Origin of the sequence: Acinetobacter sp. NIPH 2100 (assembly GCF_000369805.1) — a bacterium.
GTDB lineage: Bacteria > Pseudomonadota > Gammaproteobacteria > Pseudomonadales > Moraxellaceae > Acinetobacter.
The window spans coordinates 288358-346028 of sequence record NZ_KB850224.1 but is presented as its reverse complement, the minus strand read 5'-3'; the positions used below and the strand labels follow the sequence as shown (position 1 = coordinate 346028).

The following is a 57671-nucleotide window of genomic DNA, read 5'->3' as shown; positions in this document are numbered from 1 at the left end:
ACGTCAGTTGTACGGAAGTAGAACTGTGGACGGTAACCGTTAAGGAATGGAGTATGACGACCACCTTCTTCTTTAGAAAGTACGTATACTTCTGCATCGAATTTAGTGTGCGGCTTGATTGTACCTGGTTTAGCAAGTACTTGACCACGTTGTACATCTTCACGCTTAGTACCACGAAGAAGAACACCACAGTTCTCGCCTGCACGACCTTCGTCAAGCAATTTACGGAACATTTCTACGCCAGTTACAGTTGTCTTAACCGTATCTTTGATACCTACGATTTCAACTTCTTCACCAACTTTTACGATACCAGCTTCTACACGACCAGTTACTACTGTACCACGGCCTGAGATAGAGAATACGTCTTCGATTGGCATCAAGAATGCTTTATCGATAGCACGTTCTGGCTCTGGAATGTAAGAATCAAGTGCAGCAACTAAATCGATTACAGCTTTCTCGCCATAAGGACCGTCGTTACCGTTTAATGCTTGAAGCGCTGAACCACGGATGATTGGAGTATCATCACCTGGGAAGTCATAAGTAGAAAGAAGTTCACGAACTTCCATTTCTACTAATTCAAGTAATTCTTCATCATCAACAAGGTCACACTTGTTCAAGAATACGATGATGTAAGGTACACCAACCTGACGTGAAAGAAGGATGTGTTCACGAGTTTGTGGCATTGGACCATCAGTCGCAGCACATACAAGGATCGCGCCGTCCATCTGAGCAGCACCAGTAATCATGTTTTTAACATAATCGGCGTGGCCCGGGCAGTCTACGTGAGCGTAGTGACGGATTGGAGAATCGTATTCTACGTGTGAAGTATTAATTGTAATACCACGTGCTTTTTCTTCAGGAGCTGAGTCGATTTGTGAGTAATCTTTCGCTTCACCGCCGTAAGTTTTTGCACAGATCGTTGCAATTGCAGCAGTTAAAGTTGTTTTACCATGGTCAACGTGACCAATTGTACCCACGTTTACGTGTGGTTTATTACGTTCAAACTTAGCCTTAGCCATTTGATTCTCCTCGTTTACGTCGACACAAGTTTAGAGAAAAACAACCCTGAAAAACCTTACTTATCGACAATCGCCTAAAAAACTAGACACCCAATACTTGAAAAGCAGACTATAATAGCCTGCTTCTTTAAAATCTGTAGAAATTCTACTAAGTTTTATATCTGGAGCTCTTATCGAGATTTGAACTCGAGACCTCTCCCTTACCAAGGGAGTGCTCTACCACTGAGCTATAAGAGCGACATCTTCGATGGAGCGGGAGACGAGGGTCGAACTCGCGACATGCAGCTTGGAAGGCTGCCACTCTACCAACTGAGTTACTCCCGCATATTGGTATTTACCACTTCTATCGAAGTTAGATGGTGGTGAGAGAAGGATTCGAACCTTCGAAACTTTCGTAGCAGAGTTACAGTCTGCCCCCTTTGGCCGCTCGGGAATCTCACCATATCACACTTACACAGTGCTGTTCTTTACACTATACTACCACACTTTTAAGATGGTGCCGGCACACGGATTCGAACTGTGGACCTACTGATTACAAGTCAGTTGCTCTACCAACTGAGCTATGCCGGCTCTTTCTTAGTGTTTCGTACGTTTCGTATCGGAACGGTGTGCAGTTTAGCAAAACTCTGAATCGATGCAAGTGCTTTTTTCAAAAAAATCGCTAAAAACTCATAAAATCAATCCGTTTGACGATAATTCAACCGCTTTGATCACTGCGCGAGCTTTTATTTGGGTTTCATTCCACTCAGACTCAGGATTTGAGTCCGCAACCAGCCCCGCTCCAGCCTGTACATAGACTTTTTTATCACGAATAACGCAGGTACGGATCGCAATTGACATGTCCATTTCACCATGCCAGCCTAAATATCCAACAGCTCCACCAAATACACCACGTTTTACGGGTTCAACTTCATCAATAATTTCCATGGCACGAATTTTTGGTGCACCTGAAAGTGTCCCTGCTGGGAATGTCGCTTTAAAAACATCTAAAGCATCGACATCATCACGAACTTCACCTTGCACATTGGAGACAATATGCATCACATGCGAATAGCGCTCGATCACCATACGATCAGTGACTTGTACTTTCCCGATTTTAGAGACACGCCCCACATCATTACGGCCTAGATCAATCAACATGAGATGTTCGGCAATCTCTTTTTCATCTGTGAGCAAATCTTGTTCCAAAGCAAGATCTTCTTCTTTGGTTTTACCACGTGGTCGCGTCCCCGCTAATGGACGCACCGTCGCAATCCCATTTTCCAGACGAGATAAGATTTCTGGTGATGAACCGACAATATGAAATGGTTTTTTATCACCTAGAGTTTGGCCTTGCACCAAAAACAAATACGGCGATGGATTTAAATGACGTAGCGCACGATACACCTGCAAAGCTTCACCATCAAAGTCAGATACCATACGTTGACCAGGCACAACCTGCATCACATCGCCTGCACGGATGTATTCCTTCACCTTCTCCACCGTTTCTAGAAATTTTTCCTTTCCTGTAATCGATTCAAAATGTGGCGCAGTATGTGGTTTTGCTTGTAGGCTGACAGGTGTCGCCAGTAATTGTTCAAGTTGATCTAGCTTCTGCTGAGCCTTGTGATAAGCATCAGGCTGACTCGCATCGGCATGATGAATTAAAAATAAGGTATCTTTCAAATTATCAAAAACGATCACTGTTTGAGACAGCATTAACCACAGATCAGGCAGCGTCACAGGATCGGCAGTCGGTACATTTTTCAGTTTTGGTTCAATATACCGCACAGCGTCATAGCCCAAATAACCCACTAAACCACCAGTAAAATTAGGTAAATCGGGTAATTCTATCTGCGTAGGCACCTTGAATTGGCTTTGAAACTCTCGAATATATTGAAATGGATCAGTGCAATCTTGCTGAGTCACGGCACCATCTGCGTGCTGAATGGTGAGTACGCCTGCATTGCAGGAAAAAACAGTAGACTCACCTAAACCAATCATGGAGTAGCGCGCCCAGTTTTCCCCACCTTCGACAGACTCAAATAGATAAGCTTGTTTGTGGTGTTTAAAACGTGCAAAAACTGAAAGTGGCGTTTCAGTATCCGCTAAACGTTGGCGATACACAGGAACAGTGTTATAGCCTGCTGATTTTAATTGCTCAAATTGTACTAAAGTGGTCATGAATCATCTCTATGGTTTTTAATTTCTGTGCGTTTTTTCTTTAGTGCTATTTCAAGCCCGCCATCGAAAAACCATAACAATCTTCATGCCTATCTCCTTATTGAATCTTTTAAACTAATTCTGCCAAACGATCGACCACTTGCTGGGGTTGGCAGTCATAGATACTTTCTCCATGATTATAGCCATAGCTGACCACAATACAATCAATACCTGCACGTCTTGCCGCCTCCACATCATTACTTGAGTCACCAATCATTAAGGTTTCGGCTATAGATGTGCCTTCCAGCTCCACACAATGCAGCAGCGGTAGTGGATGTGGTTTCCGTTCAGGCAAACTATCACCACCAATCACAATTTTGAAATATGGACTCAATTGCAGAATATCCAGTATCCCTTTCGCCAAATGCTCAGGCTTATTGGTGACACATGCCATCGTAATATTATGGGTTTGACAATAATCCAGAAATGGCAAAACACCCTCATACACTTGGGTATTTACACAGAGTTCCTGAGCGTAGACCTCAACAAATGTACTGAGAAGTTGTTCTTGCTGCTGGGCTTCTACTTGTCCAAACAAATGTTCCAGCACAGCCTCACACAGTTTAGCTGCACCTTTTCCAACCCAAACTCGAACTTGCGCTTCGGTTACGGTCGCCAAACCCAGTTTCTGCAAACTCAGGTTCATCGCCCGATATAAATCAGCAGCGGAATCGACCAGTGTCCCATCCAGATCAAATAACACCAAACTACGGTTTTGTAACTGAGCAACAGACATATATTTCGACCCAAGAAATGAAAAAGGCATACCAACGTGGGCATGCCTTGATTGTAGAAGCTTCACCCGATTATTTAAAGAACAGCCAGGCAATCACGGCTAAAATGATCAGTACGATAATCGAAATCAAACCAACAGAAGCATTCTTTTGTTGCTCTTTTTCCTGAGCGACACGCGAAACTGGTTCATCAATCGCAACAGGTTGTGGCTCAGGTACAGCCTGAACACTTACCCCTTCAGGAATAGGCGCTGGTTTTGGAATCGAGACCTGTTGCGGCATACCATCGCGCGTGATTGGTGTTTCAACTGCACGTTCCGCAATACTTGGCATACCTTGATCATGTGTATTCGAGGTCACAGGTTCAATTTCGATTTCAGGTAATTCAGCATCAGTTGCTGCCGGTGCAAGCACAGAGAAGACAAAACTTGCGAACTGTAAAATATCACCATCGTGCAATTCGGTTTCTTGCTCGACACGCGCATCATTAATGAAGGTACCATTTGACGAATTGAGGTCTTGCACCCAAAGCTGCTGATCTTTCAACAACAAAGCGGCATGACGACGTGAAATATCTGCTGATTGCAACAAAATATCGGCATCTTGGTGTCTACCCACCAACATGTCGCGCTCGATATTCAGTTCTTGCCCCGTAAATTCACCTGTAATGGCTTGTAATTTCCAAGTCATAGATGCATATCCTTATATAATTTCTTGCAATCATAACATTGTGACATAAGCGCTTCTGTGCTTCTACTGTGAAGACACAGGGCGAATTGTGGTGGTGGTCACAGTATTTTTACTACGTTCCGTTTCTTTAACTGGCAGTTGTACGGTTTTTTGTTGCACTTGAGGCACTTCAACCGCAACAGGTGTTGTCACCACAACTGTTTTGTTCTGTGTCGCAGTGGGGACTTTCTGATAGGGCGAGTTAGGGACCACAGGGCGCGGATTATAAATATCTGCCACATTTTCAGGGAGCTTTGCAAAATTACCATTTTTATCCATGGAGAGTTGCAAACTATAAAGCTGATTATAACGTTGCTGAGAAAGGCGACGCACATCATCCGCATCCCCGACAATTGTAGGATGTATAAACACCAACAAATTACGCTTGATATTACTACGCGCATCGGCACGGAATAAACGCCCAAGATATGGAATACTACTCAACCCTGGAACGCCTTGACGTGACAATGAAGTATTGTCCGCGATCAAACCACCTAATACGACAGTTTGCCCATGCTCAGCAAGCACCGCTGTTTTGATAGCACGCTTATTGGTCACGAGATCTGTTGCCTGACCTTTATTGTTCTGGACATCCGAAACCTCTTGTTCAACTTCGAGGCGAACCGTACCATTTTCACCAATATGCGGAATCACTTTTAAGGTAACACCCACATCTTTACGTTCAACCGTTGTATAAGGGTTAACTGTACCTGACGTTCCCGTCGATACCGAACCCGTGACAAATGGAACGTTTTGACCTACGACAATATAAGCTTCCTCATTGTCCATGGTGACAATCGAAGGTGTAGACAAGAAGTTTGATTTGGTGTTGGTTTTCAATGCCTGTATCAGTGCGCCATATGCTTTACGTGAGTTTTCAAAATTGCCCAACCCAAGCGTCGCGCCATTCCCTTTATTGGCATCTCCAGCAATCGCTGCAGCTGCACCGCTTGCGCCACCTGTAGCATAACCTGCAGCAATGGATGCCAGACTTGCGCCTACATTACTAAAGCTCAGCAAGCCTACACCACTACTTAAATCGCCCAATGCCCATTGAATTCCCAATTGATCTGCATCATCCCCTGAGACTTCAATAATTGCGGCCTCAATCAAGACTTGTTGACGACGAATATCCAATTGTTGAATGGCAGCTTCAACTTCCCGCATCAACTGCGGATCGGCTTTGACCACCAAGGCATTTTGAGTTGGATCAGCAATAATACTGATACCTGCACCATTAAAACTGGTAATTGCCGAATTTTGACTATTATTTGAATTACTATTTAAATTAATCGAAGGTGTAGAAACCGATGAGCCTGTTGATGAGCTTGAGTTTTGATTATTGGAAATTAGACTATTGATCGAATTTGATCTGTTATTACTATTCGAGGACGATGAAGAAGATGACGCTGACTGGCCTGTCACCAAACCTTGTAAAATTTCAGCTAAGTTTTTTGCGCTGGCATACTTCAAACGGAAAACTTTTAAGCCACCCAATCGGTCTGCCGATGGCACATCCAGCATTTCAATCATTTGACGTAAGCGTTTACGCGAATCAGGATCGCCCTTAATCAAAATTCGATTGGTGCGATTATCTGCAATGATACGAACACGTGAACCGATAAAATCTTTTGAGGCACCTGTTGCGCTCATCGTTTCTAACAAGCCAATCACTTCTTCTGCTTGGCTCGACTGTAAACTAATCGCCTCGATGTCATTTTGACCCGTACCATCCAAATTACGCACAATATTTTCAAGCTGATAAATATTGGTTGCGCGATCAGAAACGATTAAGGCATTGGTTCCTGCAACTGCTGCTAAATGCGCAAATTGCGGCATTAATGGGCGTAAAGCTGGAATTAAATCATTAGGATTGGTGTTTTGCAGCCAGATGACCCGCGTTACAATTTGATCACCACCAGCACGACTCCGTGCGTCATAGGGAATGCCTGAGTTCTTGGCATTACTATCAGGCACAAGTTTAACCGTATTTCCAGAAGGAAGCGCCACCACACCATTGACATTCAGTACACCTAAAAATAGGTCATATACTTCATCTTTATTCAGCGGCTTATTGGAAATAACCGTTACATTACCGCGTACACGAGGGTCAACCGCAAAGTTCTTACCTGTAATATCTGCAACTTCATTAATAAATGCCGTTAAATCTGCATCACGTAGATTAATCTTCCATGTTTGTGCTTGCACATGGGTACTGACTGTCGCAATCAAAGGTGCTGCGGCAAGTAATGCCCAAAGTGGACGTTGATGATTTAAAAAAGCCATAACCTGCACTTATTCCTAACTGATATGGTGACGTGTGATCACTAAAAACTTTGTTGTATGGTCATCACTTGATCACCACGTTTTATTTCTATTTTGGCATGCCCTTCACGACGTACTTGCTCTAATAATTGTACTTCGTTGAGTCCCTGCCCGACGCTCTGCCCATTGATCGATAGAATACGATCGCCAGCGCGCAAACCCAAGGTATTTTTTAAATTCGATGGGGTCTTATCTGATATTTCATAACCATCTGAACCACCGCCACTTACCCCCATATTCTTCATGTACTGTTCACGGTTATCCTGCATTTGCTGGATCGCCTGACCTAAAGCGGATTGGGGTGAGTTCTGAGTGGGTGCAGCTGCTGCAGGCGGCACACTGTTGTTACTGTTCAATACTGGTGCAATGGGTTGATATAAGCCTTTATCCAAACCCTTAAACTTTACTTCTCGAGTTGCGCCATTGCCTTGTCTCAAAATCACATGATCCCAATACACTTCTGCCAGTTGATATGAAGTCGAACCAACCGTCTCTCCTACACGATAACGTTCAGCCGTATCATTCAACTTAATCACCGCAGAGGACAAGTAATTTGGTTGACCCAACAATACACCTTGTAGTTCCAAGTTAACATTATCATCAGCTGACGTTGCTGCAGGCTCATTAAATAAAGCAAAGGAACTAATGTTAGGCACTTGTGCTTGTTGCGAACCCAGCTCCACCCGATCGAACTGCATCGGTTGAGGCGGTGCAAGCACCCACCAAAACAAGGAAGCCAATTTCCAGCACAACCACAAAATCAATAAAGCTAAAACCAAGCCACTGAGCTTATCAACTTTTTGCCAACGCAGTTGCTGCAACTTTTGAGTGATTGCTTTCATTAGAAACCACCTTGCAGTAACGGTTGACGCGAGCTAATCACATAAGTGTCGAGTCCAGCTTTACCTTGATAGGATGGAATGTTCAACAACATTCGTTGGGTTAACTGCACATCCAACATCAGACTTGCATCTAAACTCAGATTTGCCATTTTCTGGCTACGTTGGTCACGAACATCGATTTGTAATTGTCCGTTTTCATCTTTCAGCTCAGCAGCCAAAGAAGGCATATTCATGCGGTCCTGTCGTTGGCCAAACGTATAGCTCAACTCACCGCCGCCCCAATTGAGTTGACCTTCTGTCGCGCTAAAGCCTTTTTCTTTTTGATAATTGAATTGCACATCTTTCAATTGAATTGAATTTTCAGGCCACTGCCAGTTTGCAAAATACTTTAATGTTTCAGGCGAGATTTTGCCTTGCAGGTCTTTGATCATGATTTTTTTGCCAAAACCATAAGCAAAAATTCCATTGAACTGGGTATTACCGCTATGAATATCGAGATTTGCGCCCAGACGCAGTAACAACAAATCGAGAGGACGTGTTTTCCAATGAACCGATCCACGCAATTGCCCACGCTGCCAATCTGCTTGCCCCTGCCATATATTGCCGCTGACATTATGTAATATTTGATTATCTTTTGAAAATTTCGCAATTAACCAAGTTGCTGGAATTTGTAAAATAATAAAAATTAAAAATGCAAAAATGGCGAAAATCCACCATCTCCATTGCTTGGTATTTTTCTTCATTCCACCCTTACCAACATGCCAAATATCATCCTTCTTGAGACACTCGCCCCTGAATGACATTATGCATACTTTTTCAACATCGCCAATTCTCTCATATAAAAAAACCAAGCTTTTTGAGCTTGGCTTTTAATAAAGGATAAAGCCGTCGTATGACAGAACGATGACTTTAAAACTTGCTTAGATTAAGAAATCTTCAAGTTTTGCACCTTTTTCTAATTGAGCAACTAACCAGCGTGGTTGTTTACCACGGCCAGTCCAAGTTTCCTCAGCATTGTTTTTGTTACGGTAGCGTGGCTCTACTGCTTTACGCGTTGTTTTCTTACGCTTTTGCTCACCAACTTCCAATAATTCTTCAACGCTAAAGCCAAGCGCATCTGCAATTGCAACAATTTGATTATATGCATCTTCGATTGCTTGATCTTTTTTACTTGCAATTAAAGCTTCCGCTTCTGCTTGTAAACGCTTTAAATCTTCTACAGATAAATCGCTAATATCTGGTTTCATTAGAACCACTCCAACTTAATAGGGGAAATATATCACTCAAAAATAAAATGAATTTCAAATTCGATTCAATATTAATTTATAAATGATTAAATAATCAATATAAGAATAGCCCAGTTAATCGTATATCAGGCACAAAATCGCATTTTATTTACAATAAACCTTAAAAAGTAGACCTGTTATATAAAAACATATTCTGTAAAGGCAATATCTGTGAGGATCAAGCATCATGCTTATATTAACTTATTCTTAATTTTATCTAAAAAAATCGAATTTTTATTGAGCCCACCAAGGTTCAAATACCTTCAATACATACAACCTTGGCATTTGAACCTTATTATATAAATTTACTATATAATCAAACAAAAATAGACATAATCGTCTTTATAATAATTAGTTAGATATTAACGAGTGCCCCACACTTTGTTCTAATTGAATAATCTTATGTCTAATCATCTCAGGGATATTTAATTTCTTAGATGTGTCTTTATCGACACAGACCATAACAGCCTCACCTGTCGCGACCATTTGGTTCTGTGTTTCACTCCATAAAACATAATGCATACGAAAAGCACTATTTCGTAACTCTTCAATACGCGCACCAACATGCAGCACATCAGGATAGAATACAGGACTCAAATATTTACACTGACTGGAAGCCACCACCGTCAATATATCCTGATCAAAGATATTCAACGCCATTAAATAGGCAATTCGTGCACTTTCTATATAACGATAATACTGCACATTATTAACATGCCCAAAAGCATCCATATCTCCCCATGCCACCGTTTGCTTATGTATTACAGGATAGACAGACAGTTCCTTCACATTTCCACTCATATCTTAAAATTAAGAAAATTCACATCGTTTTCAAATATTAAATTTAACTGCCTGATTAAATCGGGGTTATCCCCTAATGTGGATTTAATCCTTAAATAACTCATTAAAATGTTTTCTGGATATAGAGTTAATAATTGCTCAGCTTCTTGCTGACGCTGTGTAGCCACATAAACATGCCATTTAGCAAAGCTTAACATCGGCACACTGGTATAGCGCTGTTCCAGCTGCATAATCCGCTGTTCGACATAAGCATAATCGGGAATTTGCTTTAATAACTGTTGCTGGAACCACAGATAAAATACTTCTGGATCAAACTGCTCTTGCAATAAATGCAAGGCTAAATCCTCATGCTGCAAACTCATTTCTGGCATACGCGCCAACAACTTCAACCAAAGTACTTTACTACTATAAGGCCGGTCCTGTATTTCGCTTTGCAAAGCCAAATATCGTTGCTGCAAAGCAGTGAGATCATCCACCGACGCTTGCTCAAATTGTATTAATAACTGCTGCAGCCATAAATCACGATGTTCCGCATCCAACAAACCAAATTGAATTGCCTGTAGGAATAGCCACGGTTTCTGCAAAGCAAGTTTGCCCCATAAGGCCGTGATACGTTGCTGATAAGCAGTTTCAATTTCAACCAACCAAGGAGAAAGTTGGTGTTGAGCGAGAAACTCTAAATGTGTAAGCGCTTTTTCAGTCTGCTGCTGCTCTAAATAAATATCAATGCGCTGCAATTCAGCCAGTTCAAATGCCATTGGTGCGGAGTTTTCTAAGCTCTGCAATGCTGTTTCATAATCGCCATTTTTATAATCAAACTGCGCATCGATGATATTATTCAACAACCCCGATTGCGTAAAAACACGCTCAATAAAAACTTGTTGATCTTTTGCCGCTTCTAACAACCAAACAATGCCGAGCTGCTCATAGGGGTGTAAATCTTTGAAATGCAGAATGGTTTCTTTTTTCCGCTGCTCTCGGGCAAGATAACGTTTACCGAATAACCAAGTGAATTGTGCGAGTAAACTCATCACAATAAAAAGTGCAATCAGCCCCCAAACACCACTTTGAAACTGCCATTCTCGCCAATAAATATACACATAGCCATTTCCATAGCCATAACTTAATACAGCAAACAGTGCGAATAACACCAGACTGACAAGCAAATAAGTGAGCAGTAAATATTTCATGATGCGTTATCCCAATAAACCCAATGTGGTTAATTTTGGTGTAGGCACTGCCGGTAAATTTACAATTTTCTCTAATTTCTGTTTCATCTGCTGGCTAGCTTGATCAGGCAATTCAGCAAGTAACTGCGTGACTTCCAAGATCGATTTTCGATATTCAGTTAACTGGCCTTGCTGCAATGCTTGAGAGGCAAGCAATAAGCGTAATTGTGCTTCTTTTAAAGTGATATTACGGCTCATCAAATCAGGCGCGTTACGCTGTACTTTTTCGAGTTTAAACCAGTGCCACCAAGACGAATTTTCACTCTTGGCCATATTGACTTTCGGGTTCTGAATTTCTTGTTGAATCTTTTGATCCAGTTGCTGCAATAGATTATCAAGTTGCTGCTGCTGTTGCGTTTGGCTTAATACATATTGCTGAATGGTTTGTTTATCCTGCTCAATCGCTTTCACCAAACTATGCTGTAATGCTGGAGAAACAGCAGATTGCACAACATGCTGCTGCACTTGATTCAATTGATCTAATGCATAAATAAACTGTTGCTGATCCACGGCAAATTGCACCAATTGCATTTGCTGCTTAATCAAAATAACCGGAGCAATCCCTGCCACCGTAGTCGGTATCGAAACACTATCCGTTGGCTCTACGGGACTAGCACTTTGTAACTGGCGTTGCACGGCAACGAATTGATCATTCAATAAAGCATAACGCTGCTCGGTTTGATCTAACTGCTGTTGTAACTGAGGTACAGTTTGAGAATATTGCGCAACATCGTAACTGAGTTTGGCTAACCACAACAAACTCAATCCTAATATTAGATAACCAATTTTTCTCATACATGTCCTTGCCAATCACTCATGCGTTGAATGATCTCTGATGCAGATAAATTTTCAAGCTGAATAATGTTAAATCCTTGAGCAGCCTGATCCCGTGCTTTTATTAGAATTTGAGCCAAGCGTGAGCCTAAAACCAAATACACCCACTCTGCCGCACACGGATGCTGACGACATAACTGCTGCCAATAATTCCAACTCGCTTCACTACTTATCAACACTGCAACAGGTTGATTTAAACTTATTTTTCTTACAATTTCAGGAAATATGACAAAACTTTGTGTTGGGCATTGCCGCTGATAGAGCACAAAATTCAGAATCTCAACACCTTGTTGCTGCAATTGCTGCATCATAAATTGTCGCCCCCCCAAACCTCGCCAAAATGCAATTTTGGTTAAATCCATCTGCTTTTTTAGCAGGGGCAGATCCAACATTCCCTCAGAACTTTCCACCTCAGGGACAACACTTGCTATTTTAAATTGAGCTAAAGCCTGTGCTGTGGCTTGCCCTACTGCGACCCATTGAATATGTTTGAGCTGCTCAAGTTGCAATCCTGCTTGTTGCAAATAACGCATCCCAATGTCAACGGCTGTCGGACTCACCACCACGATCACTTGGGTTTCGAGCAACGCGAAGTAAAGTTGCTGCAAAGTTTCAGAAAATGGCTCGGCAACCAATTCAAGTAAAGGCAATGCCTCGACCTGATAACCCGCCTCTCCCAATGCTTGGGTCAAAACAGAAGCACGGTCGTCAGGGCGTGTATTAATAAACAGCATTAATACAACGCTTTCAGCAATTCACCTGCACCCTGCGCTAACAACCGCTGGGCCAGTTGTTCACCAAGTTGTTCAGCATCTGCTGGTGCTCCAACCAACTGTTCTTTTAGTAAGGTTTTCCCATCAACACTCCCCACTCGCCCTTCGATCTGAATTTGATCATTGGCTAAAGTTGCGTAACCTGCAATCGGTACTTGGCAACCCCCTTCCAAATAAGCATTAAATGCACGTTCTGCACGGACACAAATCGAGGTTTCTTCATGTTGTAACGGCTGGATCAATGTTAATAATTCTGCATCATCCGTACGGCATTCCAAACCAAGTGCACCTTGACCCACCGCAGGTAAACTGAGTACTGGGGCTAAACAGTGACGAATGCGCTCAGCCAAACCTAACCGTTTTAATCCTGCACTGGCTAAAATGATGGCGTCATATAAACCATCATCCAGCTTAGACAAACGTGTGCCCACATTGCCGCGTAAATCAACAATTTCCAGATCAGGACGTTGCTGTAAAATTTGACACTTACGGCGCAGGCTAGAAGTCCCCACTTTTGCACCTTGTGGCAAGTCATCGAAATGCGCGTAGTGATTCGAAACAAACGCATCCAAAGGATCTTCACGCTCACAAATCACGGCCAAGCTTAAACCTTCTGGTAAATGCATCGGTACATCTTTCATTGAATGTACAGCCAAATCCGCACGGCCATCCAGCAATGCTGCTTCCAGCTCTTTTACGAATAAACCTTTACCACCAATTTTGGCTAACGGGGTGTCTAAAATCTTGTCGCCTTGGGTGACAAACTTAACCAATTCAACCGTTAAATCTGGATAAAGCACATTTAAACGAGAACGAATATGTTCCGCCTGCCAAAGTGCAAGAGGGCTTTGTCGAGTCGCAATTTTTAAGGTTTTCATAAATTCAAGTTAAGTATTGATCAAAGCAATTGTTCCAAACTTAACTTGATCACCTGAAATTGCAAGCAAAAAATCATAAAGTGATCAATCATTCAGCTGAAAAGCTGAGTTTTATAATTGATGCATACACTCTCTTAAACTCGGTAAATGACGGCGACTGACAGATAAACGCTCCTCCAGTTCACGCAAACGTACCTGATATTGTCCTGCTGCGACTAATTCCAGCCCTTCAAGATAGTCGAGTGAGACCAAAGCATTACGATGAATGCGAATAAAACGGTCTGCAAATTCCAATTCTAAGTCTTTCAGGGTTTCATCAATCAGTACGCTGCCATTTTTATGGCGAACAGTGACATATTTTTGATCCGCTAAAAAATAATAAACATTTTCTAATGGAATCAGCTCAACTCCGCGATAAGTTTTCGCAGCAATTTGATGGCGTTGTGTTTTGGTATCGTACATATCGTCTTGTTGTTTTAAACCAGTCATTTGTGCTTGTGTAAGGTGAGTTAAATGATTAAACACCTGCTGTAAATCTTGTTGTGCAACAGGTTTAAGTAAATATCCTTGGGCTTGAAATTTAAATGCTTCCAATGCATGTTGATCATATGCCGTACAAAAAATAATTGCAGGACGAGGGTTGAGCTGACTGAGTTGTTCAGCACACTCCAAACCATTCATCCCTGGCATTTGAATATCTAATAAAACGACATCAGGCGAGTCGTTTTCAATATGATTTAACACATCCTGACCATGATGCGCCGTCGCAATGACTTCGTGTCCCATCTGGGTCACTAAACGTGACAAACGCTCTACAGCGAGAGGCTCATCATCAGCAATCAGAACTCTCATCCTCTCCTCCTTGTCACCGTTAACTTCATCCATATTTTTTATGGTTAACTTGACTTATTATTTTACTCGATAGTGGTAGCTCACCACCGTCGTATATAACGACGCTCCCCCATAAATCTGAAACTTAACCGTTGGCCCATAATAAGCTTTCAAGCGCTGCTTCACATTCTCTATCGCAATACCATTTCCCTGTCTCGATTTTATTGTATCGTGAGAATAAGGGTTGGTAATGACTATACTGACTTGATTTTGCAATATTTCAACCAATACGCTAATGGTTGATGGCTGCAAAATTTTTTCCACCCCATGAAAAATACTATTCTCAAGCAAAGGTTGCAACGTTAATAACGGAATCGTCACGCGTTTTAATTCAATTGGTGTCGCCTGTATATTCCATTCTACATTTAAACGCTCGCCTAAACGCATTTTTTCGATACTTAAATATTGCTGGCATAAATCAATTTCTTCGGCCAGACTCACCAGCTTCAGTTCCTGAAAACTCGCTCTAAACAGTCGTGACAGATTAATCAGCATATTTTCAGCTTTTTCAGGGTCAATCGTAATTAAACTCACCACACTATTCATACTATTAAATAAGAAATGCGGATGAATTCGTGCTTGCATCGCCTGAATTCGAGCATTCAGTTCACTGTATTGCTGGCTCATCCATTGTTCACGCATATATAAATAACGCAAACAGAATGCACCGAGTAAAACACCATAGCTCAAATGCAGACTCGTCCCCTGAAACAGCACCTCTTCGCTAAATACACCTGAACGTGCAGCCCAATACTGAATAACATTGACCACGCAGGTGGTCAATAAAACAATCAATTGCAGTAAAACAAAACCGAGTATTAATGCCACTTTCTGACTAAACTTGGCAAAAAAACCTTGAAAGTAATCCACCAGTGTCGCAAATGATAAAATCACCCAATTAATAAAGAACATATATTGCAGCACACGAAAGCCGTCTAAGGCTTGCCATGAGCGCGCTTCAGCCAAAGCCAACACCATCGCTAAAACATTACTTGCAACAATTAATTCTAATAAGTATTGCCATTGCCCAATTTTCGTAAAAAAATAGGAGCCTGATGGATTCCCCTGACGAGTTTGCGATAACTTCTTACGTCGAGTTTCGGCAACTGCGTTTGGATTTGCTATACTCTTTTTTATTTTGCTGAGCCGCCATGACCACATCTTCTCAATCCTCTTCTGCAGCAAGCCCAAATCAAACCTCTGGAATGTGGGGCGGTCGCTTCTCTGAAGCAACAGATGCTTTTGTTGCAGAATTTACCGCATCTGTGCAATTTGACCAACGTTTTTATAAACAAGATATTGCAGGTTCAATCGCACATGCAACCATGCTTGCCAAAGTTGGCGTCCTGACTGAAGCTGAACGTGATGACATTATCCAAGGTCTAAGCACCATTCAAGCTGAAATTGAAGCAGGCAATTTTGAATGGCGTATTGATTTAGAAGATGTACACATGAACATTGAGTCACGTTTGACTCAACGTATTGGTATCACAGGTAAAAAACTCCATACAGGTCGTAGCCGTAATGACCAAGTTGCGACCGACATCCGCCTCTATTTGCGCGATGAAATTGACGACATCTTAGGTTTATTACTCCGTCTACAAAAAGGCTTACTGGGTCTGGCAAGTAAAAATACCAACACCATCATGCCTGGCTTTACTCACCTGCAAACCGCTCAACCTGTGACTTTTGGTCACCACTTGTTGGCTTGGTTTGAGATGTTGGTGCGTGACACAGAGCGCCTACAAGACTGCCGTAAACGTGTCAATCGTATGCCACTCGGTTCAGCAGCTTTGGCAGGTACGACCTACCCGATTGATCGTGCTTACACAGCAGAGCTTCTGGGTTTCGAAGCAGTTTCAGAAAACTCGCTCGATGCCGTTTCTGATCGTGACTTTGCCATTGAATTTAATGCAGCAGCATCTTTGATCATGATGCATTTATCACGTATGTCTGAAGAACTTATTTTATGGACTTCGGCACAATTCAAATTTGTGAATATTCCAGACCGCTTCTGCACAGGTTCTTCAATCATGCCGCAGAAGAAAAATCCAGATGTACCTGAACTGGTCCGTGGTAAATCAGGCCGTGTTTTTGGTGACTTAATTAGCCTATTGACCTTAATGAAAGGTCAGCCATTGGCATACAATAAAGACAACCAAGAAGATAAAGAGCCGCTATTTGATGCGATTGATACCGTGCGCGGCTCCCTTATGGCATTCGCAGACATGGTTCCAGCACTTGTTCCAAATATCGAAATTATGCGTGAAGCAGCTTTACGTGGTTTTTCAACTGCAACAGATCTTGCAGACTACCTCGTTAAAAAAGGCGTGGCTTTCCGCGATGCACATGAAATTGTGGGTAAAGCGGTCGCTTTAGGTGTGGCAGAAGAAAAAGATTTATCTGAATTGACACTTGAACAGTTACAACAATTCTCTGATTTGATCACAGCAGATGTTTTCGACAAGGCACTGACCTTAGAAGCCTCTGTCAATGCACGTGATCATATTGGTGGGACTTCACCAAAACAAGTTGAAGCTGCGATTGCCCGTGCACACACTCGCCTAGAACAGTTATACGCTTAAGGATTTATGATGACTAGACAAGTACTTTGCCGTAAATACAAACAAGAGCTTGAAGGCTTGGATTTTGCACCATTTCCTGGTGCCAAAGGCCAAGAGTTCTTTGAAACCGTTTCAAAACAGGCATGGCAAGAATGGTTAAAACATCAAACCACGTTGATTAATGAAAAACGTTTGAATGTATTTGAACCTGATGCGAAAAAGTTCCTCGAAGAGCAACGTGAGAAGTTCTTTAATAACGATGAAAGTGTAGAGAAAGCTGAAGGTTGGACTGAACAGAAATAAGCCGTTTTGTCTCACCGCACGGTAAAAAAGAGAGCTGTTTTTCAGCTCTCTTTTTACATGATATTTACATAAGTAATAAAGCCTTACAGAGTATACACAGTTGTCTACATGACACGTTAGAGTGCTGTGTTTATAGTTGTATTCAGAAGGACAAAGAGATACGTTGATATCTCACGTAACGCATGATATTTCTCTCCCAGACTTTCCCCCGAAGTCTGGGATTTTTTTATTGCAATTCCCTCAAAAATAAAAAGCCGCTCTAGTTAGAGCGGCGATATATTATTCTACTTTTACCATTATTTTTGATGTACTTTTTGTTCAATCTCTTCAATACTGGTATGGCGCACATCGGTACCCTTCGCCATATAAATCACCTGTTCTGAAATATTACGTGCGTGATCACCAATTCGCTCTAAAGAACGTAGTACCCACATCACATTAATCACCCGTGAAATATGACGCGGATCTTCAATCATATAGGTCATTAAGGTACGGGTTGCTGATTGATATTCTCGGTCAATATCCACATCTGCCATGACGACTTTCAATGCCTGCTCAACATCTAAACGCGCAAAAGCATCTAGGGCATCATGAATCATGACACGAACTTGATTGCCAATATGACGGGTTTCCATATAACCACGTGGTGACTCACCTTCTTCACACAGGGTTTGTGCAATACGTGCAATTTTCGCAGCTTCATCGCCAATACGTTCTAAATCCGTATTGCCTTTGCTCATTGCGATCACCATACGTAAATCAATCGCTGCTGGATGACGACGGGCTAAAATCAATGTCAAACCTTCATCAATATCACGCTCGAATTGGTTCACTGCATTGTCTTTAAACTGTACATCAATCGCTAAATTAGCATCTGTGTCTAATAAAGCATGAATCGCATTTGCGACCTGTTGCTCCACTAATCCACCCATGGTCATAAACTTGGTGTGCACATCTTGCAAGTCTTCATTAAATTGTGAAGAAATATGATGACTTAACACAGGATTGCTTGGGCTCACAGTATGCCTCCACTAGATACATGGAAAAAATGATTGGTGATTAAAACATAGAAATGATGAAACTTTTATGACAATAGCACGGATTGGCTCAATGTTGATTGGTGTGAATTGCTACAACAAAAATTTAAAAATCTGTTAGTCTAAATGCCTAGCTTGACGGAGCGCAGTTAACAAACTGCTGAGATTATCTTAATTACTCAATTTAAAGATAAGTACCGTTGAACCTGATCAGGTTAACACCTGCGTAGGAATCAAGCCCAGCAAAAAACTTAGCTTCTATTTATCATAGAGATAAATCCGCCATGGTTTTTGGTCGTGCTTGATTCGTTAATGCTATACATAAGGATCATGCCATGAACCAATTAACGAATCTTTCCCCTGCTGATATTTCTGCTCAACATGAGCAAGCTGCAAAAGATTTAACCCGAATATTACCTGCATCTCGAAAAGTCTATGTTGAAGGTTCTCGCCCTGATATCCAAGTCCCTTTCCGTGAAATTAGCTTAACCGAAACGCCAACTGGCTTGGGTGGTGAACACAATCCACCCGTGATGGTCTATGACACGTCTGGTGTTTATACCGACCCCAATGTACAAATTGACCTAAATAAGGGCTTACCTTTCGTTCGTCAAACATGGATTGAAGAACGCCAAGATACCGATGTACTTTCTGGTCTTAGTTCGGAGTTCGGTCAAGCCCGCTTAAAAGATATTCGCACCGCCGAAATTCGTTTTGCCCATATTCAAAACCCACGTCGTGCACAAATAGGCAAAAATGTCACGCAAATGCACTATGCCAAGCAAGGTATGATTACGCCTGAAATGGAATATATTGCTATTCGTGAAAACCAACGCCAACGTGAAAATGTCGATATGCGTCAGCATCCAGGGCAAAACTTTGGTGCACAAAACTTACGAGAAATTACCCCTGAATTTGTACGCCAAGAAATTGCTGCGGGTCGTGCCATTATTCCAGCCAATATTAACCACCCAGAATGTGAACCGATGATCATTGGTCGCAATTTCTTGGTGAAAATTAATGCCAATATCGGTAACTCTGCACTCGGTTCATCGATTGATGAAGAAGTCGCAAAAATGACGTGGGCAACCCGTTGGGGTGCCGATACCATCATGGATTTATCGACAGGTAAGAACATTCATGAAACACGTGAATGGATTATCCGCAACTCACCAGTGCCAATCGGTACTGTACCCATCTATCAGGCACTGGAAAAAGTCGATGGCGTGGCTGAAGATTTAACTTGGGAAATCTTTAAAGACACCTTGATTGAACAAGCTGAACAAGGTGTTGACTATTTCACCATTCATGCAGGTGTATTGTTGCGTTACGTCCCCATGACGGCAAACCGTCTAACGGGTATTGTGTCTCGTGGTGGTTCAATCATGGCGCAATGGTGCTTAGCACATCATCAAGAAAACTTTTTATATACACATTTCGACGAAATTTGCGAAATCATGAAAGCCTATGACGTGTCATTCAGCTTAGGTGATGGCCTACGTCCAGGTTGCGTGCAGGATGCCAACGATGAAGCACAATTCAGCGAACTGAAAACCCTCGGTGAACTCACTCATCGTGCTTGGGAACATGACGTACAAGTAATGATCGAAGGTCCCGGTCACGTGCCAATGCATATGATTAAGGAAAATATGGATCTACAGCTTGAAGTCTGTAAAGAAGCGCCATTCTATACGCTTGGTCCACTGACCACAGATATTGCACCAGGTTATGACCATATTACTTCTGCGATTGGTGCAGCGATGATTGGCTGGTATGGAACCGCAATGCTGTGCTATGTGACACCAAAAGAGCATTTGGGTCTACCTAACAAGAAAGACGTCAAGGATGGCATTATCACCTATAAGATTGCAGCACATGCGGCTGACTTAGCCAAAGGCCACCCAGGCGCACAAGTGCGTGACAATGCCCTCTCTAAAGCACGCTTTGAATTCCGTTGGGACGATCAGTTCAATCTCAGCTTAGACCCAGACACAGCACGCAGTATGCATGATGAAACGCTTCCTAAAGAAGCCCATAAATCAGCACACTTCTGCTCAATGTGCGGTCCAAAATTCTGTTCAATGAAAATCACGCAAAATGTGCGAGATTATGCGCAAAACCAGCACAATGCCAAGCAATCAAATGATGCTGAAAAAGAAGTTGAAGCAGGTCTCAATGCTATGAAAACCGCTTATCAGGAACATGGTCAAAAATTGTACCACAAGGTGTAAATCGACTAAAAAAAGATTTTCCTGCGAATCATTCTCGGTTAGGATGAGATATGTACAATCTCATCCTGATTGAAGATGACTATTCTTGACCACGCCAGCTATTCAGCAACCGACGTTACGATAGAATCTCGAGAACCTTTGTTTCGAGGGTTCATTCAAGTTGAGAAAGTGAGTTTAAAACATCGATTATTTCATCGAGAAGATTACTCACCTTTAATTCAGCGTGAATTGGTTCATCGTCCACAAGCTGCTGGTGTTTTACTTTATAATGACCAACAACAACGCTTTGCACTGATTGAACAATTTCGTGTGGGTGCATTGAATGATCCAGTTTCGCCATGGCAACTTGAAGTCATTGCAGGGGTACTCGATGGAGATGAATCTCCAGAAAGTTGTATCCGCCGTGAAAGCTTAGAAGAGTCTGGCTGTGAGATCACCGAATTAAAACATTTATTTAGCTTCTACCCTTCTGCTGGCGCATGTTCTGAATTTTTTCATTTATATGTTGCAGAAGTTAATTTGCCAAAGGATGGAGGCATTTTTGGGATGCCAGATGAAGGCGAAAATATTCAGCTTCATCTATTTGCCTATTCCGAATTAGAAGCATTATTAATTAACGGGCGGTTGAGAAACGCACCTGTAATCATGGCATTGCAGTGGCTGTCTCAACACATACAACAAAGATAAAAATCTGAAGGGGCTAAAGACGGTGACTTTCCAAGTCTCATCATTATCGCAACAAGATTTTGTGATGATACAGATTACTGATACACATTTATTAGAGTATCCACATTTAGAGTTTGTCGGGATGCAACCCGAACAAAGTTTTCATGCTGTAATCGACTTGATGCGCCAGCAACATCCTCATATTGACCTGATTGTACACACAGGTGACTTAGCTCAATCGCCAACACCTTTGACGTATAAACGCTATGTACAACATATGCAAAGCTTGGGAATCCCCTTTTTTCATACTCCAGGCAATCATGACGATGTAGCACATTTTCCATTTCATGAAACAGATCAGACCCAACCGACTGTGATTGAGTTAGGTCAATGGTGCATTATCCTACTCAATAGTGCGCAGCCAAAGCGGATTGATGGGAAAATTGCTGAAGCACAATTGCAACAGCTCACCCAGTTGCTGACACAACACCATGATCGCCATGTCATTATTGCGTGTCACCATCATCCTTTTGCCATGCAGTCTGCGTGGATTGATCAACACAAACTTAAAAACTCATCCGACTTGCTGGAAACCATCCAGCCTTTTTCAAATGTCAAAGCAATCGTATGTGGTCATGTGCATCAAGATTCAATCAATACATGGCAAGGTGTTGAGTTTTTATCGACCCCATCCACCTGTATTCAGTTCAAGCCCAAAAGCGATAAATTTGCCTTGGATGAGGAACATCCTGGCTACCGTTTTATTCGCCTGAAAGCCAACGGTGAACTGGAAACTCAGGTCTATCGCCTCCAGACTTCCGAACGGATGAACAGTTCTGAAGTTTTAGGCTATGACTAAACTTTTGATTACAAATTACATTGTCGATTTCTCACAAAATCTGGACGGGAATGACTACCATCTTGTCCAAAAACTCTATATGATGTCGACCCTTGATGGGAAAAACCATCTTAGGTTTCTATAAAAACACTTGCATATCACCATATTTTTTGCGTATAGATAGTACGTGTAAGATGAGGAATGCCCTATATGGCGAATGACAACCAAAATCAAGTCTTGGACGAACAAACAGACGTGATCGACGATCAAAAATTGGCTGTGAAACGTACACGTAAAACCAAAGCTAAAGCTTCAGAAAGCGGTACAACTGCGAGCTTATTTGGAATTGCGCCTTATCAGCCAAAGAAAAATGAAGAATATATGTCTGAAGGACAACTTGAGCATTTCCGCCAAATTTTAAATGCATGGAAAGCTGAGTTAATGTCTGAAGTTGATCGCACCTTGAATACCATGCAAGATGAATCAAGTGCGCTTCCTGACGTCAACGACCGAGCAACGCAAGAAGAAGAATTTGCAATTGAACTACGCACACGTGACCGTGAACGCAAGCTCATTCGCAAAATCGAACAATCGATTGAAGCCATTCAAAACGAAGACTACGGTTTCTGTGAAACCTGTGGTATCGAAATCGGTTTACGTCGTTTAGAAGCTCGCCCAACAGCGACTTTATGTATCGATTGCAAAACTTTGGCAGAAATCAAAGAAAAGCAAAACAACGGTTAATTTTTGATAACCGCGTTGAGCAATGAAGCGAAGCACAGCTTCGCTCTTGCACAGCGACAAAGCGATGCTTTGCTTAATCGCTGCTCATATATCGGACGATTCGCGCCATCGCCTACAGGTCCATTGCATTTTGGTTCCTTACTGACTGCTGTCGCCAGTTATTGCGATGCCAAAGCCAATCAAGGTAAATGGCTGGTCCGTATCGAAGATACCGACATTCCTCGCATTTATCCCAACAGCGAAGCTCATATTCTTGCTTGTATTGATGCCTTTCAATTTGAGCCAGATGCAGAAATTATTTTTCAAAAAGATCGTTTAAATCTCTATGAGCAGGTGCTTGAGCAACTCAAGCAATCACAAGCGATTTACGCTTGCCAATGTACGCGCAAGATGTTGGGTTCAAATCATATCTATATCGGTACCTGCCGCGATCTCAATCTCGACTTTGTTGATCAAGCCATTCGCTTAAAAGTTTCTGACCAACTCATTTGCTTTCAAGATCGCTTACAAGGCCAACAGTGCTCAAACTTGCAACAGGATCTCGGTGATTTCGTATTAAAACGCCGCGATAGCATTATCAGCTATCAACTCGCTGTGGTCGTGGATGACTATCTACAAGGGATTACCCATGTGGTACGTGGTGCAGATCTACTCGATAATACAGCCCGACAGATCTGGTTGGGCTCTTTGCTTGATTATCCAAGTTTAAGCTATATGCACCTTCCTCTTGCCATGAACGATCAAGGGCAAAAACTATCTAAGCAAAATCTGGCACAAGCATTAAACATCAACAAAGCACCAGAGCTGCTACAGCAGGCCATTTTGGCTTTAGGGCAATCCAAAGTTGAACTGGACCAACCCCGTATCATGCTGCAACAAGCGGTGCAGCAATGGGATGTAAACTCGATCCCGCTCGGCATTCATTTGACGGGAACTTTTCAGTAAGCCGAAAAAACCCTGAACATTGTCAGGGCTTTTTAATCTGAACCAATTTAGAAATTCGATTCTTCTTTTAATGGGTTTAACTCTTGCGTTGATGCATCGATCTTTAAAATCAAACTAATCATCGCTGCACACATCATCAAGGATGTACCACCATAACTAATAAACGGTAAAGTCAAACCTTTGGTTGGCATCAAGCCCATATTCATGCCTGCATTCACCAGAATCTGCATCAGAAAAATAATGCTAATTCCATAGGCTAAATAACCTGCGCGCAAATAGTTATGTTGCAAGGCACGATGACCGATACGAATGCAACAGGCCAACATGGTAAATGACAGTATCATGACGATAGACACGCCAAAGAAGCCGAATTCCTCACCTAATACAGCCAACATGAAGTCCGTATGCGCTTCAGGTAAATAAGAAAGCTTCTGCACACTGTGCCCCAAGCCTGTGCCAAACCACTCGCCTCGACCAAAGGCCATCAAGGCATTTGAGAGCTGGTAACCGACACCCAATGGATCTGCCCAAGGGTTGGTAAAGGAAATCAAACGTTGGAAGCGGAATGGCTCGAAGATAATCAACGCACTCACACCGGCAAAGATCGCACCCAGCATGATCAAAAACTGGGTTGCTGGCGCTCCCGCTAGAAAGAACACGCCAACCATCATTAATACAATCACGACGGTTGCACCCAAGTCTGGCTCAGCGACAATAAAGCCAACCGTTAAGGCCATGACACCACTTAAGCGTAGCAAACCTTTCCAATGCGTTCGCACTTCTTTGGCACGGCGCACCACATAATCCGCAGTAAAAATTGCCATCACAATTTTGGCAATCTCGGTTGGCTGCAAGGTGAAACCACCCACCTTAATCCAGCGATGCGCACCATTGACCTCGGAACCAACCACCAATACCGCCAAGAGCAGGACAATGGTAATCAGCCATAAAGGAAAGGCATTTTTAAACCAAAGATTCAATGAAACCCGATAGGTTAAAAATGCCACCACCGCAGCAACCACAATTGAAATACCATGGCGAATCAAAAAGTAAAAAGGACTCTCATGGATATATTCCGCATACGGCATAGACGCCGATGCAACCATGATTGAACCGAAACATAGCAACGAAATCACAGAAAAAATCAGGATATTTCGTGCCGTCATTTCTGCGGGTAGCTTAGGTAAACGATTCAGCAATTGCGAAATCTTCTGTACCGTATTTTGGGCTAAATCAGCCATAGTTCTATTCCCAGTTCTTATTTTTCATTCAAGGCATTTACACATGCCACGAATTGATGCCCGCGATCATTGTAGCTTTTAAACATATCAAAGCTCGCACAGGCTGGTGAAAGTAAAACCACATCTTCTGCTTGAGTGGCTTTTTGAGCCAGTGCTACCGCTTCTTTTAAACTGTTTGCATGCTGAATCACAGTTGTACCTTGAATTGCCTGTTCAATCACCGCAGCATCTTCACCAATGAGAATCACTGATTTCACATATTTTTGAATCGCATCACGGAGAGGTTTGAAATCCTGTCCTTTGCCCTGACCACCAAGAATCAAAGCCAACTTGCCTTTTTTCACTTCAATTGCGGCACCAAGACCATCAATTGCAGCCAGCGTCGCACCAACATTGGTTCCTTTGGAATCATTGTAATAGCGCACACCATCAATGGTTTCGACATATTCACAACGATGTTCCAAGCCTTTAAAATGCTTAAGCGTTTCAAACATTGAAGCTGTCGGTAAACCAACTGCTTCACCCAACGCCAAACACGCCAATGCATTGGCCACATTGTGCATCCCTTGAATATACATCTCAGAGGTTTTAAGCAAACGCTCTCTTCCTCGAGCTAACCACATACTGCCATCCGCATCACGCAGCACACCATATTGATTTAAATCAGGTGCATTCAAACCAAAACTTTGCATTGGGGTAACATCTGGAACCAATGGACGGCTTAAATTATCGTCACGGTTATAAACGACTTTTTTCACACCCTGAAAAATACGATGCTTGGCTTTGTGGTAACCCAACATATCACCATGACGATCTAAATGATCTTCACTCATATTCAACACCACAGCAACTTCTGCATTCAAGTGTGAGGTGGTTTCAAGCTGGAAACTCGATAACTCTAAAATAATTAAATCAGGTTTATCTTTTAATAAATCTAATGCTGGACGACCCAAGTTGCCACCGACAGCCACATTTTTGCCCGCCTCTTGTGCCATCAAGCCAATTAACGTGGTGACTGTACTTTTTGCATTTGATCCTGTAATCGCAATGATTGGCACTTCTGTAGCACGGCGTAATAATTGAATATCACCGACCACTGGGATGCCTTTTTCAACTGCTTGTTGAATTTCTGAAAGTTGGGGTGCAAGTCCTGGACTGAGAATAATTTCTTCTGCTTGCAATAAAAGCTCAGTGTCCAATTGACCAAAACTGGTCCGCACACCTGCTGGAATCTGATCATGCCCTGGTGGGGTGGCTCGCGAATCCGTTACTGCAACTTGGTAGCCCTGTTCATGTAGAAAGTTGACTGCTGACACACCAGAAATACCCAAGCCAGCCACAACTTTTAATCCACCACGTTGTATTAACATTTTCGCCCCATTTTTTGCAGATTACAGAATGGCAAAAATGTTAGCACTTTACTGTTTTAAATGCTTTTTCAGTTTTGGTTTTATTCAATCTTTTTTGTGTCAGTGCGTAAAAGCTTAAGCAGGGATAAAAAAGCTCATCCCTAATAAAGCCAAGATCACAGCACCTAACCAATCTACAGATTTAAATGCATATTGCTTGATTTTAAGTTCAATCAATTCGGGTCTCAACCACAGATAAATCAAGATTAAACATGAGATAAGCCAAGAGAGGGTTTCTTTATAAATATTCAGCCCCTTAGACAAAGCAGAAAGATAAAGCAGTGTCATCACCAGCATGAAACCCAGTAAAATCAATTTATGCTTAGGACTTAATGATGGTTTTTTGCTCATTTTAGTCTGACTCATTTTTTCTTATTCCAAAAAATGCCCATCTTAAGATGGGCATTTTGAATTGTCTTAACGCCATTTTACCGTTTGAACGGGCTCTGCTTTTTTGTTCTCCGTTTCATCGGTCGAGCAACCACAGCCGCCTCCACAACCCACAGCCATTTTAGGTTTTAACCATGTCGCCAAACGCTGCCAGCCTAAACGCTGACAAGAATTCGACAAACTCAGAAATGCTGAATTTGCTGTTTGAGGGAACACCTTTTTGAATACGACAACAGCACTCCACAGTACCAATACAGCAACAATCAAGTACTCAAACATAACCGTCTCTCCAATGATTGCCTCCCTTTTCAAAGGGAGGCTAGGTGGAATTTCTTAACCCCAAATGCTTGATGCAATTTGATAAGTCAAGAAAGACATTAAATACGCCAAACCGAATAAATACGCAGTCATTACAGCAACATGCTTCCATGAACCTGTCTCACGGCGTACCGTTGCTAACGTTGCCAAACAATGCGGCGCATAGATAAACCATACCAATAATGATAAACCTGTTGCCAATGACCAACCTGTGCCATCTGCACTAATTAAATGAGAGAGCCCTTGCGAGATTGCATCATCATCAGCACCAGATAGCGCATAGACCGTACCCAAAGCTGCAACTACAACTTCACGTGCTGCCATCGCAGGAATAAGTGCAACCACAATTTGCCAGTTAAAGCCTACTGGTGCAAAAATCGGTTGCAACAAATGCCCCAACATCCCAGCAAAACTGTAATCGATATCAGGTAAGGTTGCCCCTTCTGGTGCTTGCGGGAACGTACATAAGAACCAAAGTAAAATCGACAGGGCAAAGATAATACCACCGACACGTTTTAAGAAGATTTTACCGCGATCCAATAAGCCAATCCCAACACTTTTTAGATCAGGAATACGGTAACTTGGTAACTCAAGCAAAAGCGCATGTTGTGATTTATCTTTTTGCAAAAATTTCATCACGATCGCAACAAAAAGTGCACTCACAATACCTGACATGTATAAGCCAAATAATACCAGACCCTGCAGATTGAAAATGCCCCATACCGTTTGACTTGGAATAAAGGCAGCAATCAATAATGCATAAACAGGTAAACGTGCAGAACAGGTCATCAATGGCGCAACCATAATCGTGGTAAAACGATCACGTGGATCACTGATACTACGTGTTGCCATAATCCCAGGAACTGCACAGGCAAAGCTTGAAAGTAATGGAATAAAAGCACGGCCACTTAAACCTGCTTTAAACATCAATTTATCAAGCAAGAAGGCAGCACGCGGTAAATAACCTGATTCTTCTAAAACCAAAATAAAGAAGAATAAAATCAAAATTTGTGGCAAGAACACAACCACACTACCCGCACCCGCGATAATCCCATCGACAACCAAACTATGCAGTAACGGTTGCGAGATATACTCTCCGAGCTTCTCACCAAACCAAGCAAAGAAGGTTTCAATCCCATCCATAAATGGTGCAGCCCAAGCAAATACCGCTTGGAATACGATAAACATCATTATCGCAAGGCTAAGTAAACCGAGCACTGGATGTAAGAAAATCTTATCGAGGAAATCGGTACGCTTATCTTCCTGATCGACAAAGTTGACCACATCTTTAAAAATCACTTCGATTTTTTGATGATGGTTGCCCTTCAAACCGCTCAGCTCAGTTTGCGGAACTGTATATTTTTCTTGATCTAATGCATGCAACAGGTTCTCAATACCTGAATTACGTACCGCCACAGTTTCAACAACAGGCACGCCGAGACGCTCTGATAATTTTTGTGTATTGATCTGAATGCCACGACGACGCGCTTCATCCATCATGTTCAAAACAACAAGGATCGGACGGCCAAGCTCAATAATTTCCAACACCAAACCAAGATGTAGTTTTAAGTTGGTTGCATCGACCACGCATAAGAAGGCATCTTGTTGGCCTTCTTCCGCAATTTTACCTTGGCAGACGTCACGAGTAATTTCTTCGTCTGGGCTGGTCGCCTGTAGACTATAAGTGCCTGGTAAATCCAAGACACGCACAGACTTTCCAGATGGTAGCTGAAAATGGCCGACCTTACGCTCAACAGTTACACCCGCATAGTTGGCAACTTTTTGGCGTGTACCCGTTAAATGGTTAAATAAAGATGTCTTACCGCAGTTTGGATTTCCCACAAGGGCAACACGTAGCGCATCACTCATGCAGGTGCTCCTTCAAGTTGAATTTCAATTTTATCCGCTTCAGCTTTTCGTAACGCAAAACGCGTAAAACCGAGCTGGATTAGAATCGGATCACCACCAAAAATACCTTTGGTAATCACTTGCACTTGTGTACCAGGCACAAAGCCTAAACTTTCTAAACGAACTGCAACTAAATCTGGCTGTTCTGTCTCATCGACCAAGCGATTCACTTTCGTGATCACCGCTATTTGCTTGACTTTTAATGCTGACAATCGCACCGCTCTAACCCTTTACTCTCTTTATTATAGTATACAAGCAAATGAGAATAATTACCAAAAGCAATCTCAGTGGCATTTAGCTTTGTGACAGATCGACAACAATTCAATTTTCTTTTACAGTGCAATGAAATCAAGGATAAATTAGGGTATATCGCACCTAAAAAGCACATGTACTTTTTTCATAGATTATCGTTTTAGGCCCATTATGCTCAATAAAAAGCCACGCATCCCCGCTGCGATTACCATTCCAGCCCAGCTCAGTTTTTTACAAGGTTTTCGAGATTATCTTGTCGCACAAACCGTCAGTCCACATACACGAAATGCTTATTTATCCGATCTGATTCAATGTAGTGAGTTACATCAAAGTTCAGTATTACCAGAATGGTCAAGTGATGACATTGCTGATGTCCTCATTGCCCTCACCAAAGCAGGGAAAAGCCCTCGCTCGATTGCCCGCTGCTTATCCGCGCTCAGACAGTTTTATAAATTTTTAAGAGAGCAAAAACTTCGGGATGACAATCCAGTTGCCACCCACCACTCTCCTAAAATTGGTCGTGCCTTACCCAAGGATTTATCTGAACAAGATGTCGAGTCTTTGATCAATGCACCAGACATTACCACCGCTTTAGGTCTACGCGACCGCGCCATGTTCGAGGTGCTGTATGCCTGTGGTCTGCGTGTTTCAGAATTACTCAACTTAAAACTTGAACTGATCAATTTAAAACAGGGATTTCTACGCGTTACAGGTAAAGGCAACAAAGAGCGTCTGGTGCCACTCGGGCAATTTGCCTGTGACTGGATTGAAAAATATTTAGTCGAATCACGCCCGCAATTGTATAAGAGCAGCACGGATTATCTGTTTCTTACTCAACATGGCGGCATCATGAGTCGCCAGAATTTTTGGTATGCAATTAAGCGTTATGCCTTACAAGCCAATATTCAAGCGGAGTTATCCCCCCATACCTTGCGGCATGCTTTCGCCACCCATTTACTCAATCACGGTGCAGATTTACGCGTCGTGCAAATGCTGCTTGGGCATAGCGACCTTTCTACCACTCAGATATATACCCATGTGGCTCAGCAGCGGATGCAGGAATTGCATGGCAAATACCATCCACGGGGTTAAAACCACCTTTTATCTAGGATTCAGCTAAAACTTGATTCTGTTCACAGAGCCTATGCAAGATTTAACGAAGTGATTCAATTTTTTTGTTATGCTAAGCCCCTTATACAAATGAATTCGTACAAAAAAGGTTCTCTATGTTGTTTACTCGGTCTCAGCTTGTAATTGCTTGTACATTAGCATCAACATTATTGGTAAGTGCTTGCTCAAAAGAAAATTCAGCACAAAAACAAGATGCACTCACAGCAAGTGCGCCTGCGACAGGTGAAGCATCGACATTGAACGAACGCAATACGCAACAGCGCTTGGTTTCAACTTTAGAAAAACATTTTAAAACGGCAAACATCAATGCCAAAATTCTTGTGATCAAGAAAACTGAGGTTCCAAACCTTTACTGGGTTAGCCTAGAAGGGATGGGTTCAGTCTATGCCACTGCGGATGGACAATACATCATTCAAGGGGATGTGGTTCGTTTAGGTGACAAACAGTTGCACAATGTCAGCGAGGCACTTCAAGCAACCGAAAATAAAAAACATCTGGCTTCACTCAAGACTGAAGACCTCATCGTTTATCCAGCGCAAGGTGGTAAAGCGAAGCATGTCATTTACGTGTTCACAGATTCAAGCTGCCCATATTGCCATAAACTGCACGAGCACCTTGCTGAAATTAATGCCAAAGGGATTGAAGTACGCTATATCGCTTGGCCACGTGGCGAACAGTTCATGCCAACCATGCAAGCAATCTGGTGTAGCCAAGATCGTAAAGCTGCTTTCGATCAGGCTGCTAAGGGCTTACCTGTATCTGCAGCTGAATGTAAGAATCCAGTACGTGACCAATATCAGTTGGGCTTAAATATGGGCGTGAATGGTACACCAGCGATTTATAACGTCGAAGGTGAGTATTTAGGTGGTTACATGACCCCTGAAGAAATCGCTCAACGCTTAAACAAATAAGCGAAAACATCTCCTCAAAATGACAAAGACTTGGGCGACAGATTAAAGATGATCTTAGCCCTAGTGTCTGCGCATTTTTTTAGCTATGATCAAGCTTCATTAAAATGATTGAATAAAATGGAGTGTGACGTGAAACCAGTTCGTCTGGCGATACTCGGTCTTGGTACTGTAGGTGGTGGAGCCCTTAAATTACTACAAGAAAATGCTGCGGAAATTAAACGCCGTACCGGTCGAGAAATTCAAATTACACACGTAGGCACACGCCGTCCACGTCCAGATTTACAACTCGAAGGCATTAAACAAAGCGATGACTTGATGGAGATCGTACGTCAACCAGATGTTGATATGGTGGTCGAAGTCATGGGTGGCATTCACCCTGCTTATGAAGTCATCATGGAAGCCATTAAGCATGGCAAACAGGTTGTGACTGCAAACAAAGCTTTACTGGCTGAACATGGCAATGAACTGTTTAAGGCAGCAGAAGACAATGCCGTTCAGATTGCTTATGAAGCAGCGGTTGCTGGCGGTATCCCAATCATTAAAGTGATCCGTGAAGGTCTTGCAGCCAACCATATCGAATGGCTTGCAGGCATCATTAATGGTACAGGCAACTTCATTCTGACTGAAATGCGTGAAAAAGGCCGTGCCTTTGAAGATGTTTTAAAAGAAGCGCAAGAACTCGGTTATGCCGAAGCTGACCCAACCTTTGATGTTGAAGGGATTGATGCGGCACATAAACTGACGATTTTGGCGTCATGTGCTTTTGGTATTCCATTGCAATTTAATAAGGTCTATACCGAAGGTATCAGCAAAATCACCGCTCAAGATGTGAAATATGCAGAAGAACTTGGTTTCCGTATCAAGCACTTAGGTATTGCACGCCGTGCTGACAAAGGCATTGAGCTACGTGTACATCCAACTCTGATTCCTGCGGAAGAATTGATTGCCAATGTAAATGGCGTTAAAAATGCCGTCTTGGTTCAAGCCAATGCCGTTGGCCCAACTTTATATTATGGTGCTGGCGCAGGCGCAGGCCCAACAGCTTCTGCTGTGGTTGCTGACGTGATTGATATCGTGCGTGATATTTCATATACAGAAGATGGCGCAGGAACTATTCCTCAGCTTGCTTTTGAAGCATTGACCAATGTGCCAATCTTAAGTCGTGAAGAAATGACTACAGGTTATTACATCCGCCTCAATGCTGAAGATCAGACTGGCGTATTGGCTGATGTCACCACGATTCTTAGTCGTGCTGGAATCAGTATTGATGCCATCATGCAGCAATCACGCTTAAAAGACTTGATTCCAATCGTGATTTTAACGGATCCAATCGTTGAATCTAAAATGGATGAAGCACTAGCACAAATTCAAGCATTACCTGCAATTCGTGGCGAAATCGTAAGAATTCGTTTAGAATCGCTCGATAGTTAATCAGGTTGAGGGAAAATGACTTCCCTCACCCCGCTCTACCTCATATTGGAACACCATCATGTCGAATGCCAATCGTTATACTGGTCTTGTAGATCGTTATCGTGACCGTTTACCTGTATCTGCAACTACACGTGCTATTTCTTTAGGTGAAGGTAATACTCCACTGATTAAGTTAGAGAACATTCCACGTATTATTGGCAAAAACGTAGAAATCTATGTGAAGTACGAAGGTCTGAACCCGACAGGTTCATTTAAAGACCGTGGTATGACAATGGCTGTGACCAAAGCAGTTGAAGAAGGTTCTAAAGCGATTATCTGTGCATCTACAGGGAATACTTCAGCGGCAGCGGCAGCGTATGCAGCACGTGCAGGCATCAAAGCGTTCGTATTAATCCCAGAAGGCAAAATTGCCATGGGTAAAATGGCGCAGGCAATGATGTACGGCGCGATCACTATGCAAATCCGCGGTAACTTCGATGACGGCATGCGTCTGGTTAAAGAAGTCGCAGATCAAGCACCTGTAACGATTGTAAACTCAATCAACCCTTACCGTTTGCAAGGCCAAAAAACCATTGCTTATGAAATCGTAGAAGCATTGGGTCGTGCACCTGATTATCACTGCTTACCTGTCGGTAATGCTGGTAACATCACCGCACACTGGATGGGTTATACCGAAGCGGTTGCCAATCAACCTGCGGATCAGTTTGAGCAAGTGATTTATGATGCTGCAACTGATCAATTCACAGGTCCTAAACCAGAAGGCTTACCAACAATGGTCGGTTATCAAGCATCTGGTGCTGCGCCATTCTTACGTGGTGCACCTGTTGAAAATCCAGAAACTGTTGCAACAGCAATTCGTATTGGTAATCCACAAAGCTGGAACCATGCTAAAGCCGTGGTACGTGACTCTAAAGGTTGGTTTGATGAACTTCAAGACAGCGAAATCTTAGAAGCACAACGCTTACTTTCAATGTACGAAGGCGTATTCGTAGAACCAGCTTCAGCAGCATCTATTGGTGGTGCAATCCGTGATCTTAAAGCGGGTAAAATTGCTGAAGGTTCTGTGATTGTATGTACCGTGACAGGCAATGGCTTAAAAGATCCTGATACTGCAATCAAGCAATGTGCTGATGCCGTGATGTTGTCGATTGACGCGACCATGGATCAAGTGAAAGATTCTATTCTTTCAAATATGTAAGCATACATACTGAAATAAAAAAAACCAGTTGCCTGCAACTGGTTTTTTTTATTCCTAATCATAGAAAGAGAAAGTTATTCGTAATCATCATAGCTATATTGTGCAGTTAATTCTTTTTCAATCCTCTGAATTTCTTCAAGCTCAATTTCTTTGATTTCAAATAATGGCTGTTTGAGTAAAGGATTAACCGCATATAAAGCTTCTTCTTCCCAACCCTGCATAACCGTTAAAATTTGGCTTTTCTGATCGTATTTCAAACCCGATTGCGCTGTGATCATTGCCTGTAAGAGCACAGGCTGATCAGACAACTCATCAAGTGAGCCTTTAAGCTGAATATCGCCATAGTCATAATCTGCAAAAATAGTTCCGACATTCGCTTTTAATTGTTCAGGTTGATCTGCATAAGCTAAACTGGCAAAAAACTCATCATGCTCTTCCACCCATTTCTGTTTTTTGACTGACCAAAGCGCATAAAACCGAGCCTCATGTTGAAACTGTACCAGTTGAAATTTTTGCATTCCTGCCAATTGAATAAATTCAAAAGTATCTTCATCGCTTAAGCTTTCAGGTAACACGTCATCCGAAATATCCCCATCTTCACAGACATGCTCACCACAACGTGAAAATACAAAATCATCCAATTGTTTTAACAATGCTTCATCTGCATCAAAAAGGGATTCCACTTCATACAGAGCAAAATCTCGCGCCCCATCAATTTCTAGCTTTTTATATGCGGCCTCGGCTTGGGCTTTATCCCCAAAAACATTGGCAATACGATTGCCTGCGACGTAAAAGACTTCATCGTTATAACCAAAGTATTTGGCGCGGATCACGTAAGTCGTCATGTTGTTCCCCTGATTCATTTATCATTGAGTTGTTTGTTTTATTTGATGTAATGCTTGAGCGCTTGCAGGAATTGCCATGCCATTATCCATCCATAATTCAAAATGCATGGCATTAAAAAAATCAGCGGGGCTATACACGATATTGTCCAGTTTCGGCAGTTGCCCAATCCTCGGCAAAATATCGTAGATAAACCAACTGTTATGGGTGAACAAGAGCGAATGCAATTTTCCCGTCAGTGCCAAAGGCGATAACATTAATTGTGAGAGTGTTTTATCCTGTACATAATCATGATGTAATTGTTCTAAATGCTGTTCAAAGTGTTTAGGCAATTGTCTTGCATTTATCGCATTTACAAAATCATTGAGTGTCGGAATAAAACGCTGTTGGTAATCCACCAATAAATGATCACGCTCACACAAATCTTTAATATCAATCGATTTGCCTGCGCTATTTTGAAGGCTATGTCCAAACACAGGAACCACAACCGAATTTATGCCCCACAAGGTATGTAAAATTCGGTGTCGCGCATCACTGCATAGACTTTTGGTACTGTCTATGAATGCATGTAATTCATAGTAGTCTTCGGGTTCCCCACCCCAGCGTTTTGCAGAAATCCGTGCGTGTTGCATCGCATTCATAATGGTCTGTCATCATTTTTTATTGTAGGCACACATTAGCCGATTTCGGCTTAAAAAATGAACATAATTTATTGAAATAAGACAAGTTGTGTCGCATTGTACAGGCATAAAAAAACTCCCCATAAAGAGGAGTTTTTTCGATTAAAAAGCACTAAACACGTTTTGGCAAAGTACTTAACCAGCTTAATAGATTAGTTGCATCGCTGTTACGTGCTTGCGAACTTGGCGCACCCAATAACACCACAACTGCTGGACGTGAATTCACCGTCGTATGCATGACGACACAACGACCTGCTTCATTGATATAACCTGTTTTTGACAAGTTAATGTTCCAGCCACCATTACGCACTAATGCATTGGTATTATTTGATTTCAACACACGGTAACCTAAATTGAAATCATAGGTTGGTGTCGTAGAAAATTGACGAATCAAGCCATATTGCGAAGCAGTACTGACCAGAATGCCCAAATCACGCGCTGAAGAGACATTGTGTGGGTCTAAGCCCGTTGATTCAGCGTAACGTGTTGCAGTCATGCCCAATTGCCTCGCTTTTGCATTCATCGCAGCAATAAAGGCTGAACGACCACCTGGGTAGGTACGCGCCAAGGCAGCAGCAGCTGGATTCTCAGACTTCATCAAAGCAAATAGAAGTGCTTCTGCACGATTCATGGTATCACCAGCGCGTAAGGTTGAACTTGAGTTCTTACCTCCAGCACCCGCAAAATCAATCGACTGCAAAGTGATTTCTTCTGACATGTTTAAGCGCGCGTCCGCTGTGACCACAGCTGTCATCAATTTGGTAATAGATGCAATCGGCACGGACATATTACTGTTTTTACTGTACAGCACTTCACCGGTCTGTGCGTCCATCACCAACGCAGCACGTGCATTGACAGAAGGCTGGCTACTGTAACCAAAAGTATCTCGAATCTGCGACGTAGATTGCTGTGCAGTAGAAGAGCTAATCGTTGCCGAACCACCATTACGCAATGTTGTGGTAACAGAGGTTGAACCTTGTGGACCAATTTCCAATGGTTCATCATCTTCCATCAACTGGCTTGCATCACTTGCAGACCAATTCATTGAAGCTGAACCATTCACACGCGAAGAAGCTGGATTGTTATTCACAACCAGTTCTGCAAAACTTGTTGAGCTTAAAGCCCACAAGATAGACATGCTTAAAACATGCATGATAGATTTTTTAGAATTTTTCACGACACAATACTCAACTCTGGACGCTGCACATTTGCGCTTAATACCATTATGCCTTACATTTGAACAAATCGGGTAAAGCTTTTATAGACACAATTGTGTACAACTATTCGCTAAAAACGAAGAATAGGATTGCTAATTTTGTCGTTTCATTGCAAGCTAATTTTGCTTTATGTAACAAAAAACCAGTTTTTTGAAAAAAGGAGGTCTTCTTGATCACTGTTCTCGTTGTTGATGATCATGAACTCGTACGCACAGGAATTTGTCGTATGTTGGAAGACCACCCTGATGTTGAAGTCATCGGACAAGCAGAGTCAGGAGAGGAAGCGATTGCTTTGGTGCGTCAAAAGCACCCTCAAGTAGTGCTCTTAGATGTGAATATGCCAGGCATTGGTGGCGTAGAAACCACACGCCGTTTGTTACAGACTGCGCCTGAAACCAAAGTCATTGCCGTGAGCGGTCTTGCCGAAGAGCCCTATCCATCGCTATTACTTAAAGCTGGTGCAAAAGGTTATATCACCAAAGGTGCTCCGATTACCGAAATGGTTCGAGCCATCAATAAAGTGATGCAAGGTGGAAAATACTTTAGTGCAGATATTGCTGAACAACTGGCTAGCTCATATCTCTCTGATACACAACAATCTCCTTTTGATGCGCTCTCAGAACGTGAAATGCAAGTTGCCATGATGGTGGTGAACTGTATCAGTGCCCAAGAGATTGCTGACAAATTGTTTGTAAGCGTTAAAACCGTTAACACGTATCGCTATCGTATTTTTGAAAAACTGGCCATTGATAGTGATGTCAAACTCACCCATCTTGCAATTCGCTATGGGCTCATTAAACCTTAAAACAACAGTAAGCGCCTATGTTAGGGAAAATTGCGTCATCAGTTTCACAGACGGTCTATCGGCTCGGCGTTTGGTATAGTGGCTATCGGCTCATTATTTCGATTAGCCTGCTTTTAATTTATTTATTGACAGCCGAACAGCTGTCTAGCAATTACATTTACCCTTTTTTATATTTCTATACGCTGATTTGTTATATCACGATCAATATTTTTCAGCTTTTTTTACTGCAACTGCTTCCAATCCAAACCTCAAAGCAACTGATTTTTATCTTTCTGATTGATGTCATTTGTTTAAGCTTAATCACCTTCTCAGCAGGTGGCCCAAATCTACAGCTGAGCTTGCTTTACGTCATTATTATTTTTTCTTCTGCGATTTTACTCAATGCTCAGCTTTCGCTGGTCATTACTCTATTTGCCGTCATTATGGTGGTTTACCAGCGTTTTTTAGGTGACTTTTTTGCCGTCAATAATTTAAATCATCTCGGTAACAGCATTTTTCTGGCGTTTTTATTTTTTGTGGTCCATGCCATTGGTCGTATTGCAGTACAGCGTTTTAAAATTTTAGAAACCTTAACTTTTCATCAATCCATTGAAATTCATCAATTACAAAATATTAACCGTTATATTTTAGAACAGATTGAAGATGGTTATTTGGTACTTGATGAAAGCAATCATATCGTATTAACCAATCCGGCAGCCAATACCTTATTAGGCATACATTTACCGATTTCTTTAGAAAAAACACCGCTGATAAAGTTACAACCAGACTTGTTTGAACTGATTCAATTTAGTGATCTTGAAGATGGTGAAGAATTTAGTTTTGAATCACAGCAAAGCGCGTACACCATCAACGTTCGGGTGAAACATCTGATTGTTCCTGAACAAGCCTTAGTGTTACTAATCTTAAAAGACGCGCAGAAACTGACTCAGCAAGTGCAGCAACTGAAACTTGCTGCACTGGGTCAGCTTTCTGCCAGTATTGCCCATGAAATTCGCAATCCTTTGGCTGCGATTGTGCAAGCCAATGAGCTATTCAAAGACAGTGATCAGCACCAACAAGAAATGCTGTCCCGCATGATCAGCAAACAAGCCAAGCGGATTGATAGCATCGTGCAAGACACCTTAGCCATGGCACGGAATAAACCGACTGAGCCACAAGAAATTGATCTGAGCTCCTTCTTTGAGAGTTTACTTAATGAAGATCTGACCGATGCTAAACAACAAATCCAAATTAAGCTAACAGAACAGGTCAGCATCTTATTTGACGAAAAACAATTACGCCAAGTGCTGATTAATTTAATTAGAAATGCACTCCGACATAATGCAACAGACGCACCTTATATTGAAGTCGAAGTGCACGAAAAAGAGGGGCGAACTTGCATTGATGTCATCGATTTTGGGACGGGTGTCTCAAAACGAGATATTTCTCAACTGTTCAAACCATTTTTTAGTACCGAAATTAAAGGAACTGGTTTAGGATTGTATTTGTCTCACACATTTTGTGAGGCCAATCATGCAAAGCTCACCTATATAGAGCGACAACAAGGGGCATGCTTCAGGATTGAATGCTCTAAAATTCATTGATTAGATTAGGTTTCTCGGGGAATGGCAACAAAACAACCACTCGTCTTGCTCGTAGACGATGAAGAAGATTTATGTCTTTTAATGCAAATGACGCTCGCGCGCATGGGTATCAAGACACATCTCGCCTATCGGGTCGAACAGGCAAAAAAATTCTTTACTGAGTTCCAGTATGACGCTTGTTTAACAGATTTAAATCTTCCAGATGGTAATGGTTTGGATTTGGTCAAACATGTGACTCAGAACTATCCCAATACGCCTATTGCAGTATTAACCGCCTATGGCAATATGGATATTGCCATTGCAGCATTAAAAGCGGGCGCATTTGATTTTGTCAGTAAACCTGTCAATCAAATGCATTTGGATCAGCTGATCCAAAAAGCCTTGAATCGTCCACAGCCCGAACAAGAGGCCGCTGAAACAGCTTTAGAAAATAAACTGTTAATTGGACGTTCAGCACCGATTCAACAATTACGGATCGCTTTGAAGAAAATCGCTCGTTCTCAAGCCCCTGTGTTTATTACAGGTGAATCAGGAACGGGTAAAGAAGTCGTCGCGAATCTGGTACATCGTTTGAGTAACCGTAGCGAAGGCCCTTTTATTGCCATTAACTGTGGCGCAATTCCAACTGAATTGATGGAAAGCGAGTTATTTGGCCATAAAAAAGGCAGCTTCACTGGTGCAACACAGGACAAGCAGGGCTTAATTCTCTCTGCACATGGCGGTAGTCTATTTTTAGATGAAATTGCTGAACTGCCTTTAAATATGCAGGTCAAACTACTACGTGCAGTTCAAGAAAAGAAAATTCGCCCAGTCGGTTCTGACCAAGAAATTGATGTTGATTTCCGTGTCATCAGTGCCAGTCATCAAGATCTAGAATTATTGGTACAACAAGGCCGCTTCCGACAAGATCTGTTCTTCCGTATTCATGTCATGGATATTGTACTGCCACCCTTGCGTGAGCGCGGGCAAGACATCCTATTATTGGCGAATCACTTTATTCAAAGAATCAGTCAGGAATGGGAATTGTCGACAAAATCGCTCTCCTCACGTGCAGAGCAATTCCTGTTGCAACAATATTTCCCGGGTAATGTACGTGAATTACGCAACATCATTGAACGTGCAATTACGCTCAGTGATGATGACAATATTGACTTGGCCCATTTACAAACTGCGCCATTACGCAGTTCGTTCGTCAATCCAGCACCTTCATTTTCCAATACTACAACTGAAGAAGTTGAAGCACCACAGCACTCTGCAAGTCCAAGCATGAGTTCAAAGAAGCTTCCACCCGAAGGTTTAGAGCGTTATTTAGAGAATATTGAAAAAGAAATTCTGCTGAATGCTCTCAATCTGACCCATTGGAATCGAACCTTGGCAGCCAAGAAATTGGGAATGACCTTCCGTTCATTACGCTATCGTTTGAAAAAATTCGGTTTAGATACTGAAGATGATGAATAATCTTTAAAAAAAGCCCCTGTCATCAGGGGCTTTTTTTAATATCTGCTTTTCAAAACCAAATCTGTGACATGCTCCAGATAATTATCTTCTTTCATCTCGGCAGACAAAGCATAAGTTTGATTGGGCTGAATGCCCTGACCTTCAATCATATTGCCATTCGGGGTGTAATAGTGGGATACCGTCATTTGCAGTGCAGCACCGCTTGGTAAAGGAAATAGCTTTTGTACCACACCTTTACCATAGCTATTTTCACCCACCACCCAGGCGCGCTTATGTTCTTTTAATGCGGCTGTGAAAACTTCCGCAGCAGAAGCCGAACGACGATTAATGAGAATGCCTAATTTCAGATTTTGAAATTCATTGGAAGGTAGGGCTTGGAATTGCTGATCACCCTCAGAACGACTTTTCGTCGTCACAATCAGACCTTGATTTAAAAATAAATCGGCAGCCTCCACTGAAGCAGAGAGCAACCCACCCGGATTATTACGTAAATCGAAAACCACCGCTTTAAGTTTGCTTGAGCTATATTCCTCAATTAAACGTTTCACTTCATTGGCAGTATCTTGCTGAAAAACGCGGATTTTTAATACCAGCACTTGATTATGCAGTAGCACAGGCTCAATATCCGTTTCGACTTTTTTATTGCGCACCAAGATCACTGTACTGTTATTATTCTCTGGATGGATTTGTACAGTACTGCCAATCGAACCATACAGTAGACCTTGTATCTGGTCTTGATTTAAATTTTTGAGTTCTTGATTATCAACTTTGAGAATCACTTGACCATTACGCAAACCCAATTTGCTTGAATCTGAGCCAGACTTTAAATCCTGAATCTGCCAAGACTTCGAATGCGCATCATAATTTAAGTTGAAATCGACAGAGGCTAAATCACCTTCTGTATATTGAATCAATTGACGATATTCTTCTGCAGATAAATAACGAGAATAGCGATCTAAGCCGCTGACCAAGCCTTTGATCGACTGCTGAAATAATGCATCGTCAGACTTTTTATCGACATAGTTGTCTTTCACAATGCCATAAATTTGTACAAATTGTTGAATTGACTCAATCGGAACTTCTGTGCTGCTGATACTTTTATCTTCATCAGCCCATCCAGAAGAATGAGTAATTGGCGCTGCGGAGAGATGCAGCCCCCAACACATCAACACACTTGCACATAACGTTCGGTAAATGTTGTTGTGTTGGGTCATTGCTTCACCTTATTTTAAAGTAATCAGATTCTTGCCCTGCATTTCTGGAGGCACAGGAATATTCATCAAATGGAGTAATGTGGGCGCAACATCGGCCAATACACCACCTTCCGCAATCGTTGCTTGTGTCGGGCCAACATAAATAAATGGCACCAATTCAGTGGTATGTTGGGTATGAACTTGTCCGCTGTCGTAGTCTTGCATTTGCTCTACATTACCATGATCAGCAGTAATTAACATATGCCCTTTGTTTGCCATGACGGCCTCATAGACACGGCCCAGACATGTATCTACAGTTTCAACTGCTTTGACCGCGGCATCAAAGATACCTGTATGCCCGACCATATCTCCATTGGCATAGTTGACCACCAACAGATCAAACTCACCAGAATTGATTGCATTGACCAACTCGTCGGTCACTTCATAAGCACTCATTTCTGGCTTTAAGTCATACGTTGCAACATTTGGTGATGGAATTAAAATACGTTTCTCACCTTCATATTCATCTTCACGACCACCGCTAAAGAAGAAAGTCACATGCGCATATTTCTCAGTTTCGGCAATACGTAATTGCGTTTTACCTAAACTAGAGAGATATTCGCCCAATGAGTTTTTAAGCCCTTCTGGCATATAAGCCACAGGTGCATCAATACTGGCTTGGTAACGCGTCAGCATCACAAATTTCGACAAGTTCGGAACGACTTTACGTTCAAATCCAGCAAAATCTTTTTCAACAAAGGCACGGGTAATTTCACGCGCACGGTCAGCACGGAAGTTCATGAAAACCACACTATCGCCATCTTGGATTTTGGTAATTTCACCAATACGCGTGGCTTGAACAAACTCATCATTTTCTTCTGCTGCATAGGCTTGTTCTAAGCCTTCAACAGCTGAGCTTGCAACACGAACTGCCTCGCCTTCTGTCATTAAACGATAAGCGAGTTCAACACGATTCCAGCGATTATCACGATCCATGGCAAAGTAACGGCCAATCATGGAAACAATACGACCTTGATTTGGATACTGAGCAAACAAAGCATCGAGTTTTTCTAATGAAGGCTTTGCACTCCGTGGTGGTGTATCACGACCATCCAAGAATGCATGTAAATACACGGTTGCACCACGTTTTAATGCGAGCTCACACATCGCAACAATATGATCTTCATGCGAATGAACACCACCCTGTGACAGCAACCCCATCACATGCACAGCACCGTTTGCTGCTTTGGCTTTTTCGACTGCATCAACTAACACTTCATGCTCAAAAAAAGCACCTGTGCGAATGTCCTTGGTAATTCGGGTAAAGTCCTGATACAACACACGGCCTGCACCAAGATTCATATGTCCAACTTCTGAGTTGCCCATTTGACCGTCAGGCAAACCCACGTCTTCACCTGAACCAGAAATCAAACTATTCGGATGCTTTGCCACCATTGCAGTGAGGTTTGGTGTTTTTGCTGCTAAAAAAGCATTATCTTCAACTGCTTCACGATGTCCTACACCATCCATAATTACAAGAACGTGAGGAATTTTGCCAGCATTTGCATCCGTCATAATGGACTCTCTTTTTGTCTATCATTTGATCGGCATATTTTACCGAAATTTAAGCCAATTCTCCATGACCAGACTGATGGCTTTCATCAATCCCGATGATAGAGTCTTCATATCAAGTGTATTATCGTGCCCGATACAATAAATAACTACCAGCCATAAAGATCAGCACCACTGGTAATAGCACGAACCATGCGGGAGATGGTGCATAAACCAAACTCGCATAGCCCAAGAAATCTTGTAAATAGAAAAAGCCAAGCCCTGTAAATAGTGCGATCACTAACCGGAAACCCATCGACTGTTGACGCAGTGGACCAAAGATAAATGAGCACGCAATCAAGACCAAAGTAATCAACGAAAATGGGGACGTAACCTTCTGCCAAAATGCCAATTCATAAGTCTTCGGCACCTGACTATATTCATCCATATAACGCATAAAGCTGATCAGCTGACTTGGCGATAAATCTTCAGGATCTAAGGTCACCATATGCACATATTTCGGCTGTAGTGCCAAACCCAGTGCTTGTTGATCGTGATCGGTTTTAATGGCATTGCCCTGCGCCAACAAGTCGACTTGATGTGATTGCTCTAATGTCCACTGCCCATCTTTGATGAACTGACCTTTTTCAGCATTCACAAAAGACTGCAAGCGATAGTCCTTATCAAAATCAATCACTTGAATGTTGCGAAGTTGGCCTTGCGAGTTGGCATAATCAATATAAATAAAACGCTGCCCTTCACGAGACCAATAGCCTTTTACTTCCCCTAAAGCTGCGACACTACGTTGTTTTTTAATACTTTGTGCTTTTTCATTGGTATATGGAATGACCCATTCACTGAGTACAAAAGACAAAACAATCAATAACAGAGCTGCACGCATCACCCAACCAACGATTCGCCATAGGCTGATTCCGACGGAGCGCATCACAATCAGTTCACTATTTGAGGCCAATGCACCTAAACCCAAAACTGAACCAATCAATGCAGCAACGGGTAAGATTTCATATAAATAGCGAGGCGCGCCCCACATAACATAGAGAAAAGCTTGCCAAGCATTATAGTTCGGTTTCAGTTCGCCCAACTCACCCAAATAAGTGAATAAAACTTGTAGAAAAGATAACACCAGCGTGGTTCCGAGCATGGCAAGGACAGTGGTTTTTGTCACATGTTTGGCGACTATTCGACGTGCTAACATTATAACCCCACTCGCTGAATGCTTTTCTTAAGTTTTGGCGCTAGTTTTTGTTTACGTGCAAAGATTGCTGCGGCTGCGGCATACACAGCCAGTACCACTGGATAAGCCCAGATATCCAATTCGTCTTTACTAATTCGGGTTTTAATTGCAATCAACAACACGATTAAGCTGGCAAAGATAAAAATTGCAGGAATCAAACGATAATAACGTCCCTGACGCGGACTCACTTCGGACAACGCCACTGCCAACATCAATGCCACAATAATCACCAGTGGACCAAAGACACGCCAACCCAACTCACTTTTAAGTACCGAATCATCGCGCTTTTCCCAGAGCTTCGACATGGACAATGCCGCAACATCATCACTTTCAAACTTCACATCTTTATCATTTTCTAAACGTAAACGATAAGACTGAAATTCGGCTTGCGTATATCTCGGCTGATTTGGGTAAATTTCGTAGCGGCGACCTTGGACCAAATCCACCACATTCGCGGTGTCATTTTCCACTTCTACACGCGTTGCTTCTTTTGCCAAGATCATGACATCTGGCTTGTCTTCCTGCTTGGCCTTTTGGTAGAAGAAAATATCTTTTAAATTTTTACGATCTTCCGAAAGTGAGCCTGCATAAATGGTAAAAGGTCCTGAAGAAATAAACTCTTTTGGACGTACTAAGTCGAAGCCTGTACGCACGGCTTGGATACTGGTCAGTTTTTCAAATTCACGCAAACCCCACGGTCCGACCCAAAGCATCAAACAAGTTTGCACAACCAAATAAACCAATGTCATCGGCAACAGTAGACGTGCCAATTGGTTTCGACTCACGCCACTGCCATTTAAAACCGCCATTTCATGGTCAACATAGAGACGACCAAATACCAGCATCAAGGCGATAAAGAAACCTAAAGGCAGAATCAGCGTTAAAAACTCGGGCAAACGATAGCCGATGATGCTAAATAAAATACCTGCATCCAAACGACCTTGAGCTGCCACGCCAAAATATTTGATTAAACGACCACCCATCATAATCAGGGTTAATAAACCAATGACGACGAGTGATGTCGAAACCACTTGTTTGACGAGATAACGCCGAATAATCAAAGTAATACTTCCAAAAAGCCTAATCGAAGGTAACGCTAGTTTACCCGAATGTTAAAAATATAAAACCTATCGCTTGTTGCGGATTGCAACCTCATATCCGAAAGTGTTTAATGGACTTATCTTTCTTTTTCACTCATCAGGTTCCATACAAACAATGAAATTTACCCTTCATAACGCATTCCCCACCCAGGCGTCTAGCGAATCTTTGTGGATTTTGGTTGATTCAGAACAATTACAACAGAACTTAAATACATATCAAATCAATCACCTAGAAGAAGTGCTTAACGCAACACAATTCAAAGCAGGTTTTAACGAAAGCTTGGCCTTAATTGCCAATGTCTCTGTTCAAGCCAATGCCCAATTGTTAGGGCTTGGAAAAAGTGCTGAGTTAAAGGCCACAAAATTAGCAAAACTCGCACAAAGCATTATCAAATCATCACAAAATAAATTTACACAAATTACGGTCGATCTGTCTGCATTACCAACTGATTTGCATGCGTTGTTTGCCTTGAGCCTAACGCAGGCAGCATATGGTTATGATGAGTTTAAATCGAAAAAAAATGAATTTGTGTTAGAAACAATCCATCTTGTTGCCAAGCAGACCACTTTAGATGATGCGCAACTGAATCTGATTCATGCGGTGCAATCGGGCCAGAACTATGCACGTGATCTCGGCAATCGTCCGGGTAATATTTGCTTCCCTGAATATTTGGCTGATCAAGCACTTGCACTTGCAGCACAATACCCAGAACTTTTAAAAGTTACGGTGCTGGATGAACAGCAAATGGCTGACTTGGGCATGTATGCCTTCCTTGCAGTCAGCAAAGGCTCTGACCGCCCAGGTCGAATTATTACGCTTGAATACAATGCCAAAGTAGATCAAGCACCTGTTGTGCTGGTAGGCAAAGGCGTAACCTTTGATACAGGTGGTATTTCATTAAAACCAGGCCTAGGCATGGATGAAATGAAATTTGATATGTGTGGTGCAGCCTCTGTTCTTGGAACCATTCAGGCACTCTGTGAAGCGCAACTCCCGATTCATGTGGTCGGTGCGATTGCAGCAGCAGAAAATATGCCATCAGGTCATGCCACCCGTCCAGGCGATATCGTCACCACCATGAGCGGTCAAACTGTTGAGATTTTGAACACCGATGCAGAAGGTCGTTTGGTGTTATGTGACACATTAACGTATATCAAACGCTTTAACCCTGCACTGGTGATTGATATTGCGACGCTAACTGGTGCTTGTGTAGTTGCACTCGGCAAAGTGGTCAGTGGCTTATTTACGCCAGATGATGAACTTGCTCAAGATTTAAAGCAGGCCGGTGAGCAATCGCTTGATCGCGTATGGCGTATGCCTGTGATGGAAGAGTATCAAGAATTACTCGACTCTCCTTTTGCCGATATTGCCAATATTGGTGGTCCTTACGGTGGTGCGATTACTGCGGCATGTTTCCTCGAACGTTTCACGCGTGACTATCGTTGGGCACATCTTGATGTGGCAGGTACGGCGTGGTTATCTGGTGCCGCCAAAGGTGCAACGGGCCGTCCAGTACCGTTATTGATGCAATTTTTAGCAAATCGTGTTGAAACGAAAAACTAAAACATGCCACAAATCAGCTTTTATCTATTTGAAAATAGTACCGAACGGCAAGTTGAAAGTGCTTGCCGTTTATGTCGTAAGATTCTGAATCAACATCCACATATTTGGTGGTATTGTGCTGATTCAGAGCAACAAACTGAGTTAGACGAGAAACTTTGGAACTTTGATCCACTCAGTTTTATTCCACATGGCATCGATCAACCGAATAGCCCAGTGTGTATTTCAGCGGAATTAGCCCCGTCGAATGATTGGATTGTGTTTAATTTTAACAATCATGCACTTGAACAAACTCAAGATTTTCGCCACATTATCGAAATTATTGAAAATAATGAAACGGCAAAACAGATCGGGCGTGAGAAATTTAAAATGTATCGTCGTTTGGGCATAGAACCTCGAACATTTAAATTATAAATCGGCAATAATTAGCATCATTTGAGGAGTGTCTTGTGGCATTAAATGTAGGTCAGGACTTTAAAAAACGTTGGTTAAATGCACCTGAGACTGTTCGTCAGACGTATCAGGATGATTTATCACGTATTTGTGATCTACTATTACCACAAACACTAACTCAAACGTGGACGCAGCATGAAGAGAATGCCCAGCAACTTTCTCAGCAGCGGATTGACCAAGCTTATGCTGATTTAAAAGCTGAATTGATTGAACAAGCACGCATTCGTAAACAACTTGCTTTGGAAAAGGCATTGGAAGAGAAGCGTGCAGCCGAAGCAGCCTATGCAGCGCAACTGCAAGCCGATGAGGCCCGTCAATTTGAACAGCAAACCGAAAATCTGCTTGCCTTACGTGGCCATATTGATCAGGAAATTGCACAGCAAACTGAGCGCTATCAAAGTAATCCTGAACAGCCAAGTATCGATTATGCACAAGCTCAACGTGTTGTGATTAATGATCAACAGATTTTGTCTGAACTAGAAAGCGTCCGTGTCCGACTTGAATTAGAAGCAGAAAGCTTGATTGAGCAAGCTGTAACTGTATTCCGCGCCAAATTACATGCACTGGCGCAAGATGAAATTGATTACATTCTGAAAAATAGTGAATTCTCAGACGAGAAGTAATAAAAAAGCCCAGTTCAACTGGGCTTTTTTATACGGAATATTTTATTTTAAGAAACCATTTTCCGCTAAAAACGCCATGCTGAGATTTGATTCAGTTTTCTGTTCCGCAGCTTTATCACCCAATAACAAACGCTCGATATAACGCGCCAACACATCGACTTCTAAATTCACCTTGCTTCCCACTTGCCAAGTTCCAATATTGGTACGCTCAGCGGTATGTGGAATCAAATTCAAGCTTAAAATATTGCCACGTAAATGGTTAATGGTCAGACTAATACCATCCACAGTGACTGAGCCTTTTTCTGCCAAGTATTTTGCCAATTCAGGCGGTGCTGTTACTTCAAAATACAAAGAACGCGCGTCTTGGCGAACCACCGTAATTTCACCTAAGCCATCAACATGTCCACTGACAATATGACCACCAAAACGTGTGGTGGGTAGCATCGCTTTTTCTACGTTTACCGCTTGCCCCACTTTCCACTGACCCAATGTGGTCCGGTTTAAACTTTCACGAGACACGTCTGCAGCGTACCAGTTTCCACCCCATTCGATCACAGTTAGGCAGATTCCATTGGTCGCAATCGAGTCACCTAGATGCACATCAGACATATCCAAATCAGTCTGGATACGTAAACGAATATCGCCACCTACACTTTGTAGGCTTTCAACCTTACCTAAACTTTCAATAATGCCTGTAAACATGGGAGTTTCAACCTACCTTTATTGCAGTACGTGCTACAGTAAATAAGATACCTTAAAGCAAAGAACTTTAGATAACAAGGCATCGCCAGTTCAAATGCCCGCAAATAAAAAAGGGCGATCAACTGATCACCCTCTTTCGATAATTTATTGAATCATGCAATTATGGCATCTCAGACACTTGCTGATCTGCCGTCTCTTTGGCTGCAACCTGATTCTTGACCAAGAAATGGCTAAAGAATAATTTATAGCCGAGTACGCCTAAGCAAGCACCAACGATAGGTGCAATAATTGGTACAATGAAATAAGGAATATCACGACCACCTGTAAAGGCAACAGGCCCCCAACCCGAGAAATAAGCCACGATTTTTGGGCCAAAATCACGTGCAGGGTTCATGGCAAAGCCAGTTAATGGGCCAAATGACGCACCAATCACTGCGACCAGCAAACCTACTAGAATCGGTGCTAAAGCGCCTCGCGGTAAACCATTGCTGTCATCCCCAATCGCCATAATGAGCCAGAGCAATAACATGGTGATAAACATTTCCACCATAAAGGCCTGACCAAGCGATAACAGATGATGCGGATAAGTGGAGAAGATCCCCGCTAGTTCCAGACTTTCTACACTGCCACGTACCATGTGATGAGTCTGTTCATAATCCATAAATAAATTGCTATATAACCCATATACCAGCAGCGCACCCGTTGCAGCCCCTGCCACTTGGGCAATGATATAGAAAGGGACTTTACGCTTATCAAATCCTGCAAACAGTGCCAAAGCGATGGTCACTGCGGGGTTAAGATGCGCCCCTGAAATGCCGGCAGATAAATACACTGCCAATGCAACCGCCAAACCCCATACGATACTAATTTCCCACAAGCCTAAACTTGCACCTGCAAGCTTCAGCGCAGCCACCACACCAATACCAAATGATAAAAAAATTGCAGTAGCAAAAAATTCAGCTACGCATTGCCCCAATAAGGTGGGTTCCGAGCGACTCATAACAACCTCTCTTGGTCATCGCTGCTAATAGGCAAGACCCTAAATTAAGCTCGGCAAACTATAGTTATTTTCTGATACGGTCAATATCATTTGGTAAAAATTTAAACGATTGGTCAAAGTATTTCCATCTTTATATTCGGTGAACACGATGATAAAAATAGAGGGCAATAAAAATCTATTTATTTGTTTTAAATCATTATTTTTTAACAATCATTTTATATCTTCTAGTTTTAATGCATGACTTAGCACGTATAAATCAATCAAAAGTTAATATAAATTTACTATAAAAACATGAGCTTATCTTTCAAAACGATTATATTGATCTAGTTAACCGATACTCATTAAAATTTGGATACAAAAACACCACTTTGTTGTTAAAGTGGTGTCCGTTTTATCTTACCAAAGTGCCAGTTGGGTGCTATTGCCAGTTGTATCTACACCGCCCAATTCAGCGAAATGGTACAACTGCCCCAAAAGCTGTCGTAATGGTGGCCCTGACTTAGCATGCGTATCCGTGATCACAATAAACTCAAGTACACGAGCACGTTCAGACTGACGTTGTTTACTCACTCGATAACGCGGAACATCTTGGGTCAATAGCGTGACTTTGCCGCGTTTTAAATTAGCCGTCAGCAAATCTTTCGGTTCAATATTTCCATCAGTCGAGTAACTGGTCAAAATATAACGCGCATTAATCGTTTCCAGTAACTTTTCATACGCCTCTTTGGCATATTTAGATGAGTTATAAGGACTTGGACGTTCTTTACGCCAAGCTCGATCAATACCGCTTTTAAAACCCTTGGTGTCTGGGGATGGCAAGTCCACTTGATCCCATAAGGTCAACGCATTAAGAACATGGTAGTTACTACTATAGGCATGCTGATTATAAGGCGGATCCAGATAAGCAACATCCACTTCGAAACCACTCATCTGATTAGCCAAGTGCTGTGCATCCACACACCACACTTCAGCAGCAGGACGCTTTGCATCCCCAATCTCACAAAAACGGCTCGGTGTCAGCCACAACAACGATTCAATCCGCTCCAACGCCGTTTGGGTACGTCCGCCCCAGCCCTGATGGAAACTTTTAAAGACACCACTGGTATTACTAACGAAACTTGCTGAATAAAGTAATGGTGCCAATAAAGCACTCATTTCCACATCATTAATTGCACCCTGTGCTTGCCAAGTTGCAATCTGCTGACGAATCGCATCAATACGCATGCCGTTACGGCGTTTGAAGAACAGGCGATCACGGGCAGGATCATACACATCATCATTGCGCGGACAGAGATTATGCGTGACCCAACCTTTAACTTCAGGCAAGCGATTCAGGTAATCAATCGCTTTCTGATAGCCACCTAATTCTTTAAATGCAGGCGCATCAACACAAGCCAAAATCGCATTGTTCAGTGCATGGCTATACGGTTCCCAGTCATTAGCAATCACGCGATAACCATTTTGACGGGCTAAACGAGAGACCACACCGCTCCCCGCAAAGAAATCAGCAAAAATCGGTGGATTCTTTTTCTTGCTATTCAGTGTCCCTGTAATCTCAAGCGCTTCTAGAATCAGATGAAGCAGTCGACGCTTATTACCGAGATACGGCACTAACTGATGAAAAAGATATTCGTCAGTCGTACGGGCAGCATGACGACGCTTGTGATAAACCGATGGTTCTGGATTCATATCATCTCTTGGATAGGGAACAATCTTAGGCGAATGTCTTGCCCAAGTTGGGTTACATCGACCAACTCAAAACGGAGCTGCTCTGCCATTGTGCTAAATTCAGCATTAAACATAGCCCGAGCAGATTGACCAAGTAAAGTTGGTGCAACATAACTAATCATTTCATCAACCAATCCTTGTTGTAAAAAGGCCGTTGATAAAGTTGCACCTGCCTCAACCAAAACATCATAAATTTGATATTGTTGGGACAAAGTCTGCAATAACTGGTTTAGAGGTTGCGGCGTCAATTGTATCACGCCTAAATCAGCAAGTTCTTGACGAAATGGTGTCATCACCATCACCGTTTCAGATTGCTGTAAAATTTTTGCAGAAAGCGGGAGCTGTCCTTGTCGATCTAAAACGATCCGCTTCGGTTGCACCACGGTTGTCAGATCAACACCTTCCAAAGCACGAACATTCAATTCACAATCATCAGCTAAAACGGTTTGAATACCCGTGATCACCGCACCTGAAATTGCCCGCCAATGTTGTACATCTTGTCTTGCCGCTGGACCTGTAATCCACTTTGATTCACCCGAAGCCATGGCAGTGCGGCCATCTAGACTTGATGCTATTTTTAAGCGTACATAAGGTAGGCCCGTGGACATGGCTTTTAGAAAGCCAAAGTTGAGCGTTTTTGCGCTTTCCGTACAAATTCCCGTTTCAACCTCAATGCCTGCATCTTGTAAAATTTTAACGCCTTTACCTGCAACCAATGGATTCGGATCTGAACAGGCAATGATAACTTTTTTTACCTGAGCTTTGACCAAAGCTTCCGCACAAGGCGGTGTTCTCCCGTAATGTGCACACGGTTCTAAAGTGACATAAGCCGTCGCATCTTTGGCATTCTCACCTGCTTGGCGCAATGCAAATACTTCCGCATGCGGCTGTCCTGCCTTGGGATGATACCCCTCTCCAATCAATTGACCATCTTTAACGATGACACAACCGACATTTGGATTGGGTTTCGTCGAATATTGTCCAAGTCGAGCCAATTCAATAGCACGCTGCATCCAATAATGATATTCAGATAAATGATCTTGGGTTAACTCAGACATGATCTCTCGAATTTAAGCTTCATTTTCACGTTGTTGCATTTGCTCAATCTGATGGCGAAATGCTTCTACATCTTGGAAATCTTGGTACACAGAGGCAAACCGAACATAGGCGACATGATCCAATGCAAATAATGCCTGCATCACGATTTCACCAATGGTTCTGGATTTGACATCGCGTTCGCCTAGCCGACGAATATGCGATTGAATATCGCTAAGTACAGTTTCAATTTGCTCCTGAGTGACAGGACGTTTTTGCAAGGCATGCATTAAAGAACGGCGTAGTTTGGCCTCATCGAAAGGTTCATTTTTACCGTCGGATTTGATCACACGTGGCATCACCACATCATAACTCTCAAAGGTGGTAAATCGCTCCCCACAAATGACACATTCACGACGACGTCGAATCTGACAGCCTTCGGCAGCCAAACGGGAGTCTATGACTTTACTATCAGCGGCGTTACAAAATGGACAATGCATAGTTGCGTGATTATTTACTCTCTTTGCTTAAGTGTAGCAAAGTTTCTTCAATTGCAGAACCAGCACGCTAAAGGCATAAAAAAACAGCCCCATGAGGCTGTTTTTAAAATCATATCTTATATGGATTATTCGATACGTTCGCCATGTTGGCTAAGGTCAAGACCCATACGCTCATCATCAGCGCTGACACGGATACCAATCACCAGATCAATCACTTTCAGAATAATGAAGGTCACAATTGCGCTATAAGCAATTGTCGCTAACACACCTTCGATTTGTACCCACAATTGACCGATAAAGGTTGGTGCAAGTGCAACGTTAGCAGCTTTGATGATTTCATCACTGTAGAACACACCCGTAAGAATCGCACCAACAATACCACCAACAGCATGTAAACCGAACGCATCTAGAGCATCATCCGCTTTAAGCAGGCGTTTCAGTGCTGTAATACCCCAGAAGCACACCACACCACCAATTAAGCCCATGATTAATGCGCCGCCTACACCAACGAAACCCGCAGCAGGTGTAATCACCACTAAACCAGCAACCGCACCTGATGCACCACCCAGAACTGATGCTTTACCACGAACAAGACGTTCAACAATGAGCCATGAGAATGCAGCAGCGGCAGCAGCAACTTGAGTCACAAGAATTGCCATACTTGCACGCGCACCAGCACCTAAAGCACTACCACCGTTAAAGCCGAACCAACCCACCCAAATCAAGCTTGCGCCAATTACAGTTAAGGTTAAGTTATGCGGTGCCATAGATTCACGGCCAAGACCTGTACGTTTCCCTAACATGTATGCTGCAACCAAACCTGCAACACCTGCGTTAATATGAACAACCGTACCACCAGCAAAATCTAATGCGCCTGCTTTGAATAACCAGCCGTCAGCCGCCCATACCCAGTGTGTGATTGGCGCATAAACCAAGATCACCCAAACTGCGATAAATGCCATAAATGCTGAATATTTCATACGATCAGCAATCGAACCACTGATAATTGCAACAGTGATGATCGCAAACGTCATTTGGAAAATAACAAATAAGCTTTCAGGAATTGTCCCACTTAAGGCATCAAATGCAACGCCATTCAGCATCGCTTTGCCCAAGTCGCCCACATAAGCACCTGAACCAGAGAAGGCCAATGAGTAACCTGCAATCACCCAGATTAAACTTACAAGAATTGCTGCTGAAAGGCTGAACATCATGGTGCTGAGTACGTTTTTCTTACGAACCATACCCCCATAGAACAGCGCTAAACCAGGAATAGTCATCAACAGAACCAATGCTGTTGAAACAAGAACCCAAGCTGTATCCCCTGTATCTACTGTTGCGACAGCAGCAGGAGCAGCTTCTTCAGGAGCTGGAGCTTCAACTGCAACAATTTCAGTTGTTGCAGCACCCGTATCAGCTACTGCTACAGTTTGTTCAGTTGTTGGTGTTGATGCAGCATCTTCTGCCCAAACCACCGCTGAACCACCTAAGAGTGCGCCAGATAGACTGAGCGCCATAAGCATTTTTTTCATTCGTGTCCCCCAACCTTATTTTGCGAGCTATTTCTCTAATTTCTAACTCAGCAAAGTTTGTGCCAATTTAGACAGCATCTGGCCCAGTCTCACCCGTACGGATACGGATCACTTGTTCTAAATTCGTGACAAAGATTTTCCCGTCACCAATTTTGCCTGTACTTGCGACACGAGTAATCGATTCAATGACTGCATCAACCATTTCATCACTAATTGCAATTTCAATCTTCACTTTCGGTAAGAAATCAACCACATACTCTGCACCACGATACAGTTCTGTATGACCTTTTTGACGTCCGAAACCTTTGACTTCAGTTACGGTAATCCCTTGAACACCAATCTCAGAGAGTGCCTCACGCACATCATCCAATTTAAATGGTTTTACAATTGCAGTTACAAGCTTCATGTTTGTTTTCCTTCGGCTTATTTTCACCAGTAAGGTTTTATGTTCAATTTTCATGCCAATATTTAAAGGTTGGGGGTTTTTAAATATCGGACACAAGCTTTCTTTATAACCTATTTAGGCTTGAAGATGTAGATAGTGCATCGAAAATAAGTTTCATTTCGCGATATTGGATGAAATCAACCCGTCACTCATCCTTCTGTCCCGAAGTGTGCTAGAGGAATATAACCAGCGGTGATACACTGAGCAGCAAATATACATAACCTATTGAGCACTTTATGATTGAGACTCTTTTACAGGCAATTTTGCAGCAAGTTGACCAACCTAAAAAAGACCTAGAAAAAAACTTACGGGCGTTACTGAGTGAAAGCATCGAAAAGTTAGACCTTGTCTCTAAACAGGAACTTGATCGCCAAAGAACTGCACTCAATACGGCCAATCAACGCCTCACAGAGCTGCAACAGCAAATGAAAATACTCGAAGAAATCGTTCAGAATAAAAAATAAGCACCAATTCGGTGCGACCAGCACCGAAAAATGATTAAAAATAAAGCACCACAATGGAACAATAATAAGATGTCTTTTGCCAAAATCTATACGAGAGGCCTATTGGGGCTGCACGCCCCACAAATTGAAGTCGAAGTTCATATCAGTTCAGGCTTGCCTTCATTAACGATTGTGGGTTTAGCTGAAGCAGCAGTACGTGAAAGTAAGGATCGAGTCCGTTCAGCTATTATTAATAGCGGTTTTCAGTTTCCAACCAAGCGCTTAACCATCAATTTGGCCCCAGCAGATCTCCCCAAAGATGGCTCAAGACTCGACCTTCCGATTGCTTTAGGTATCTTAATTGCTTCTGGACAACTCCCTGAAAATAGTACCGAAGGGTTTGAATTTATTGGTGAACTAGCACTTGATGGACATTTACGCTCGATTTCAGGTGCATTGACCATTGCGATGGCCTGCCAACAGGCACAACACCGTCTATTACTTCCCACAGGAAATTTAGAAGAAGCCAATCAACTCCCCAATTTTGAGGTATATGCAGCCAATCACCTACAGGAAGTCTGTGCACATTTTTCGGGCAACGCTCAAATTGCTGCTGCACCAGAAAGATCAAATCATGGTTCAACATCTTATCAACTCGACCTAGCAGATGTTAAAGGACAATTACGCCCCCGTCGTGCATTGGAAATTGCAGCAGCGGGTGGGCATTCGCTCTTATTTAAAGGACCTCCGGGTACAGGTAAAACCTTACTCGCTTCTCGACTTCCCTCTATTTTACCGCCGCTCAATGCACAGGAAAATTTGGAAGTTGCCAGTATTTATTCCGTCGCCAATGCACAGCATCGCTTTGGGCAACGCCCATTTCGAGCACCGCACCATACCGCATCTGCGATTGCCTTGGTCGGTGGTGGCTGTTAATTCTAAAAATTAATTCTACTGTACAAAATATTTTTCTACCATTTTCTAACATTCATTGATAAGTTTAAGAGTCAGTTACAGATTTAGAGTCAAAAAGATGGAATATATAGAATTATCATTGACAGAAATAGAAGCGCTTCTTCTTAAAAAGAAAATACCTTTTAATACACCAGGTTTTTATGATCATGAAAATTTTATAAATGAAGAAAAAAAAGATCCTAAGTTTTTAGAAATATATGCTGCATATATTAATAAAAGAAACTATTCAGACCAATATCTAGTACAAGCTGAACACACAATAAAAGAAATTTGCAAATTATTTTACAACAGTATTAGAAATAATAAAAAATTAGGAGCATGTGTAGATGTAAGTACAGTTATATCTAGAGTTCTAGATAAACTTGGTGTTTGGAATTGTGTCATAAAAGGAAGTTTAACAATCAACTTTCCTAATAGAGCCAATCTTCCTCAAACACACTTTTGGGCTATAGATACAGGTGATTTTACAGCCCCTCATGCTTGGGTTTATGCACCACCATTTAATGTAATAGATTTAACACTCAAGTACCAACATTATCAAAAAAATGAGGCTGACTACTTGCCGAATTATTTTATTGGCAAAAGCGACGAAAGGTGTCACCCTCAAATAAATGATATTTATAATCCAATCATAGTAAAGACAAATGATAGAGAATTAATAGAAAACCATTTCAATCAAATAACCAAATTTCAAAAATATATTTACAGTACTGGATATACCAATGATGGCACTAAATTGAATTTTATTCCTATAGCAACAGGCACCTCAGATGTATCATTAGAAAAAATACAAAATATTAAATTTGACAATTTATATCCGTATGACTTCTTTAAAAATAACATCCTGCATAAGATAAAACCAATAGAAACTAGATAAATTATTTAAGATAATTTATCTATTGTTTTATACACCCTATAAGGATTATCTG

At 42.2% G+C, this 57671-nt stretch carries 56 protein-coding genes, 4 tRNA genes, 1 pseudogene and 1 riboswitch (2 of these 62 only partly in view); of the genes and pseudogenes, 20 read left to right on the top strand and 41 right to left on the bottom strand.

The genetic code is table 11. The annotated features are described in order from the left end of the window. The 19 genes from tuf to F887_RS16325 form a co-directional block, all read right to left on the bottom strand. A protein-coding gene (gene tuf / locus F887_RS16235) for an elongation factor Tu (RefSeq protein WP_004802222.1) crosses the window boundary here: on the bottom strand, positions 1-1019 show its 5' portion. 172 nt of this gene lie to the left of the window's left edge; only the first 1019 of its 1191 coding nucleotides appear in the window; the start codon lies at positions 1017-1019; its stop codon lies beyond the left edge, outside the window. A 162-nt stretch (positions 1020-1181) separates the two neighbouring features. Then, positions 1182-1256, bottom strand: a tRNA-Thr gene (locus F887_RS16240). Positions 1257-1267: 11 nt separating this feature from the next. After that, a tRNA-Gly gene (locus tag F887_RS16245) sits at positions 1268-1343 on the bottom strand. A 33-nt stretch (positions 1344-1376) separates the two neighbouring features. After that, a tRNA-Tyr gene (locus F887_RS16250) sits at positions 1377-1460 on the bottom strand. 53 nt (positions 1461-1513) lie between these two features. Next, positions 1514-1589: transfer RNA gene (locus F887_RS16255), tRNA-Thr, on the bottom strand. A gap of 99 nt (positions 1590-1688) precedes the next feature. Continuing rightward, positions 1689-3182, bottom strand: coding sequence for an anthranilate synthase component I (gene trpE, locus F887_RS16260; RefSeq protein WP_005291346.1), 1494 nt, complete (start codon positions 3180-3182; stop codon positions 1689-1691). A gap of 109 nt (positions 3183-3291) precedes the next feature. Beyond that, positions 3292-3957 carry a phosphoglycolate phosphatase gene (locus F887_RS16265; protein ID WP_005291344.1) on the bottom strand — a complete coding sequence of 222 codons (666 nt, stop codon included), beginning with the start codon at positions 3955-3957 and terminating at the stop codon, positions 3292-3294. A gap of 70 nt (positions 3958-4027) precedes the next feature. Beyond that, a complete protein-coding gene (locus tag F887_RS16270; protein ID WP_005291342.1) occupies positions 4028-4645 on the bottom strand; it encodes an FHA domain-containing protein in 618 nt (205 codons plus the stop codon). A 63-nt stretch (positions 4646-4708) separates the two neighbouring features. Further along, on the bottom strand, positions 4709-6970 hold the full coding sequence (gspD, locus tag F887_RS16275) for a type II secretion system secretin GspD (RefSeq protein WP_005291340.1): 2262 nt from the start codon (positions 6968-6970) through the stop codon (positions 4709-4711). A 41-nt stretch (positions 6971-7011) separates the two neighbouring features. Continuing rightward, positions 7012-7851: a type II secretion system protein N gene (locus F887_RS16280; RefSeq protein ID WP_005291338.1), complete on the bottom strand. Its 840-nt coding sequence runs from the start codon at positions 7849-7851 to the stop codon at positions 7012-7014. Beyond that, entirely contained in the window at positions 7851-8594 is a 744-nt protein-coding gene (gene gspN, locus F887_RS16285) for a type II secretion system protein N (RefSeq protein WP_005291335.1), read from the bottom strand. Before gspN ends, F887_RS16280 begins: the two co-directional genes overlap by 1 nt. A 177-nt stretch (positions 8595-8771) precedes the next feature. Further along, the gene (locus F887_RS16290) at positions 8772-9098 is read right to left on the bottom strand and encodes an H-NS histone family protein (protein ID WP_005291332.1); all 327 of its coding nucleotides are present in this window, start codon (positions 9096-9098) and stop codon (positions 8772-8774) included. A gap of 390 nt (positions 9099-9488) precedes the next feature. Continuing rightward, the gene (locus tag F887_RS16295; RefSeq protein WP_032863051.1) at positions 9489-9926 is read right to left on the bottom strand and encodes an acyl-CoA thioesterase; all 438 of its coding nucleotides are present in this window, start codon (positions 9924-9926) and stop codon (positions 9489-9491) included. A gap of 8 nt (positions 9927-9934) precedes the next feature. Continuing rightward, positions 9935-11128, bottom strand: coding sequence for a hypothetical protein (locus F887_RS16300; protein ID WP_005291328.1), 1194 nt, complete (start codon positions 11126-11128; stop codon positions 9935-9937). A 6-nt stretch (positions 11129-11134) separates the two neighbouring features. Next, positions 11135-11962: a hypothetical protein gene (locus tag F887_RS16305; RefSeq protein WP_005291326.1), complete on the bottom strand. Its 828-nt coding sequence runs from the start codon at positions 11960-11962 to the stop codon at positions 11135-11137. Further along, the gene (locus tag F887_RS16310) at positions 11959-12735 is read right to left on the bottom strand and encodes a uroporphyrinogen-III synthase (protein ID WP_005291324.1); all 777 of its coding nucleotides are present in this window, start codon (positions 12733-12735) and stop codon (positions 11959-11961) included. Before F887_RS16310 ends, F887_RS16305 begins: the two co-directional genes overlap by 4 nt. After that, positions 12735-13652: a hydroxymethylbilane synthase gene (gene hemC / locus F887_RS16315; protein ID WP_005291321.1), complete on the bottom strand. Its 918-nt coding sequence runs from the start codon at positions 13650-13652 to the stop codon at positions 12735-12737. The genes F887_RS16310 and hemC overlap by 1 nt, the downstream gene beginning before the upstream one ends. Positions 13653-13763: 111 nt before the next feature. Beyond that, entirely contained in the window at positions 13764-14504 is a 741-nt protein-coding gene (locus F887_RS16320; RefSeq protein ID WP_005191841.1) for a LytR/AlgR family response regulator transcription factor, read from the bottom strand. A 57-nt stretch (positions 14505-14561) separates the two neighbouring features. Then, positions 14562-15704, bottom strand: coding sequence for a sensor histidine kinase (locus tag F887_RS16325; RefSeq protein WP_005291319.1), 1143 nt, complete (start codon positions 15702-15704; stop codon positions 14562-14564). Here F887_RS16325 and argH point away from each other — a divergent pair. Together argH and F887_RS16335 are read left to right on the top strand one after the other, a co-directional pair. After that, positions 15695-17128 (top strand): argininosuccinate lyase, encoded by a 1434-nt coding sequence (gene argH / locus F887_RS16330; protein WP_032862710.1) that lies wholly within the window; start codon positions 15695-15697, stop codon positions 17126-17128. The genes F887_RS16325 and argH overlap by 10 nt on opposite strands. A gap of 9 nt (positions 17129-17137) precedes the next feature. Next, positions 17138-17410 (top strand): oxidative damage protection protein, encoded by a 273-nt coding sequence (locus F887_RS16335; protein ID WP_005154766.1) that lies wholly within the window; start codon positions 17138-17140, stop codon positions 17408-17410. Positions 17411-17706: 296 nt separating this feature from the next. Here F887_RS16335 and phoU read toward each other — a convergent pair whose 3' ends face one another. Beyond that, positions 17707-18429, bottom strand: a complete 723-nt coding sequence (phoU, locus tag F887_RS16340; protein ID WP_005154764.1) for a phosphate signaling complex protein PhoU — start codon at positions 18427-18429, stop codon at positions 17707-17709. A gap of 147 nt (positions 18430-18576) precedes the next feature. After that, a riboswitch (TPP riboswitch) is annotated at positions 18577-18697 on the top strand. 85 nt (positions 18698-18782) lie between these two features. On the opposite strand from phoU, the gene thiC reads away from it, so the two are divergent. From thiC to gluQRS, 5 genes are all read left to right on the top strand, one after another. Continuing rightward, positions 18783-20678, top strand: a complete 1896-nt coding sequence (gene thiC / locus F887_RS16345) for a phosphomethylpyrimidine synthase ThiC (RefSeq protein ID WP_005291315.1) — start codon at positions 18783-18785, stop codon at positions 20676-20678. 75 nt (positions 20679-20753) lie between these two features. After that, complete coding sequence (locus tag F887_RS16350; RefSeq protein ID WP_005291313.1) at positions 20754-21365, top strand: NUDIX domain-containing protein; 612 nt, start codon at positions 20754-20756, stop codon at positions 21363-21365. A gap of 22 nt (positions 21366-21387) precedes the next feature. Beyond that, on the top strand, positions 21388-22203 hold the full coding sequence (gene cpdA, locus F887_RS16355; protein ID WP_005291311.1) for a 3',5'-cyclic-AMP phosphodiesterase: 816 nt from the start codon (positions 21388-21390) through the stop codon (positions 22201-22203). A gap of 189 nt (positions 22204-22392) precedes the next feature. Continuing rightward, positions 22393-22926: an RNA polymerase-binding protein DksA gene (gene dksA, locus F887_RS16360; protein ID WP_005291309.1), complete on the top strand. Its 534-nt coding sequence runs from the start codon at positions 22393-22395 to the stop codon at positions 22924-22926. Between the two features lie 3 nt (positions 22927-22929). Continuing rightward, a complete protein-coding gene (gluQRS, locus tag F887_RS16365; protein WP_032862708.1) occupies positions 22930-23871 on the top strand; it encodes a tRNA glutamyl-Q(34) synthetase GluQRS in 942 nt (313 codons plus the stop codon). Between the two features lie 47 nt (positions 23872-23918). Here the strand turns inward: gluQRS and ftsW are convergent, their stop codons facing one another. From ftsW to F887_RS16395, 6 genes are all read right to left on the bottom strand, one after another. Further along, complete coding sequence (gene ftsW / locus F887_RS16370) at positions 23919-25112, bottom strand: putative lipid II flippase FtsW (protein ID WP_005291305.1); 1194 nt, start codon at positions 25110-25112, stop codon at positions 23919-23921. A 17-nt stretch (positions 25113-25129) separates the two neighbouring features. After that, positions 25130-26482 carry a UDP-N-acetylmuramoyl-L-alanine--D-glutamate ligase gene (gene murD / locus F887_RS16375; RefSeq protein WP_005291303.1) on the bottom strand — a complete coding sequence of 451 codons (1353 nt, stop codon included), beginning with the start codon at positions 26480-26482 and terminating at the stop codon, positions 25130-25132. Positions 26483-26596: 114 nt separating this feature from the next. Then, entirely contained in the window at positions 26597-26887 is a 291-nt protein-coding gene (locus F887_RS16380) for a hypothetical protein (RefSeq protein WP_005291301.1), read from the bottom strand. Between the two features lie 51 nt (positions 26888-26938). Beyond that, complete coding sequence (locus F887_RS16385) at positions 26939-27190, bottom strand: DUF6587 family protein (RefSeq protein WP_005291299.1); 252 nt, start codon at positions 27188-27190, stop codon at positions 26939-26941. Between the two features lie 54 nt (positions 27191-27244). Next, on the bottom strand, positions 27245-29098 hold the full coding sequence (gene feoB / locus F887_RS16390; RefSeq protein WP_005291297.1) for a ferrous iron transporter B: 1854 nt from the start codon (positions 29096-29098) through the stop codon (positions 27245-27247). Continuing rightward, on the bottom strand, positions 29095-29355 hold the full coding sequence (locus tag F887_RS16395; protein WP_005154750.1) for a FeoA family protein: 261 nt from the start codon (positions 29353-29355) through the stop codon (positions 29095-29097). Before F887_RS16395 ends, feoB begins: the two co-directional genes overlap by 4 nt. Positions 29356-29560: 205 nt before the next feature. Between F887_RS16395 and xerD the strand changes: the two genes are divergently transcribed. The 4 genes from xerD to thrC all read left to right on the top strand — a co-directional run bounded on the left by xerD (position 29561) and on the right by thrC (position 34060). Next, positions 29561-30481: a site-specific tyrosine recombinase XerD gene (xerD, locus tag F887_RS16400; RefSeq protein ID WP_005291295.1), complete on the top strand. Its 921-nt coding sequence runs from the start codon at positions 29561-29563 to the stop codon at positions 30479-30481. Positions 30482-30615: 134 nt separating this feature from the next. Continuing rightward, a complete protein-coding gene (locus F887_RS16405; protein WP_005154739.1) occupies positions 30616-31431 on the top strand; it encodes a DsbC family protein in 816 nt (271 codons plus the stop codon). A gap of 129 nt (positions 31432-31560) precedes the next feature. Then, positions 31561-32862 carry a homoserine dehydrogenase gene (locus tag F887_RS16410; RefSeq protein WP_004802159.1) on the top strand — a complete coding sequence of 434 codons (1302 nt, stop codon included), beginning with the start codon at positions 31561-31563 and terminating at the stop codon, positions 32860-32862. Between the two features lie 58 nt (positions 32863-32920). Continuing rightward, on the top strand, positions 32921-34060 hold the full coding sequence (gene thrC, locus F887_RS16415; RefSeq protein ID WP_005291292.1) for a threonine synthase: 1140 nt from the start codon (positions 32921-32923) through the stop codon (positions 34058-34060). Positions 34061-34134: 74 nt separating this feature from the next. On the opposite strand, the gene F887_RS16420 is transcribed toward thrC, so the two are convergent. The 3 genes from F887_RS16420 to pbpG all read right to left on the bottom strand — a co-directional run bounded on the left by F887_RS16420 (position 34135) and on the right by pbpG (position 36760). Then, positions 34135-34905, bottom strand: coding sequence for a hypothetical protein (locus tag F887_RS16420; protein WP_005291290.1), 771 nt, complete (start codon positions 34903-34905; stop codon positions 34135-34137). 21 nt (positions 34906-34926) lie between these two features. Then, the gene (locus tag F887_RS16425) at positions 34927-35544 is read right to left on the bottom strand and encodes a DUF6915 family protein (RefSeq protein WP_005291289.1); all 618 of its coding nucleotides are present in this window, start codon (positions 35542-35544) and stop codon (positions 34927-34929) included. Positions 35545-35695: 151 nt separating this feature from the next. Next, positions 35696-36760, bottom strand: a complete 1065-nt coding sequence (gene pbpG / locus F887_RS16430; protein ID WP_155757577.1) for a D-alanyl-D-alanine endopeptidase PBP7/8 — start codon at positions 36758-36760, stop codon at positions 35696-35698. A 209-nt stretch (positions 36761-36969) separates the two neighbouring features. On the opposite strand from pbpG, the gene F887_RS16435 reads away from it, so the two are divergent. The 3 genes from F887_RS16435 to F887_RS16445 are packed head-to-tail and all read left to right on the top strand — an operon-like array spanning position 36970 to position 40646. Next, positions 36970-37605: a response regulator transcription factor GacA gene (locus tag F887_RS16435; protein WP_005154729.1), complete on the top strand. Its 636-nt coding sequence runs from the start codon at positions 36970-36972 to the stop codon at positions 37603-37605. Between the two features lie 17 nt (positions 37606-37622). Beyond that, on the top strand, positions 37623-39188 hold the full coding sequence (locus F887_RS16440; protein WP_005291284.1) for a sensor histidine kinase: 1566 nt from the start codon (positions 37623-37625) through the stop codon (positions 39186-39188). Between the two features lie 21 nt (positions 39189-39209). After that, positions 39210-40646 (top strand): sigma-54-dependent transcriptional regulator, encoded by a 1437-nt coding sequence (locus F887_RS16445; RefSeq protein ID WP_005291283.1) that lies wholly within the window; start codon positions 39210-39212, stop codon positions 40644-40646. Between the two features lie 35 nt (positions 40647-40681). Here the strand turns inward: F887_RS16445 and F887_RS16450 are convergent, their stop codons facing one another. The 4 genes from F887_RS16450 to lptF form a co-directional block, all read right to left on the bottom strand. After that, positions 40682-41860, bottom strand: a complete 1179-nt coding sequence (locus F887_RS16450) for a S41 family peptidase (RefSeq protein ID WP_005291281.1) — start codon at positions 41858-41860, stop codon at positions 40682-40684. A 9-nt stretch (positions 41861-41869) separates the two neighbouring features. Further along, positions 41870-43414: a 2,3-bisphosphoglycerate-independent phosphoglycerate mutase gene (gene gpmI, locus F887_RS16455; protein WP_005291278.1), complete on the bottom strand. Its 1545-nt coding sequence runs from the start codon at positions 43412-43414 to the stop codon at positions 41870-41872. 121 nt (positions 43415-43535) lie between these two features. Next, on the bottom strand, positions 43536-44606 hold the full coding sequence (lptG, locus tag F887_RS16460) for an LPS export ABC transporter permease LptG (protein ID WP_005291274.1): 1071 nt from the start codon (positions 44604-44606) through the stop codon (positions 43536-43538). Further along, on the bottom strand, positions 44606-45706 hold the full coding sequence (gene lptF / locus F887_RS16465) for an LPS export ABC transporter permease LptF (RefSeq protein WP_005291271.1): 1101 nt from the start codon (positions 45704-45706) through the stop codon (positions 44606-44608). Before lptF ends, lptG begins: the two co-directional genes overlap by 1 nt. Before the next feature lie 154 nt (positions 45707-45860). On the opposite strand from lptF, the gene F887_RS16470 reads away from it, so the two are divergent. Genes F887_RS16470 through F887_RS16480 form a run of 3 tightly spaced genes read left to right on the top strand, consistent with a single transcriptional unit; the run spans position 45861 to position 48382 of the window. Continuing rightward, the gene (locus F887_RS16470; protein WP_005291269.1) at positions 45861-47309 is read left to right on the top strand and encodes a leucyl aminopeptidase; all 1449 of its coding nucleotides are present in this window, start codon (positions 45861-45863) and stop codon (positions 47307-47309) included. Between the two features lie 3 nt (positions 47310-47312). Continuing rightward, positions 47313-47720: a DNA polymerase III subunit chi gene (locus F887_RS16475; protein WP_005291266.1), complete on the top strand. Its 408-nt coding sequence runs from the start codon at positions 47313-47315 to the stop codon at positions 47718-47720. Positions 47721-47755: 35 nt separating this feature from the next. Next, on the top strand, positions 47756-48382 hold the full coding sequence (locus F887_RS16480; RefSeq protein ID WP_005291263.1) for a cell division protein BlhA: 627 nt from the start codon (positions 47756-47758) through the stop codon (positions 48380-48382). A 42-nt stretch (positions 48383-48424) separates the two neighbouring features. On the opposite strand, the gene F887_RS16485 is transcribed toward F887_RS16480, so the two are convergent. The 7 genes from F887_RS16485 to glnK all read right to left on the bottom strand — a co-directional run bounded on the left by F887_RS16485 (position 48425) and on the right by glnK (position 55285). After that, positions 48425-49084 carry a riboflavin synthase gene (locus F887_RS16485; RefSeq protein ID WP_005154709.1) on the bottom strand — a complete coding sequence of 220 codons (660 nt, stop codon included), beginning with the start codon at positions 49082-49084 and terminating at the stop codon, positions 48425-48427. Between the two features lie 160 nt (positions 49085-49244). Next, positions 49245-50084, bottom strand: a complete 840-nt coding sequence (locus F887_RS16490) for an MIP/aquaporin family protein (RefSeq protein ID WP_005291259.1) — start codon at positions 50082-50084, stop codon at positions 49245-49247. Between the two features lie 396 nt (positions 50085-50480). After that, positions 50481-51773, bottom strand: a complete 1293-nt coding sequence (locus tag F887_RS16495) for a DNA adenine methylase (protein WP_005291258.1) — start codon at positions 51771-51773, stop codon at positions 50481-50483. After that, positions 51770-52870 carry a bifunctional diaminohydroxyphosphoribosylaminopyrimidine deaminase/5-amino-6-(5-phosphoribosylamino)uracil reductase RibD gene (gene ribD, locus F887_RS16500; protein ID WP_005291255.1) on the bottom strand — a complete coding sequence of 367 codons (1101 nt, stop codon included), beginning with the start codon at positions 52868-52870 and terminating at the stop codon, positions 51770-51772. The genes F887_RS16495 and ribD overlap by 4 nt, the downstream gene beginning before the upstream one ends. Positions 52871-52882: 12 nt before the next feature. Continuing rightward, entirely contained in the window at positions 52883-53347 is a 465-nt protein-coding gene (nrdR, locus tag F887_RS16505; RefSeq protein WP_005291251.1) for a transcriptional regulator NrdR, read from the bottom strand. A 125-nt stretch (positions 53348-53472) separates the two neighbouring features. Then, positions 53473-54879, bottom strand: a complete 1407-nt coding sequence (locus tag F887_RS16510; RefSeq protein ID WP_005291248.1) for an ammonium transporter — start codon at positions 54877-54879, stop codon at positions 53473-53475. A 67-nt stretch (positions 54880-54946) separates the two neighbouring features. Continuing rightward, complete coding sequence (gene glnK, locus F887_RS16515) at positions 54947-55285, bottom strand: P-II family nitrogen regulator (RefSeq protein WP_004656379.1); 339 nt, start codon at positions 55283-55285, stop codon at positions 54947-54949. Between the two features lie 275 nt (positions 55286-55560). On the opposite strand from glnK, the gene F887_RS16520 reads away from it, so the two are divergent. The 3 genes and pseudogenes from F887_RS16520 (at position 55561) to F887_RS18125 (ending at position 57619) form a co-directional block, all read left to right on the top strand. Further along, positions 55561-55788: an accessory factor UbiK family protein gene (locus tag F887_RS16520; protein ID WP_004802123.1), complete on the top strand. Its 228-nt coding sequence runs from the start codon at positions 55561-55563 to the stop codon at positions 55786-55788. Between the two features lie 69 nt (positions 55789-55857). After that, positions 55858-56697, top strand: a pseudogene (locus tag F887_RS16525) (YifB family Mg chelatase-like AAA ATPase); the annotation flags it as partial. A gap of 103 nt (positions 56698-56800) precedes the next feature. Then, positions 56801-57619, top strand: coding sequence for a hypothetical protein (locus F887_RS18125; RefSeq protein WP_005291240.1), 819 nt, complete (start codon positions 56801-56803; stop codon positions 57617-57619). 5 nt (positions 57620-57624) lie between these two features. Here the strand turns inward: F887_RS18125 and F887_RS16530 are convergent, their stop codons facing one another. Continuing rightward, positions 57625-57671: the 3' end of a hypothetical protein gene (locus tag F887_RS16530; protein WP_005291237.1), read on the bottom strand. Its footprint extends 1441 nt past the window's final position; 47 of the gene's 1488 nt are visible here — the last part of the coding sequence; its start codon lies beyond the right edge, outside the window — the gene reads right to left on this strand; it ends in the stop codon at positions 57625-57627.

Excerpts from the sequence above, each read along its gene's own strand:
- trpE (WP_005291346.1), bottom strand. The coding sequence starts at position 3,182 with ATGACCACTTTAGTACAATTTGAGCAATTAAAATCAGCAGGCTATAAC.
- F887_RS16350 (WP_005291313.1), top strand. The coding sequence starts at position 20,754 with ATGACTATTCTTGACCACGCCAGCTATTCAGCAACCGACGTTACGATA.
- F887_RS16290 (WP_005291332.1), bottom strand. The coding sequence starts at position 9,098 with ATGAAACCAGATATTAGCGATTTATCTGTAGAAGATTTAAAGCGTTTA.
- F887_RS16325 (WP_005291319.1), bottom strand. The coding sequence starts at position 15,704 with ATGTGGTCATGGCGGCTCAGCAAAATAAAAAAGAGTATAGCAAATCCA.
- F887_RS16310 (WP_005291324.1), bottom strand. The coding sequence starts at position 12,735 with ATGCTGTTTATTAATACACGCCCTGACGACCGTGCTTCTGTTTTGACC.
- hemC (WP_005291321.1), bottom strand. The coding sequence starts at position 13,652 with ATGAAAACCTTAAAAATTGCGACTCGACAAAGCCCTCTTGCACTTTGG.
- F887_RS16495 (WP_005291258.1), bottom strand. The coding sequence starts at position 51,773 with ATGAATCCAGAACCATCGGTTTATCACAAGCGTCGTCATGCTGCCCGT.
- F887_RS16380 (WP_005291301.1), bottom strand. The coding sequence starts at position 26,887 with ATGAGTCAGACTAAAATGAGCAAAAAACCATCATTAAGTCCTAAGCAT.
- F887_RS16475 (WP_005291266.1), top strand. The coding sequence starts at position 47,313 with ATGCCACAAATCAGCTTTTATCTATTTGAAAATAGTACCGAACGGCAA.
- F887_RS16280 (WP_005291338.1), bottom strand. The coding sequence starts at position 7,851 with ATGAAAGCAATCACTCAAAAGTTGCAGCAACTGCGTTGGCAAAAAGTT.
- F887_RS16440 (WP_005291284.1), top strand. The coding sequence starts at position 37,623 with ATGTTAGGGAAAATTGCGTCATCAGTTTCACAGACGGTCTATCGGCTC.
- gpmI (WP_005291278.1), bottom strand. The coding sequence starts at position 43,414 with ATGACGGATGCAAATGCTGGCAAAATTCCTCACGTTCTTGTAATTATG.
- F887_RS16450 (WP_005291281.1), bottom strand. The coding sequence starts at position 41,860 with ATGACCCAACACAACAACATTTACCGAACGTTATGTGCAAGTGTGTTG.
- xerD (WP_005291295.1), top strand. The coding sequence starts at position 29,561 with ATGCTCAATAAAAAGCCACGCATCCCCGCTGCGATTACCATTCCAGCC.
- F887_RS16405 (WP_005154739.1), top strand. The coding sequence starts at position 30,616 with ATGTTGTTTACTCGGTCTCAGCTTGTAATTGCTTGTACATTAGCATCA.
- F887_RS16485 (WP_005154709.1), bottom strand. The coding sequence starts at position 49,084 with ATGTTTACAGGCATTATTGAAAGTTTAGGTAAGGTTGAAAGCCTACAA.
- ftsW (WP_005291305.1), bottom strand. The coding sequence starts at position 25,112 with ATGGCTGATTTAGCCCAAAATACGGTACAGAAGATTTCGCAATTGCTG.
- thiC (WP_005291315.1), top strand. The coding sequence starts at position 18,783 with ATGAACCAATTAACGAATCTTTCCCCTGCTGATATTTCTGCTCAACAT.
- F887_RS16425 (WP_005291289.1), bottom strand. The coding sequence starts at position 35,544 with ATGAATGCGATGCAACACGCACGGATTTCTGCAAAACGCTGGGGTGGG.
- F887_RS16385 (WP_005291299.1), bottom strand. The coding sequence starts at position 27,190 with ATGTTTGAGTACTTGATTGTTGCTGTATTGGTACTGTGGAGTGCTGTT.
- F887_RS16305 (WP_005291326.1), bottom strand. The coding sequence starts at position 11,962 with ATGAGAAAAATTGGTTATCTAATATTAGGATTGAGTTTGTTGTGGTTA.
- F887_RS16270 (WP_005291342.1), bottom strand. The coding sequence starts at position 4,645 with ATGACTTGGAAATTACAAGCCATTACAGGTGAATTTACGGGGCAAGAA.
- gspN (WP_005291335.1), bottom strand. The coding sequence starts at position 8,594 with ATGAAGAAAAATACCAAGCAATGGAGATGGTGGATTTTCGCCATTTTT.
- ribD (WP_005291255.1), bottom strand. The coding sequence starts at position 52,870 with ATGTCTGAGTTAACCCAAGATCATTTATCTGAATATCATTATTGGATG.
- dksA (WP_005291309.1), top strand. The coding sequence starts at position 22,393 with ATGGCGAATGACAACCAAAATCAAGTCTTGGACGAACAAACAGACGTG.
- nrdR (WP_005291251.1), bottom strand. The coding sequence starts at position 53,347 with ATGCATTGTCCATTTTGTAACGCCGCTGATAGTAAAGTCATAGACTCC.
- F887_RS16510 (WP_005291248.1), bottom strand. The coding sequence starts at position 54,879 with ATGAAAAAAATGCTTATGGCGCTCAGTCTATCTGGCGCACTCTTAGGT.
- F887_RS18125 (WP_005291240.1), top strand. The coding sequence starts at position 56,801 with ATGGAATATATAGAATTATCATTGACAGAAATAGAAGCGCTTCTTCTT.
- F887_RS16470 (WP_005291269.1), top strand. The coding sequence starts at position 45,861 with ATGAAATTTACCCTTCATAACGCATTCCCCACCCAGGCGTCTAGCGAA.
- F887_RS16265 (WP_005291344.1), bottom strand. The coding sequence starts at position 3,957 with ATGTCTGTTGCTCAGTTACAAAACCGTAGTTTGGTGTTATTTGATCTG.
- gspD (WP_005291340.1), bottom strand. The coding sequence starts at position 6,970 with ATGGCTTTTTTAAATCATCAACGTCCACTTTGGGCATTACTTGCCGCA.
- F887_RS16320 (WP_005191841.1), bottom strand. The coding sequence starts at position 14,504 with ATGAGAGTTCTGATTGCTGATGATGAGCCTCTCGCTGTAGAGCGTTTG.
- argH (WP_032862710.1), top strand. The coding sequence starts at position 15,695 with ATGACCACATCTTCTCAATCCTCTTCTGCAGCAAGCCCAAATCAAACC.
- F887_RS16490 (WP_005291259.1), bottom strand. The coding sequence starts at position 50,084 with ATGAGTCGCTCGGAACCCACCTTATTGGGGCAATGCGTAGCTGAATTT.
- F887_RS16445 (WP_005291283.1), top strand. The coding sequence starts at position 39,210 with ATGGCAACAAAACAACCACTCGTCTTGCTCGTAGACGATGAAGAAGAT.
- glnK (WP_004656379.1), bottom strand. The coding sequence starts at position 55,285 with ATGAAGCTTGTAACTGCAATTGTAAAACCATTTAAATTGGATGATGTG.
- thrC (WP_005291292.1), top strand. The coding sequence starts at position 32,921 with ATGTCGAATGCCAATCGTTATACTGGTCTTGTAGATCGTTATCGTGAC.
- lptG (WP_005291274.1), bottom strand. The coding sequence starts at position 44,606 with ATGTTAGCACGTCGAATAGTCGCCAAACATGTGACAAAAACCACTGTC.
- F887_RS16520 (WP_004802123.1), top strand. The coding sequence starts at position 55,561 with ATGATTGAGACTCTTTTACAGGCAATTTTGCAGCAAGTTGACCAACCT.
- feoB (WP_005291297.1), bottom strand. The coding sequence starts at position 29,098 with ATGAGTGATGCGCTACGTGTTGCCCTTGTGGGAAATCCAAACTGCGGT.
- F887_RS16300 (WP_005291328.1), bottom strand. The coding sequence starts at position 11,128 with ATGAAATATTTACTGCTCACTTATTTGCTTGTCAGTCTGGTGTTATTC.
- F887_RS16335 (WP_005154766.1), top strand. The coding sequence starts at position 17,138 with ATGACTAGACAAGTACTTTGCCGTAAATACAAACAAGAGCTTGAAGGC.
- F887_RS16420 (WP_005291290.1), bottom strand. The coding sequence starts at position 34,905 with ATGACGACTTACGTGATCCGCGCCAAATACTTTGGTTATAACGATGAA.
- murD (WP_005291303.1), bottom strand. The coding sequence starts at position 26,482 with ATGTTAATACAACGTGGTGGATTAAAAGTTGTGGCTGGCTTGGGTATT.